The organism is Cupriavidus sp. GW822-FHT02D05 (assembly GCF_058802485.1).
The window spans coordinates 1-57,671 of the sequence record NZ_JBXAOE010000031.1; the positions used below are offsets into that span (position 1 = coordinate 1).

The window sequence follows — 57,671 nt, forward strand, 5'->3', positions numbered from 1 at the left end:
GCGAGCGCCCGCCCTCTCCCCCGCCCCTCTCCCATTTCATGGGAGAGGGGAGCAAACCAGCGTTGTGCATCTGCCCCCGTCACTCCACGACGGCGATGAAATCACGGCGCTGCCGTAGCAAACCAGCGTCGTGCATCTGCCCTCGTCACGGATGCATCGGACTTCAGCGAGGGGCGATGCATCGCTGGGCTAAATCCAGCGCTGCCGTAGCTGCGCTCTCCCACGCGGCGCGAGTGCTGTTGTGGGAGAGGGCAGGCCTGCGCAAGAGCGGGACGTATCACCTTGGGCAAGCGCCCGCCCTCTCCCCCGCCCCTCTCCCATTTCATGGGAGAGGGGAGCAAACCAGCGCAGTGCATCTGTCCCGTCATGCATCGGACTTCAGCGAAGGGGCAACGCATCGCTGAGCTAAATCCAGCGCTACCGTAGAGCAAACCAGCGTTGTGTGCATCTGTCCCGTCATGCATCGGACTTCAGCGAAGGGGCAAGGCATCGCTGACGCTAAATCCAGCGCTGCCGTAGCTCCCCTCTCCCGTCGTGCGGGAGAGGGGTTGGGGGAGAGGGCGGGCGTGCGCAAGAGCGAGGCGTTTCACGTTGCGCGAGCGCCCGCCCTTCACTCCGGCTCGATCCCCGCCGCCTTGATCACCTTCGCCCACTTCTGCGTTTCGCTGCGCACGAAGGCGGCGAGCTCTTCCGGGGTGGACGGCGCGGGCTCGCCGCCGGTGCGGCTGAAGTACTCGGCGGCCCTGGCGTCGGTCAGGCCCTTGCGCACCATCTGGTTCATGCGCTCCACCACGGGCCTGGGGGTCGCGGCGGGAAAGAATGCTGCGGACCAGGCCACCATCTCGTAGCCGGGCAAACCGCTTTGCGCCATGGTTGGCACGTCTTTCAGCACGGGATGGCGCTGCGCCGTGGTGACGGCGATGGCCCGCAGCTTGCCGCCCTGGATCAGGGGCATGGCGGGCGATATGTCCGAGATCATGAAGTCGACCTGATGGCCCATCAGGTCGGTGAGCGCGACTGGCACGCCTTTGTAGGGCACGTGGAGCGCTTGCACGCCGGCCATCATCTTGTAGAGCTCGCTGGCGATGCGGGTGGAGGAGCTGCCGCTGGCGAAGGTGAGCTTGCCGGGCGTGGCCTTGGCCAGCGCGGTCAGCTCGGCCACGGTGTGCACGGGGCTGTCGGGCGGCACCACCAGTACCAGCCCGCTCTTGGCGATCAGCGAGACCGGCGCGAAATCCTTGACCGGGTCATAGGGCAGCTTCTTGAACAGCGATGCATTGGCGGCGTGCGTGGTGTTGGTGGTCACCAGCATGGTGTAGCCATCGGCTGGCGCGGTGGCAACCGCCTGCGCTGCGATAAAGCCATTGGCGCCGGGCCGGTTGTCCACCACGACGGATTTGCTGGTCTGGCCGGTGACGGCTTCGGCGACGAAGCGCGCGCTGCTGTCGGTGCCGCTGCCGGCCGGGAACGGCACGACCACGCGTACCGGCTTGGCGGGGTAGTCGCCCGTATCGGAGGCGCGCGCCAGGCTGGCAGGCATGGCTGCCAGCGCCAGGACGGGCAGCAGCAGCCCGGCGATCGCGCGCCGGGTGAGCCGGGTGAGCCGGGTGAGCCGGGTGAGCCGGGTGAGCCGGGTGAGCCGGGTGATGGGGTGCGTCATGTTGTCTCCTCGTTTACCACTTTTACTTTTTTTATTACGTTTTTTTACCGCTTGTGCCTTTGCGGCATCTGCTGGGTTTCTTTCGGGGTAACGCTCAGTTGCGGCTGTCGGGTACCGCGAGCGCCGGGTAGCGATCGGCCAGGTGGGCGGGCAATTCCACGTCGAGGATGAAGCGGTCCCCGCGATACCAGAAACACCCCGCCGTGAGCACCTTGCCGTCGATATCCAGCGTGGTGCGCACGATCTTGGCGATGGGCGCGGCAAAGCCGTAGGCCAGCGCGCGCGCCATCGCATAGTCGGCGGGTTCCACCGTCATGGTCTGATGCATGATGCCAAGGCGCTCTCCCACGGCCTCGCGCAGCAGGCGGGCGATCTTGCGGTGCCTTTCACTGCCGCGCGGGAACTGGCTGAAGACAGACTCGGCCACGTACAGCTCGATCAGGCAGAACGGCTCGCCATCGTGCACGTGCAGCTTGCGCAGCAGCACATAGCGGCCCAGCGGCTCGCCGCGCGTGGGCAAGCCCGGCGGCAGGCTGACATCCCTGCGTTTGTCCAGGATGCGGATTTCCAGCTCGCTGCCGCCGACCAGCTCATCGTTGATCGCGGATCGCATGCCTTCGCTCGGCCCGGGCGGCTGGCCGGTGACGTGCGTGCCGCGCCCGCGCTGGCTGCTGACCAGGCCCTCCTCGGCCAGCACGGCAAAGGCCTGCCTGACGGTGACGCGGGCGATGCCGTAGGTCTGCGCAAGGCGCTCCACCGTGGGCAACTGGTGCCCAAGCGGCCATTCGCCAGAGATGATCCGGTGGCGCAGCACGCTGGCTAGCTGCCGGTAGCGCGCCACGCCGCCCGTGCCATCGTCTGGCAGCGCATGCGCCTCGCCGTCGGGGGCCGCCGCAGAGTCGGCCTTTGCCTTCATGCTCGTTGCCTCACGCTAAGCCTTTGCCTTTGCATTTTCCGATCCGCGCGTGGTGCCCGCGGCCATCATGCGGTCGATGGCGGTGTCGTCATAGCCCACCTCGCGCAGCACCTCGCGGCTGTGCTCCCCCAGCGCGGGGGCGTGGCGCTGGCTGGTGGGCGGCGTGCCCGACCATTCGCTCGGCACCGCCATCTCGCGGATGCGGCCCACGCCCGGGTGGTCGGTCTCGCGGAAGAAGCCGATGTCGCGCAGATGCGGATCATCGAGCAGCGTTTCGAACGTGTGCATGGGGAACACCGGGATATCGGCCTCCTTGAGCAGCGCGCGCCATTCGTCCGTGGTGCGCTTGGCCATTTCGTCGCTGACCATCGCGTAAAGCTCCGTGATGTGGGCGGTGCGCGTGGTGATGCTGGCGAAGCGGGGATCGGTGTCGAACAAGCCGGCCTTGCCGATGGCCTTGAGGAAGGTGCGCCAGTGATGGTCGTGATAGATCAGGCAGCACACATGGCCGTCGCGCGTCTGGTAGGGCCGGCGCTCAGGCGACAGCAGGCGCGGATAGCCAAAGCCGCCGCGCGGCGGCACGAAGGTCTCGCCGTAAAGGTGGTCGCCCAGCACATAGGGCACCATGGTTTCGAACATCGGCACGTCCACGCGCTGGCCCTTGCCGGTGCGCGCTTGCGCGTACAGCGCGGCGCAGATCACGCCAAAGGCGTAGAGCCCCACCGAGCGGTCGGCAATGGTGATCGGGAGATAGCGCGGGATATCGCCGCTGCCCTTGGCCACCGCCTGGGGCAGGCCGCAGGCCGCCTGGATCAGGTCGTCGAACGCGGCCTGCGGCGCGTAGCGGCCGCGCTGCGAAAAGCCGAACATGCCGACATAGACCAGGCGCGGGTTCAGCGCGGACAGCGTTTCGTAGTCCAGCCCCAGGCGCTGCATGGCTTGCGGCCTGACGTTGTAGGCCAGCACGTCGGCGTCTTGCACCAGCCGCAGCAACGCCTCGCGCCCGTCTTCCGATTTGAGGTCCAGCACGACGCTGCGCTTGTTGCGGTTCAGGCCCAGGTAGAGCGGCCCCATCTTCTCGTCGCCGCACGGCCCGATGCCGCGCGTGACATCGCCCTCGGGCGACTCCACCTTGATCACGTCGGCGCCAAGGTCGCCAAGCATCTGCGTGGCCGAAGGGCCCATGAATACCGCCGTGATGTCCACCACCTTGACCCCGGACAGGGCGCCAGCCGTCATCTCCATCGTCTCCCCCCAACGTACGTTCGAATAGTTCTATGAATGGGACTATAGGAAAATAAAACGGATGGGACAAGGAAGGATCCGAACGCCGCCGGGCGCGGGAAACCTGGTCGACCAGCCCCTGCCGCCAGCCATTCGAGCAAACCCTCTAACCGCTTGACAATTTATGGCGCCCCATGAACAAAGCCCGTTTTTATGGGTCGTGTTATCCACAAATACTGTGGATAACAGGCACCTTGCTTCCCGCCAACCGGCTTGCAGCCGCCAATCCGGTCGGACTGCCTATTGTTTCAGCAACTTGAAGATTTTGTGGCACATTCATGGCAGGGATGCCGCATCGAAGCCACGGGCGTCGATCGCCGCCCTTTGCCGGGTATCGCGCAAGGCCGCGATAATGTGCGGATTGCGTCGCACCGGCTGCTGCTTGCTGCTTGCCGCTACTGCAGGAAATCTCCGTAGCGAGCGCGGATCTCTTCGAGATTGGCGAGCGTGCCGGAAAGGTGCCGGCGCAGGCTGGCCTGGGCGGCGTCGGGGTCGCCGCTGGCGATCGCATCGACGATGGCAGTGTGATCCGCCACAACCGCGTTGGCCTTGCCGGCGATCGGCAGGTGCAGGCGGCGCAGGCGGTCCAGGTGGCCGCTCTGGCGGCGCACCAGCATCCACAGGTCCGGCACGCGGGCGGCTTCGTACATCTGGCGGTGGAAGGCCTGGTCGAACAGGGAGAACTCCGCGAAGTCCTGGGCGGCCAGCATGGCCTGCTGCCGCGCCACGCTCAGGCGCAGCCGCTCCACCAGCGCGGGGTCGGGTTGCTCGGCCAGCGTGCGCACGATTTCCACTTCCACGGAGCGCCGCAGGAAATGCGCCTGCTGGGCCAGCGCGATGCTGATGGGGCTGACCACGGTGGCGTGCTGCGGGAAGATATCGACCAGCCCTTCCTCGGCAAGGCGCATCAGGGCATCGCGCACCGGCGTCTGGCTGATGCCGTACTGCGCGGCGAGATCCGTGCGCGACAGCACCGTGCCGGGCGGCAGCGTCATGGAGATGATCATGTCCCGCATATGCTCGAACACCTGCGGCGCGGCATGCCGGGTGCGGTCGAACTGGAATTGAATCTGCGGGGCGGACAAGGTGGCTTCAGTGGTTTCAGTGGCTTCCATCGGGCGTTCTGGTTTCACTGCACGGGCGTGGCTTATCACGCACAAAGACGCTGCATTACGTCTCATGGCAGCAGTTTAATGGAAAGCTTTACGGTTTGACACACTAATATATTAGTGCTTTAATCCATCCGACGATATCAGATGTCGTATCTCTACCGCCCAGTTCTGGCACCAGAGGTCCGGCCCAATGACAACATCCGTGGAAGAGACAACATGACGTCACGCAAGAAGACGCCCGAGACCCTGCGCAGCGCGCGCTGGTTTGCCCCCGACGACCTGCGCTCCTCCGGGCACCGCTCGCGCATCATGCAGATGGGCTACTCGCCCGACGAATGGCTGGACCGCCCGATCATCGCGATCATCAACACGTGGTCCGACATCAATCCCTGCCACTCCCACTTCAAGCAGCGTGTCGACGACGTCAAGCGCGGCATCCTGCAAGCCGGCGGCTTCCCGATCGAGCTCCCCGCCATCTCGCTGTCGGAAAGCGCGGTCAAGCCAACCACCATGCTGTACCGGAACATGCTGGCGATGGAAGCGGAGGAACTGATCCGCTCCCACCCCATCGACGGCGCGGTGCTGATGGGCGGCTGCGACAAGACCACGCCGGGCTTGCTGATGGGCGCGTCGAGCGCGGGCGTGCCGGCCATCTACGTGCCGGCCGGCCCGATGCTGCGCGGCAACTGGAAGGGCAATGTGCTGGGTTCCGGCTCCGACGCCTGGAAGTTCTGGGACGAGCGCCGCGCCGGCAATATCAGCAAGACCGAGTGGATCGGCATCGAGGGCGGCATCGCCCGCAGCCACGGCACCTGCATGACGATGGGCACGGCCAGCACCATGACGGCGATTGCCGAGGCCATCGGCATGACGCTGCCGGGCGCCTCGTCGATCCCCGCTGCCGATGCCAACCATATCCGCATGTGCTCCGAGGCCGGACGGCGCATCGTGGACATGGTGTGGGAAGACCTGACCCCGCAACGGATCCAGACGCGCGCCTCGTTTGAAAACGCCATCGCCGTGGCCATGGCGATGGGCTGCTCCACCAACGCCATCATCCACGTGATCGCCATGGCGCGCCGCGCCGGGCATGACATCGGGCTGGAGGATTTCGACAAGACCAGCCGCCACGTGCCGGTGATCGCCAATATCCGGCCCAGCGGCGACAAATACCTGATGGAGGATTTCTTCTACGCTGGCGGCCTGCCCGCGCTGATGAACCGCATCAGCGACAAGCTGCACCTGGATGCGCTGACCGTCACCGGCCGCACGCTGGGCGAGAACATCGCGGGTGCCGAGGTCTATAACGACGACGTGATCCGCACCAAGGAAAACGCGCTGTACCAGGAGGGTGCGCTGGCCGTGCTCAAGGGCAATATCGCGCCGGACGGCTGCGTGATCAAGCCCAGCGCCTGCGAGAAACGATTCTTCAAGCACACCGGCCCGGCGCTGGTGTTCGACGACTACCCGTCGATGAAGGAAGCGGTGGAGCGCGACGATCTGGACGTCACCGCCGACCACATCCTGATCCTGCGCAACGCCGGCCCGCAAGGCGGCCCGGGCATGCCGGAATGGGGCATGCTGCCCATCCCCAAGAAGCTGGTCCAGCAAGGCGTGCGGGACATGCTGCGCATGTCGGACGCGCGCATGAGCGGCACCAGCTACGGCGCCTGCATCCTGCACGTGTCGCCGGAATCGTATATCGGCGGCCCGTTCGCGCTGGTGCGCACCGGCGACATGATCTCGGTCGACATCGACCGCCGCAGCATCCACCTGGAGGTGTCCGACGAAGAGCTGGCGCGCCGCAAGGCCGCGTGGACGCCGCCGCCGCCGCGCTTCGGGCGCGGCTATGGCTGGATGTTCTCCAAGCATATCCGGCAAGCCAACGACGGCTGCGACTTCGACTTCCTGCAAACCGATTTTGGCGCGCCCACGGGCGAACCCAGCATCTACTGATAGCGGACCCATCATGACCGATACCACGACCGATACCACGACCACGACCCAGGCCAGCAAGCTCAGCCAGCAGACCATCGAGCAGTTCAAGACCGTCAGCACCGCGACGTTGTGCACGGCGCTGTTCAAGCGCGGCTTGCGCAACCAGTTCATCCAGGACGTGCACCCGCTCAATCCCGAGCACGGCAACATGGTTGGCGAGGCCTTCACGCTGCGCTACATCCCGGCGCGCGAAGACCTGAACCCGATCTCGGTCTTCCTGGATCCGAACCATCCGCAACGCCAGGCGGTTGAGCGATGCCCATCCGGCGCGGTGCTGGTGATCGACAGCCGCAAGGACGCGCGCGCGGCCTCCGCCGGCTCGATCCTGATCACGCGCCTGATGCAGCGCGGCGCGGCCGGCGTCGTCACCGATGGCGGCTTTCGCGATTCGCCGGAGATTGCGCGGCTGGCCATGCCGGCCTATCACCATCGCCCCTCCGCGCCGACCAACCTGACGCTGCACCAGGCCATCGAGATCAACGGCCCCATCGGCTGCGGCGACGTGGCGGTGTTCCCGGGCGACGTGGTGGTGGGCGATGCCGAAGGCGTGATCATCGTGCCGCGCCACCTGGCCGAGGAAATCGCGGCGGAAGCGGTGGAGATGACCGCGTTCGAAGACTTCGTCACGGAGGAAGTGATGAAGGGCCGCTCGATCATCGGCCTGTACCCGCCGACCCAGGAGCAAAGCCGGCTGGACTTTGCCGCCTGGCGCGAAGCCAAGGGCCGCTGAGCATCGCCGCCTGCCAGACGGGACAAGCCTCGGCAAGCTACGAACAAGCCAAAACAAGCCAAAACAAGCCAAAAACAAGCCACAAACAAGCCACAAACAAGCACATGAGCCAGCCGGCTCCCGACGCGAGGGGCAAGGCGGCCACGGATGGAGACAAGATGCATCACAACAAGCGAGGCGCGCTGCGCCGCGTTGGCGCCCTCGGCATGCTGGCCGCAGCCAGCGCCCTGTTCCTGTTCAGTACCGGCGCGCAGGCCGAGGACAAATGGCCGTCGCGCCCGATCACCTGGGTGGTGCCGTTCGCGGCGGGCGGCTCCACCGATATCGTCGCCCGTACCATCGGGCAGGAAGTCTCGAAGGCGCTGGGCCAGCCGGTGGTGGTCGAGAACCGGCCCGGTGCGGCCGGCGCGGTGGGCGCGGGCTACGTGGCGCGCGCCAAGCCGGATGGCTACACGCTGTTTGGCGGCACCATCAGCACGCATGCCATCAACGCGAGCCTGTACAAGAATCTCTCATACGACCCGGTCAAGGATTTCGAGCCGGTCTGCCTGATCGCCTACGTGCCCAATGTGCTGATGGTCGACGCCAAGCTGCCGATCAACAACGTGAAGGAGCTGATTGCCTATGCGAAGAGCCATCCGGGCCTGAGCTTCGCGTCGTCGGGCGCGGGCACTTCGACGCATCTGGCAGGTGAGCTGTTCGCCGACATGATCAAGGTGCCGATGACCCACGTGCCTTACAAGGGCAGCCCGCAGGCGATCCAGGACGTGGCCGCTGGCCTCGTTCCCTTTCTCTTTGACCAGCTGACCGCGGGCGACGCCATGATCAAGGCCGGCAAGCTGCGCGCGCTGGCCGTGACCTCGCCCAAGCGCTCCGCGCTGGCGCCCAACGTGCCGACCATGGCCGAGGCCGGTATGCCGGGCTTCGAGATGGTGTCGTGGCAGGCGCTATACGCGCCGCACGGCACGCCGAAGGACGTGGTGCAGCGCCTGAACGCCGAAGTGGTGCGCGCGCTGAAGCAGCCCGCCGTGCAGCAACGGATGACGCAGCAACTGGGCATGGAAGTGGTAGGCAGCAGCCCCGCCGAACTCGCGGCGTTCATGGGCAAGGAGATCCCGCGCTGGGCCGAACTGGTGAAGAAATCGGGGGCGACGGCCAATTGATGGCTCGTCCGGCGTAGCCACGGTTTGCTCCCCTCTCCCACGAAGTGGGAGAGGGGAGCCGCGCAGTTGCGAAATGATGCGTTGGCGCTCTCGCTGCGCGTTGGATGGAAAGCATTAAGCCGAAACAAAAACGCACAGGAGACTACATGCACTTCTACACCAAGCCCATTGCCGCAGCACTAGCGGGCATCGCGGCCGCACTCGCCTTGGCCGCCCCCGCCACCCATGCCGCCGAAGGCAGCTACCCCACCAAGACCATCACCATCATCGTCCCCGCCTCCCCCGGCGGCGCCATCGACCTGGTAGCGCGGCTGGTGGGCCAGAAGATGACCGAAGCCTGGGGCCAGTCCGTGGTGGTGGACAACCGCCCCGGCGCCACCGGCATCATCGGCACCGACCTCGTGGCCAAGAGCCCGCCGGACGGCTACATGCTGGCGCTGGTGGCCAGCAGCCACGCCATCAATCCCAGCATGGTGAAGAAGCTGCCCTTCGACACCGTCAAGAGCTTTGAGCCGGTGGCGCTGACCCACGTGGTGCCGCTGATGCTGGTGGTGTCCCCTTCCCTGCCTGTGACATCCGTCAAGGAACTGATCGCCTACGGCAAGGCCAACCCGGGCAAGTTGTCGTTCGCGTCCAGCGGTTCGGGCGGCGCGCCGCATTTCTCGGGCGAGCTGTTCAAGAGCATGACGGGCATCGACATGGTCCACATCCCGTACAAGGGCAGCACGCTGGCGCATCCGGACCTGACCAGCGGCCGCGTGTCGCTGATGTTCGACACCGTTGCCGCCATCGGGCCGCAGGTCAAGGGCGGCAAGGTGCGCCCGCTGGCGGTGACGACCGCCAAGCGCTCATCGGCCGCCCCGCAGGTGCCGACCATGGCGCAGGCTGGGCTGCCCGGCTATGAGACCAGCACCTGGGGTGGCGTGCTGGCCCCGGCCGGCACCCCCAAGGCGGTGGTGGACAAGCTCAACGCCGAGATCAACAAGGCGCTGGCTTCGCCCGACGTGCGCGAGCGCCTGCAGAACGCCGGCATCGAGCCCGCAGGCGGCACGCCCGCGCAATTCGCCAGCTTCCTGCAAGTGGAAATGGGCAAGTGGGCCAAGGTGGCCAAGGATGCGGGCATCCAGCCCGAGTGAGTTGCCGCCGGGCAACCACCAACCCATGCGTGCCGGCGCCAAGGCGCCCGGCCAGCAAGCCGTACTTTCGGAGACAAGACATGCGCTCGCTCTACACCCCCACACTTGGCCGCCGCGCGGCCCTGATCGCCCTGGCCATCGGCGCCTGGCTGCCCGCCGCGCAGGCCCAGCCCGGCGTTGCCTGGCCGACCAAGCCGGTGACCATCATCCTGCCGTTCGCCCCCGGCGGCGGCACCGACGTGGGCACCCGCCTGGTGGCGCTGCGGCTCTCGCAACTCTGGGGCCAGCCGGTACTGGTGGACAACCGCCCCGGCGCGGCCGGCAATGTCGGGCTGGACATCGTGTCCCGCGCCAAGCCGGATGGCTACACGCTGGTGGCCGGCAATGTCGGCACGCAATCGATCAATCCCTCGCTTTACAAGAAACTCAACTATGACCCGGCCGCCTTCGTGCCGGTCAGCCTGATGGCGGAGTTGCCCTTTGCCCTGGTGGTAACGCCCAAACTGCCGGCCAGGAACCCGAAGGAACTGGTGGCGCTGGCCAAAGCGCAGCCCGGCAAGCTGACCTATGCCAGCTCGGGCAGCGGCGGCTCGCCGCATCTGTCGGCCGAGATCTTCAAGGTGGCTACCGGTACCGACCTGCTGCATGTGCCCTACAAGGGCGGCGGCGCGGCCATGACCGACCTGATGGCAGGCAATGTCGACATGCTGTTCGCCTCGATCCTGGAAACCGCCGGCCATGTGAAATCCGGCAAGCTGCGCGCGCTGGCCGTGACCAGCAAGGTCCGCTCGCCCGCGCTGCCGGACGTGCCGACGCTGGCAGAGGCGGGCATCGCCGGCGCCGAGTCGGGATCGTGGGTCGGCCTGCTGGCGCCGGCCGGCACGCCCAAGGACATCGTCGACAAGATCGCCGCCGGCGTGAAGGAAGTGGTGGCGATGCCCGCGGTGAAGGAGCAACTGATCGCGCAAGGCGCCATTCCCGTGGGCAGCACGCCCACGCAGTTCGCCGACCTGATTGCCACGGATCGCAAGCGCTACGCCAAGATCATCCAGGACAACAAGCTCAGCGCGGACTGAATCAAGCACCGCCGGACCACCATCACCATTTTCACCATTTGGACCTCTTCTCATGAAACCACGCCTTGCCCAGCACGGACGCCTGCCCGCCGCGCTTGAAGCCAGCCTCGCCGAGCACTACGACGTCCACCCGCTGTGGGCCGAGACCGATCCCGCCGCCTTCCTCGCCAGCCACGGCGGCGAGTTCGCCGCACTGACCACGCGCGCCGCGATCGGCGTCGACGCCGCGATGATCGCGGCCTTGCCAAAGCTGAAGGTTATCTCCAGCTTTGGCGTGGGCCTCGACAAGATCGATCTGGACGCCGCACGCGCGCGCGGCATCGCCGTTGGCTATACGCCCGACGTGCTCAATGATTGCGTGGCCGATACGGCCTTCGGCCTGCTGATGGACGTGGCGCGCGGCTTCAGCGCGGCCGACCGTTTCGTGCGGCGCGGCGAGTGGCCAAAGGCGCAGTTCCCGCTCGCCACCCGCGTCAGCGGCAAGCGCATGGGCATCGTCGGCATGGGTCGCATCGGACGCGTCATTGCCCGGCGCGGCGCGGGCTTTGACATGGAAGTGCGCTACCACAGCCGCCGCCCCGCGCAGGATGCGCCCTACCGCCATGAGCCCTCCCTGAGCGAGCTGGCCAGGTGGGCGGACTTCCTGGTCATCGCCACCGCGGGCGGCCCCGAGACCCGGCACCTGGTGTCGGCCGAGGTACTCGACGCGCTAGGCCCGAAAGGCTTCCTGATCAATATCGCGCGCGGCACCGTGGTCGACGAAGCCGCGCTGGTGGATGCGCTGGTGCAGGGGCGCATTGCAGGCGCCGGGCTGGATGTGTTCGAGAACGAGCCGCAGGTGCCGCAGGCGCTGTTCGCGCTGGACAACGTCGTGCTGCTGCCGCATATCGCCAGCGCCACGCACGAGACGCGCAATGCGATGGCGGATCTGGTGTTTGAAAACCTGCAGGCTTTCTTTGCCAATGGGGCGGTGAAAGCCTCGGCGGTGTAGAGCGGTTAGATCGACGTTAACTGGGGGGCGACGCGGGCCAACGCCGCGCGCCACCCCCGCGCTCAGAAGGGCTTTGACAACGCCACGTAGAAGCTGCGCCGCGGCGCATACTGCGGCGCGCCCACCCCGATGCCGGTCCCGTCGCGCAACTGGTAGTTGCGATCGAACAGGTTGATCACCGTCAGCCGGACTTTGAATTTGCCGATGACCGGCGCATCGAAGGCGTGTCCGGCGCCCACGTTGACCTGGAAGTAGGCGCCCAGGTGATTGGTGTTGGCGAAGCCGTTGCGCAAGCCGCTGCCGAACAGCGCATCCGCGCTCAGCAGCGTGCCGTGCCACGTGTACGAGGTACCGAACGAGCCCGCCACCGTCTGGTCGTGGTCGAGGTGGACCCAGTTGCTGGCGATATACGCCAGCTCATCCGCGCCGAAATGGAACTGCCCGGTCTCGACCCCCTTGGCCAGGGCGCGCGAAACGCCCAGGTTGGCGTAAGCGGCAAAGCTCCCCTGCCGGTAGTTGGCCGTGCCCTCCAGCCCGTAGATCTTGCCTTGGTCGTAGTTGAACGAGGAGAAGATCAGCGCGTTGCCGAACTGCCCTTCGTCTTGCAGGTGGCGCACCTTGCGGTAGTAGGCATCCAGGCCCAGCGTGAGGTTGCGCGTGGCCTGGTGCGACACGCCAAGGTCGAAGTAATCCGAGCGCTCCGAGCGCACGGCCGTGTTGGCGTCCGACGGCAAGGCGTTGGTGGTGCCGGCGAAGCTGGCCACCGAGGTGGTGTCGATCTTCTCGGTCGCCGGTGGCGTGAAGTAACGCGCGTAGCCGGCATGCAGGCGTGTGACGTTGGTGAGATCGTAGGTCAGCCCCAGGCGCGGGCTGATCTGCTGCTCGCTGACAACCGTGTTGACGTGGTCATAGCGCGCGCCGTAGTTGACCGTCAGCTTGTCGGTGGCCTTCCACTCGTCTTGCAGGTAAAAGCCCAGCGTGGTGCCCGTATTGCTGGTGTTGTCCACGATGGTGAATGGCACCCCGCTGGTCTGGTTGCCGTTGGCGTCGGCGGGAAGCACGCTGGAGGTGTTGTCCACGCCGTAATGCTCGCGCTGCACGAACACGCCGGTGCGCAGCGTGTGGCTGGGGTTGAGCACGTAGCTGCCGTCGGCCTGCACGCCGTAGGCTTCGTTGCTGCGCGTGATGTTGGCGGCAACGCCGGTGTAGGCCAGGTCGCCGATCGGGTCCGGGTTGTAGTCGACGCGGCTGGTGCGATGGAACAGCGACACCTGGAAATCGAGCGCGGACGATACCTTGTTCTGGTACGAGAGGATCTGGAAATCGGTCTTCTCGCGCTGGTTGGCGTTGAGCTGGTCGGAGGGCGGCGTGACCACGCCGTCGATGGTAAACGACGGCGACAGGCCCGGCCGGTTCGGAATCTGGAAGCGGTTGTCAGCGCTGCCAAACATGAAGCTCACCCGGCTGTCCGGATTGATCAGGTAGGACAGCATGCCGAATGCCTTGCCCTGGTCGGTGTGATCGTGAATGGCATTGCGCCCGGCGGCGGGGTTCTCGATGCCGAGGTTGTTCTCGACAAAGGAGCCGCTCAGGAAATAGCTCCACGGCCCTTTGGCGCCCTGCACATAGCCGTTGAGCTCATGGTCGGCGTGGCTGCCGAAGACCGTGCCGATCTCGCCGCCGAAAGCCTTGGGCTGCCCCTCCTCGTCGGCGGCCGCACCCTTGGTGCGGATGTCCACGATGCCCGCCGTGCGAAAACCGTACTGCGCCGGCAGCGCCCCGGTGATCAGCTTGATCTCGTCCGCGAAACGCGTATCCAGCATTTGCCCGAAGCCGCTGATCGGCTCGGGAATGATGACGCCGTTGATGCGGTATTGCAGGTTGGCGTGGTCGCCGCGCACGTGCAACTGGCCAAAGGAGTCCTGCACCACGCCGGGGGCTTGCAGCAGGACCTGGTTCAGCGGCGTGTTTTCTCCCTGGGGCAGCGCGTTGATGTCCTCGCTGTCGAAACGATAGACCGAGCTGCCGGTCTCGGGCGACAAGGCGTTGCGCGCCTCGTCGAGCCGCTTGGCGGTGACCACGACGGCATTCAGGGCCTTGGCGCTGGCTGCCGGCGCGGGTGCCGGGGCGGGAACCGATGGCGAGGATGGTGAGGAAGAAGACGGGTCGGCCGGCGATGACTGCGCGTGGGCGGACAGGGCGAGCGCCGACGCGGCGCCGGCCGCGATGGCTCGAAGCGGAAAACGGGACATGGGGTGCCTCTGATGGAATGGGAATGTCGCGCACGGCCTTCAGGCGCGCGCGCATGCATTAAGCGAACAATCCGCCAGTCAGAGGGGGGCCACGGCTGCGGGGCCGTGGCGAGGCGATGGGCGCGATGTGCCGCTCGGCGAGCAGCGGGTAATGCCAGCGGCGGAAACTGACGAGCAGCAGCCAGCAAGCCATCGACGGCATGCCCACGGCGGCGGCCGCGAAGGCCAGGCATTGCAGGCAGGCGTGGCCGGGCCCGCACTGTTCAATGTCGGCCGGTGCCGCGCATGGATTGCTCTGCTGGGACGCGTGGAGATGGGAAAGCGCGTGGACGACCGCACCCGCCTGCCCGAAGAGCAGGAACACGCAGAGCAGGAGCACTAACGGGCGTCGCCACATGGGATGGCTGGGAGGGCGAGGGCGCGGGGCCATGAGCGGCCCGGCCTTCTATTTTTGCAACAGTGTTGCAAGTGTGCCATCAGGACCCATCAGGACACAAGCGAACTCAACACCCATGTACCTGGCTGCCTGTGCGGCCAACCACGTTGTGATTCGGGCCACACCCCCCTCCGTCGAGTGGTAGCGAGCCAGGTGTGCTTTTGCGCATACTCGCGGCTAGCAAAAAAATAGCGCGAACGTGCATAGAGGGGTCAGAGATGGAAGCAACCATTACGTTTGCGGGGTACCTGCTGGCGTTTCTGCTGGCGCTGGTCCTCGGGGCGAGAAGCGTGAACCGGCACCATCCGGCGCTGCGCCAGGAATTACCGGTTGCCGCGGAGCCGCAGCAGCCATAAACGTGGTCCTTGCGGCCCCCGCCAGCACTTAGCACTTAGCACTTAGCACTTAGGGTTCAGCAACCACCGCGACGTCGTCGCTTTCCCCCTGCGCCAGCGCCCTGAGCCGCGCCATCGAATTGCGGATATGCAGGCGGGCCAGATGTTCCGCCTCATCGGCATCCGCGCCTTCGATCGCCGCCACGATCCGCTCGTGCTCCTCGATGGCTGCCAGTGCCCGGTCGCGGGCAAACAGAACCCTTGGCGCAAACACCTGCGATGTCATATGCACAATGGGCACCTGCCGCGCCAGGTACTCGTTCGCTGCCAGCCCGATGATGGCCGTGTGAAACTCGACATTGGCCGCTGTATAGACCTCGGGCCGCCAGGGATCGAGGCTCCCCCGCTGCGCCTCGATGATGGCGCGCAAGGGCGCCCCGGCCAGCTCGCTGGCGCGTGATGCCGCCAGCCGGGCCGCCAGGCCGTCGATCACCTCCCGCAACTCGTAGGCGTCCATCAGCTGCCGGAAATCCGCGCTGACCACGGTCACGCCGCGTGCCGTCTCGGCGCTGACCAGGCCCTCGCGCTCCAGGATGCGCAGCGCTTCGCGCAGCGGCGTGCGGCTGATCTTCAGGTCCTCGGAAATCTCCACCTGGCGCAGTGGCTTGCCCGGCGGGTAGACGCCGCGATAGATGCGCTGGCGCAGGACCTGGGCGACTTCCTCGACCAGCCGCACCCGGCCTTGCCATTCGAATGTTTCTGCCATTTGCCCCCAATTTTATGAAATTTCACGCTATTTTGCGCATCCCGGCGCCGTTTGGGCACGGGGTGATTCAGCTTGGGTGGCGCAGTTTACAAGGGCTGCCCACGGGTCTACTATAGCCGCAAACAGTGGATTCTGGATCCAAAAACCAAAGCCTCGCAAAGCGTGGCATCCAGGCCCCCGAGACACTTTCTGGAGACGCCCGCCGATGAGCGATGCGCTTTGCTTTCTGTCCGCCGCCGAGCTTCAAGGCCGCATCGCCCGCAGGGAAATCTCACCCGTCGAGCTCACGCAGGCCGTGCTCGACCGCGCCGCCCGGCTGCAGCCTGAGCTGAACTGCTTCATCACGCTGTGCGCCGACCAAGCCATCGCCGCCGCCCGCGAGGCGGAGCAAGCCGTCATGGCGGGCAAGCCACTTGGGCTGCTGCACGGCATTCCCTTCACCGCGAAAGACCTCGTCAATACAAAGGGCGTGCGCACCACATTTGGCGTGGCGCCGTACCGGGACAACGTGCCCGACCACGATGCGGTGGCCATCGCCCGCCTGCGCGAACAAGGCGCCATCCTGATCGGCAAGACCACCACGCCCGAGTTTGGCTCCAAATGCCTGACCGATTCGCCGCTGTTTGGCCGCACGCGCAATGCCTGGAGCCGCGAGCGCACCAGCGGCGGATCGAGCGGCGGCGCGGCGGTCGCCGTGGCTAGCGGCATCGCGCCGCTGGCGGTCGCAACCGATGGCGGTGGCTCCACGCGGATTCCGGCCGCTTGCAACGGCGTGGTCGGCATCAAGCAGAGCAACGGCGTGATTCCGCACAGCCAGGCGCAGGACCTGTTCGGCAACCAGACCTATGTCACGCCGACCACGCGCACGGTCGCGGATACCGGCCTGATGCTGCAGGCGATGGCCGGCGAGCATGCCTGCGACCCCTGGTCCATCGGCGTGCCCAAGCCGGACTATGTCAGCGCGGCGCGAGCGCAAGGCGATCTGCGCGGGCGCCGCATCCTTTACTGCCTGACGCCGCCAGGACGCCCGGCATCGGCGGAAGTGGCGCGGGCCTTCGAGGCGAGCCTGTCCAAGCTGGCAGACCTTGGCGCGGAGCTGGAACCTTTCTCCGGCGAAGGCTTCGACGTGGAGCCGATCTGGCGCGCCATCAACCATACGGTCTGGCGCGCGCGCTTTGCCGCTATTGCCGAGGAGCACGGCGACCAGCTCAGCGCCACGTTCCTGCGCCAGGTGGCCTCCGCCGCGCAGGTCAGCGGCGTGGAGTACCAGCAAGCCATGTTCGACCGCACGAAGCTGTTCCAGCGCGTGCAGGCGCTGCTGCAGCGCGCAGACCTCCTCGCCATGCCTACGCTGACGCGCACGGCGCTGCCCATCGGGCAGGACCTGTTCGGCACCATCGACATCGACGGCGAGGCTTTCGAAAACGTGCGCGCGCACTGGTTCCCGTGGACCATGCCGTTCAACATGACCGGCCACCCCGCCATCAGCCTGCCCTGCGGCTTCGGCAGCGACGGGCTGCCGATCGGCTTGCAGCTGGTGGGCCAGTTCCGCGGCGACGCTGAACTGCTGCGTGTGTCGGCGCTGTTCGAGGCGTCGCACGGGCTGCTTGGCCAGTGGCCGCAACCGTAATCCGCTGCAACCGCCTCCCCTTTCATCACCGATAGACTTCGCCACCGCATCCGCCATGACCCAAGCTTTACGCCGCAACCTCGTGATCCACACCCTGGCGCTGTCGGCCTGCGCCGTTGCTGTCCTCGCCCTGCCCCGGCCAGCCAGCGCGGCGGACAACCCGGATGCCGCGATGCACATCATCGTCGGCTACGCCCCCGGCGGCGCGGCCGACAGCCTCGCCCGGATCTATGCCGAGCAACTGCGCCAGGATGGGCATGGCACCGTCATCGTGGAGAACAAACCCGGCGCATCGGCCCGCCTGGCGCTCGACTACGTGAAGCGCGCCAAGCCGGATGGCAAGACCATCTTCATCGGGCCGTCGCCGCTGTTCACCATCTTCCCGCTGACCTACAAAAAGCTGGGTTACGACGCGGACAAGGACCTGGTGCCCGCAGCCGTGCTGACCGACGTGCCAACCGTGATCGCGGCGGGCGTGCAGCAGCCGTACAAGAACATGAAGGAGTACGTGGAGTGGGCCAGGCGCAATCCCAATAGCGCCAGCCTGGGCCTGGCGACCATCGGCAGCGCGGGCCACCTGGGCACGGTAGCGCTGGGCAAGGCTGCCGGCATCGCCATCACGCCGGCCGCTTACCGCGGCGCGTCCCCGATGCTGGTCGACGTGATCAGCGGCACGGTGTCGATCGGCTGGGATGCCGTGGCCAGCATGATGCCGCTGTACAAGGGCGGCAAGCTGCAGTTCCTGGGCGTGAGCGGCACGCGGCGCGCCAAGGCGCTACCGGATGTGCCGACCTTGAAGGAGCAAGGCTTCAGCCAGTATGACTACGCCACCAGCTGGTACGGCGCGTTCCTGCCGGCCGGCACCCGGCCGGATGTCGTTGCCAAGGTCGAGAAGATGTTCATCGTCGCCTCCGGCAACGCCGCGACCGCCGGCAAGCTGGAGGCCCTTGGGCTGGAAGTGGCAGCCAAGCCTGGCCAGGAGGCGCGGCATCGCATCCAGCTGGAGCGCGCCGCCTGGAAGCCGATTGTGGAGGCTACCGGTTTCATCGCGGAGGACTGATCAGGATCAGAGGAAGGGGCGGATGACTCCGCCCCTTCCTCCCGCTCTAATGCGCCGCGCCTTCCCTGAGCGCCTCGCGCGCAGCCATCAGCGCAAATCCGAGCAGGTTGGGCCCGCGCCACTGATCGGGATTGGCCGCGCGCGGATCGTCAGCGGCCAGGCCAATGCCCCATATGCGGTCCACCGGGCTGGCCTCCACCAGCACGCGCCGCCCGGTGCCGAGCAGGTAGCCAGCGAGGTCCGGATTCTGGCGGAATTTTTCAATATTGCCCTGCGTCACCAGCGCCTGGCACGCGGCATTCCAGCGCCCTTCGTCAAAGCCGCGCACCTCGCGGCCAAGCCGCTTGGCCGCGGCGGGCGAAGGCGCCGCCAGGATACGCGCCAGGGCAGGCTCGTCGCCGAACAGGCGCGCCTTGCCAGCCATCATGAAATGCTCGGCGCTGGCGAACACCTGGCCATCCACGCTGAACCGCGCGGGCCACCACTGCGACAGGCACTCCTTGCCCACCGCGGCTCCCGGCCTGGCGCTGTGGCCCCAGAAAAACAGGTAGGCGGGCCGGTGACCGCGCCGGAAGGCACTGATCAGGGAGGCGTGGTCATGGATATCGGGCTGGGTCATCGTAAGTCGGTATGGTCTGGCATGGATGGAGCCTGGGCGCCCCCAAAGCGCTCTAGTATTGTTCGCGGCAAAGGTGTGCGTCAAATGGCACAAGGCGCGTGTTCATGAGTAAGGCGTTTTGAGCGCCGGGGCACCGGATCCTCGCCAGCGCAAGCCTGTGGTATCATCTGCGCCGTCTTAGGGGAGTAGCTAGCCTCCAGTCCCCCTGGAGGAGCCTGCGTCAACATACTTGGTACAAAAAACCATGGCGCCGGCAGCCTGATTGGCTCAGCGAGACCTTTGACTTTTCTGTCCACCAGCTGGGGCTGGCACTGGGCAGCGAAGTCATTGGTTCGTTTGTTGCCGGCCCCCTTTGGATGTCACATGGAAGCACTCATTGCTTCGTTCGGTATGGTCGCCCTGGCTGAAATGGGCGACAAGACTCAGCTCCTTTCCTTTCTCCTGGCCTCCCGGTTTCCCGGCAAGCAATGGAGCATCATTGCGGGCATTTTCGTCGCAACGATCTTCAACCACCTCTTTGCCGCCGCCTTGGGCGACTGGGCTGCATCGCACGTCAGCCCGGATGTGACACGCTGGGTGCTGGGCATCGCCTTCCTGGCCTTTGCCGCCTGGGCGCTGATCCCCGACAAGCTGGACGACGAAGGGAACAACGGCAAGCGCGCCGGCGCCTTCGCCACCACCGTCGTCGCCTTCTTCCTCGCCGAGATGGGCGACAAGACGCAGTTCGCCACCATTGCGCTAGGCGCGCAGTATGCCAACCTGAGCATGGTCGTGGTCGGCACCACGCTCGGCATGATGGCGGCCAACGTGCCCGCGGTCCTGCTGGGTGAACGCCTGACCCGCATCATCCCGCTGTCCAAGATGCGCTTCGTCGCCGCGGCGCTGTTCGCCATCTTCGGCATCCTGATCCTGTTCAAGGTGAACTTTGGCCTGAACCTGGGGACCTGAGCCAGCCGCATGGCATGGTCAACTCGCATGGTCAACTCGCATGGTCAACTCGCATGGTCAACTCGCATGGCCAACTCGCATGGCCAACTCGTGTGCCTTCGCCAGCTTGCGCTTGCGCGCTGGCGTGGCAGGCGATTGGCCGCGATCGACGCTGGCCGAGCCATGAACAGCAACGCGCCGTCGCAGCACGCGCGGCGCGTACCACCGCAGGTGTCTATGGCGCCACTGCCCGGAGGCCAGTATCCTCCTACAGTTGCCCCGCCCCGAGCCCAATTCATCAGCCCAATGAGAACAAGAGCCGAAGTCGTCGTGCTGGCAGCCGATCTTGCCGGCACCACCGTGTTTGCCGTGGAGGGCGCCATCGTCGCCATGCGGCATGGGCTGGACTTTCTCGGCGTGCTGGTGGTCTCGCTGGTCACCGCGGTCGGCGGCGGCATCATCCGTGACCTGCTGATCGGCGCGGCCCCGCCCAATGCGATCCGGGACTGGCGCTATCCCGCCCTTGCCTGTCTTGCCGGCACCGCGGCGTTCGTATTCCACTCGGCGGCGCAGGGGTTTACCGGCCCGCTGATCATCGCGCTGGATGCGGCGGGCCTGGCGCTGTTTGCCGTAGCGGGCGTGCAAAAGGCGACGAACTACGGCGTACGCCCGCTTGTGGCGACGCTGATGGGCACGCTCACCGGCGTGGGCGGCGGCGTGGTGCGCGACATGCTGCTGGCGCAGGTGCCGACCGTGCTGAGCGCCGACATCTACGCCACGGCGGCCTGGCTGGGATCCGCGGTACTGGTCAGTGCCCGGGCCCTGCGCCTGCCGCCGAGCGTCGCGGCGCTGGCCGGCGGCGCCAGCTGCTTTGCGCTGCGGCTGCTTGCCGTGCAACATGACTGGCACCTGCCGAAGGTGCCGGTCTGGTGAGAGCTCGGATCTGGGGGCAGGCAACGGATTGCAAGGACGAAGCCCGCCATTTCAGGGATAGCAAAACAAGCGCGATTTCCCTGCCTGCTCCGGCGCAACACCCGTGCGTGCCCCGACCGCCGTGCCAGGTGCAACATCGAGTTCGCATGCGCTATGATCGCAATCGCTTGGCGCAGGCGAAGTACAGGGGGGGCGAAGCGTGAATGCCCAGGAACTGGACACAACAAGATTCGGGAAAAACAACATGCAGACACATGGCGGGAAAACTATAAGAATCCGCAAGGCACTGATGACCCTCGGGGGCGCTCTGCTACTGGCGCCCTGCGCCGCGCTCACGGCAACCCAGGCGTCGGCCCAGAGCGTCGAGCAACCGGCGTTCAAGGAAGGCGATAGCTGGACCATGCACCTGAAGAACCAGTTCCAGAATGGTGAAACGCGCGAACGCAGCTTCGTCAGCGCCCTGGTCCGCTCCGGCGGGGATAGCATCCTGATATCGACCAAGCCAGTCGATTCCAGCCTCCCCCCCAAGGAAATCCTGCTGGGTCTCGACTGGAGCCAGGCGAGAAGCATCAACGGCCATATGCAGGTCGTCAACAAGCCGCTCTCGTTCCCCATGAAGATCGGCAAGACATGGACCGTCTCCTACGACGAGGAACATCCAAATCCCACGATCAAGCAGCGCCACACCCAGATGCAATACAAGGTGATTGGCTGGGACGATATCACTGTGCCTGCCGGCAAATTCCACGCCTTGAAGATCGAAACCGACGGGACCTGGTACCTGGAGTTCCAGCCCACGCCGTCGGCCGCCGCCGCGGTTGCCAAGGTGGATCAGAATGGTTCCAGTGTCACGATGCAGAGCCAAAAGCCCACTACCCCGGATCCGGCTACAGGCCGCATTTACCGGGCGTACTGGTATGTTCCGTCGGTCAAGCGGGCCGTGAAAATCATCGAGGAGCAGTACAACTCCGGAGGCGGCCTCTCAAACCGGGACACGGTGGAGCTTGAGGCGTACAAGGTCGACATGCAGGCCGCTGCCGGCAACTAAGCGGTCGCCAGGGCTACTGCAGCGCTCGTACTGACCGGGCAGCTTGTCCCGCCCTGACATCGGCGAGAAACCGCGGCCAGGGATGGAACATCATGCCGTTGAAAGACACCCACACCCCAAAGGACTGGGTTCTGCGCGCGCCGCAAGCAGGCCGCATGGAACGCATCGAGGCGTTCTTTTCCGGGCATGGCTACGATCCGCATCGCCACGATACCTATGCCATCGGACGGACGCTGTCGGGCGTGCAGCGCTTTCAATATCGTGGTGCAGAGTGCAACAGCGTGCCTGGCGGGACCATCGTGCTGCATCCCGATGAAGTCCATGACGGCGAGGCCGGCACCGAGGCTGGCTTCCAGTACCGGATGTTGTATATCGAGCCAGCGTTGATCCAGCAGGTGCTGGGCGGCAAGCCGCTGCCCTTTATCAAGAACGGCCTGTCCTCGGATGCGCGGCTGTGCGAAGCGACCGGCGTCTTGCTGCAAAGCATGGAGAGCCCGCTCGATCCGCTGGAGGAGGACGATGCGCTGTTCGATCTCGCGCATGCCCTGAGCGCCGCGGCCGGCGCTCGCGCCAGGCACCAGGGCTATGACTACCGGGCCGCAGAGATCGCGCGGGGATTTATGCACGGCGCGCTACACCGCACGGTCACCTTGAGTGAGCTGGAAGCGTGCAGCGGGCGCGATCGCTGGAGCCTGTCGCGCGACTTCCGCTTGCTGTTCGGCACCAGCCCTTACCGCTACCTGACCATGCGCCGGCTTGACCTGGTCCGCTCGCTGCTGATGCGGGGCCAGTCGCTGGCCGATGCCGCGCTGGCCGCGGGCTTCATCGATCAGAGCCACATGACGCGTCACTTCGGCAAGGCCTATGGCATGTCGCCGGCACGCTGGGTGAAGATGCAGCAAAGACTGCGCTGATGGCGCCGGCTGAGAGCTTGCACGATCGTACAAGATTTCGCGCGCCGGCCTTGCTAACGTGTGCGTTCATGACAAGGCAAGGAGATACACGCTATGCAACACGATCTGGCAAGCGCCCCACACAAAGAGCCCGGTGAATACAAGAGCCTGAACTTCGCGCAGAAGCTCGGCCTGATCCATGAGCGCTGGACGCCGAAAGTCATCGCCGAGATGAACGACTACCAGTTCAAGCTGGTCAAGATCGAAGGCGATTTTCTCTGGCACCACCATGCCGAGACCGATGAGGCGTTCATCGTGCTGGAGGGCGCGCTGCGCATCGATTTTCGCGACGGGCACGTGCAGCTATCGGCCGGCGAGATGTTCGTGGTGCCCAAGGGCGTGGAGCACAAACCTTTTGCCGAGACGGAGGTGAAGCTGCTGTTGATCGAGCCCCGGGGCGTGCTGAATACCGGCGGCGAAGGGGGCGAGCGGACGGCGGTCAACGACGTCTGGATCTGATCGCCCCGCCCGCCCTGCCCGCCCCCGCCCTATCCTCCCGGCGCTCAGGCCTTGCGATAGCGTGCGATGCCGTCCGGGCCCACCTCCATCACGGCCTCTTTCCGATGCACGAGATAGTTCAGGTGGGCAATGCTCTCGCCGGTTGCCATGCCGAGCAGCCCGGGCTCGGCGCCGATGGGGCGGGAGAATAGCTCGCCGAAGACATCCACCGCCCGCCTGGGCTCGGCCAGCGCGGCGCGCAGCCGGTCCAGCGCGTGGTGCTGGCTGCGCTCCAGATAGTCGATACGCGCGTGCAAGCCACGGAAGGGCTCGTTGTGTGCCGGCAGCACCAGTACGTCGTCCGGGACTTCCCGGCGCAGCTTGGCAAGCGAGGCCAGCCAGTCGCCCATCGGATCGGCATCGGGCTCGGTCGGGAAGACCGATACGTTGGAAGAGATGCGCGGCAGGATCTGGTCGCCGCTGATCAGGATCTTCAACGCCTCGCTATAGAGGCAGGCGTGTTCGGGCGAGTGGCCGTTGCCAACCACGACCCGCCACTGGTGCTCGCCAATCGTCAGGTTCTCGCCGTCGCGCAAGCGCCGGTAGCTGTCGGGCAAGGCATGGACGTACTTGCCGAAGCCGCCAAAGCGCACGCGGTAGGCCTCGATGGCATTGTCGCCCCAGCCTGCGCGGCGATAAAAGCGCACGCCGTCTTCCGGTGCCTCGCGCCCGGTGTCCGCCGCGAGCACGCGGCAGTTCAGGTACTCCAGCCGGGTCATCCACAGGCGGCAGGCAAACTTGCGGGTCAGCCAGCCGGCCATGCCGATATGGTCGGGATGCATGTGCGTGACGAAGAGCCGGGTGAGCCCGTCCGCCAGCGCCCCACCCTGCGCGAAAAGCTCGCTCCAGGCGGCGGCGGTTTCGCTGGTTTGCAAACCGGCGTCAACCCCCGCCCAGCCTGCGCCGTCGCGCACCGCCCACAGGTTGATATGGCTCAGCGCGAATGGCATCGGCATGCGGATCCACAGCACGCCCGGTACGATTTCAATCGCGCTGCCAGGCGCCGGCGCTTCTCCGCAGGGGTAGTCGAGAACAGGCTTGCTCTCGGTCCCGGGTGAGGGGGTCAGACTCTCGTCGCTCATGTTGTTGTTTTCCTTGGGTCCGTGCGGACATGCCAGTTGCGCCACGTGGCGCTCCGGATACTGCACCGGCATGGGGCAAGGCTGCGCATCCTTGCGTGCGACGCCGTGAGCGATTCTACCGAGGTCCGGCCGTTCGCGCAGCAGCACGTACCCGGCTCAGCCGGCGCGCGCGGGCGGCGCGTGATCGCCCGGACCCGCCGGGTCGGCCATCAGCGGCGCAGTCGCCACGCCCTTGGCGCCGCGGCGGCGCCAGCCTGCCGGCGGCATGCCGAACTCCGCCGGCAGCGCATCGATGCAACGGCGCACCGCCTCCACAAAGAGCAGTTCGGACAACCTGGCAAGGACGATCTCGGTACCGGCCCGCCATTGCCCCGCCTCGGCCGTTGCGAACTGCAGCGAGGCATCAAGCCAGGCCGAACGGGGATCGTTGCGCAAAACCATGTTCGGCGAGACCGCCCGGGCGATCCACACGGCCACCCGCGAGTTCACCTTCCGCTACCGCTCGCCGGCGCACTGGATCGAAGTGTTCCGCACCTGCTATGGCCCGATGCACAAGGCGTTCGGCGCGCTGGACGCCGGGAAGCAGGCGGCCTTCACCGAGGAAGTGATGGCGCTGATGGTGAGTCGCAACCGCTCGGGCGATGGCACGCTGGTTTTGCCCAGCGAATATCTCGAAGTGGTGATCGAACGCAACCGCTAATGCGCAGCGCGAAGCGTGCCCTGAAAAACTGACAACCCTGGTGAAAAAAGAACTTCAGGCATTCGATCGCAACCGGCGCCAGCTCCCTACTCTGCTGGCTGGTATCCACCCCCTTTCAGCAGGGTACTGAAATTGCTGTACTGCAGCACACTTACCAACGGCAACTCGATTGACCCTGTTGTTGCCATTCCTTGAGGGTGTAGGCGATCTCCCCGGCCTACACCCCTTTTTCCCCTTCCTCTCTCCATTTGAAGGGCCAGGACGCGTCAATCCAGGGGCGTTTTCACAAAACCAATCCCCCCATCAGAGGGGATGAAAATAATAGATGCGGCGTAACTCCTGGCATTCCATCGTTTTTATGTCAGACATTAAAATATTGCAATGCGTATCACAAATAATCTCGGATATAGTGCGTCGCAACAATTGAATATTTAGCATTTTATTTATTTCATATCGATTTACTGCGGGAAGTAACTCAGAATATGAACGGTTCAGACCGACAGGCATGAACTGGCTATTTCAGTTTCCAGCACCGTGCAAGACAAATACAACGAGCGAGGCCGCAGCCGGCGCGGGAGGGGGGAACCTCCGCATCGTGCAGCCGACCCGCCGGACACATCAAACAACCACGCGGCACGCGCGGCGCTGCAAGCGCCGGGCGGCACGTTGTGGAATCGGTGAAAACGGGGTCCCACCAAAAGGTAGGGGGGCAAAAGTGCAGCACACAGGGGTATTCACGCGTCAGGAACTAGACAACTACTTTGCCTCGTACGTAGGGATGGAAGGCGGAAACCCCAGGGCCAGTCTCTGGATCTGCGACAGAAGCCCGCATCCCTGGTACGAGCGCCTGGCGGGGCCATTGCGGCCGCGCACGGAGCCACCGGCATGGGATGCGGAGTTTCGCGCGAAGCATCGGGAAGACATGGGCAAATGGCTGAACCACCAGCGCATTGCCCGCATCATGGCCGCAGCGCGCGCGCAAGCGCTCGGTATCCGGCTGGATGACAATGACTGGAAGGCGTACTACCGGGACGAGCTCTACGCACCCGACGGCGCGCAATTCAAGCTGAACCTGTTTCCGCTGCCCGTCATGCTCGATGGCCTGACACCCTGGTCCAAAGTGTTCCGCGGCCAGTCCGAACTCGTGCCCAAGGATCGCTACCTGGACCTGTGCCGGCATGGCGGGCGATTCCGCTTCCTGCGCACGCTCTGCGCGCACTGGCGGCCCAAGGTGGTCGTCTGCATCGGCTATCGCCAGGCCGACGACTTCGTACGCGCATTTGGGCTCGAGCAGGTCGCATGTGAAGAGCGGCAATTGCAGCCGGCAGACCAGGTAAGAATCCTGCACATCTACAAGAGGGATGGCACCACATGGATCGTCTGCCCTGCACTCGCAGGCAGCGCGGGGCTGACCTCCGACGTGCAGCTCAACGCGTTCGGCAAGCTGCTCGGCGCCAGCCTGGCGCCGAGCGACTTCGACCACCCTCCCGCGGCGGCATGCGGTCCGGGCAGATTGCCGGAGAGCCTGAATGCGCTGTTGGCCGGCAATGCATCTGGTGGACTGCCAAGCGGCGGATATCCTGCCCAACGGCATCACCACCCTGACCCAAGGGACGCGCGGCAACACCGGTCCGATTTCGTGCCCCAGGCCATGTAGCCGCCAGGGCCATGCGCCGGGCCTACGGATTACGCCTATATTCAAAGACCGAACCAAGCGCACGGACAGGGAGCAGCCATGGATCCTGAAGCCTTTGCCGGTCTCCTCGCTCGCGAGGGGTTCCAGGAAGTCGTCACCGTCACCCGTGAGGCTAACGGATCTCTTGACGTCCATGCGCATCCCTTCGAAGCCAGGGCGCTGATTCTCGAAGGCATGCTTTACCTGGCCACCGAAGGCGAGGAACAAGCCTTCCGGGCCGGGGATGAATTCCACTTGCGCGCCAACGAAGCGCACTCGGAGCGCTACGGGCCACAGGGCGTGAAGTACATGGTCGGCAGGAAATAGCGCGCCGCGGCTGCCGGCCGCCCGGCGGGATTTGCACCAGTTGGCCAACTCATGCGAACATCCTTCGTTTTTTGGGAGCCCTGCCCATGAAACGCTCGACCTTGCTCGCATCGCTTGCCCTGCTCACGCTGGCCGTGGGGCAGCCCGCGCTCGCGGACACGCTGAAGAAACCCGGCCTCGACGCACTAGCCGCCGCCGCGCAGGCCAGCCCGCCAGCCGATTTCAACGCATTCCTGAGTGCGGCAGCCAAGGCCGATCCCTCGCTGGCAGGCAGTGTCACCGCCTATCAAAAGCACGCCCCGCTGCACGGCGACGACCTGACCAATATCGGGCGCCTGCTGGGCCTCTATAACCGGATTCACAACCACCAGGCGGTGATCGGCGCCATCGAGCGCATGGTGGCCTTGCGCACCGTGCGCGACGACAAGATCCCGCAGCATGAGAACCCCGCCATCATCGCCTTCGGCAACCTGGTGGAAGGCATGGCCAAGGACTTCGGCCTCACCTTCCGCAATGTCGACAACCGCGTGTTCGAAGTCACGCTGCCGGGCACGGGCAAGGAAGAATTCGGCTTGCTTACCCACGCCGACGTCGTCCCTGCCGTGGCGGACGAATGGGTGCTGGACGACGGCACCAAACTCGATCCGTTCAAGGTCACGCGCGTGGGTGATTATCTGTACGGCCGCGGCACCATCGACGACAAGGGCTCGATTGCCACCGTGCTGTATGCAATGAAGACCGTGAAGGAAAGCGGGCTGAAGCTCAACCGCACCATCCGGCTGATGATCGAGACCACCGAGGAAACGGGCGGCGACGGCATGAAATATTACCGGCAGCACACGAAGCTGCCCGAGTACAACATCGTGCTCGACAGCAAATACCCGGCCGTGGTGGCCGAGAAAGGCTCGGGCAGCCTGAAGGTGTTCTTCCCCGTGCAGGCCACCGACGGCAACGCTACCGCCATCGTCGGCATGAGCGGCGCGGCCGCCGCCAACGCCGTGCCGCAAACCGCGAGCGCGCAACTCAAGGGCGGCGACCTGAACGCGACCCGCGCCCGGCTTGAAGCAGCACGCGCCGCCTTTATCGAGAAGTACGCGCCGCAGGGCAAGTTCGCCATCGATATCACCCAGCGCGCCGACAGCCTGGAGGTCAAGGTCACCGGCAGTTCCGCCCACGGCTCCCGGCCCGAGGAAGGCGTGAATCCCCTGCCGCGCCTGACGCTGTTCCTGCGGGAATCCGGCATCGCGCTGGCCGACAACCACTACGCCCGCGCAGCGAAGTACCTCGACGACCTGTACGGCACGGGCTACCTCGGCGAAAAGATGGGCGTGGCCTACAAAGACGACTTCATGGGCCCGCTCACCCTGTCGCCCAACCTCGTCCAGGAAAAAAATGGCCAGCTGGAAGTCACCACCAACGTGCGCATGCCGCGCGGCAACACGCCGCAAGCCCTGTCCAAGGCCGTGGCCGACAAGATCAACGCCTGGGCTGGCGCCAACCACGCAACGGTGACCATCAGCCACGACCAGGGCGACTGGATGGCACGCGACCCTAAAGGCGCGTGGCTGTCCACGCTGCTCAACATCTTCGGCGACACCACGGGGCTGGAAGCCAAGCCCGTGCCCACCGCCGGCAGCACCACCGCCAAGCTGATGCCGAATGCCATCAACTTCGGCCCCGCCATGCCCGGCAAGAAGTACACCGCGCACAACGCCAAGGAGTACAAGGAAGTCACCGACCTGGACCTGGACATGCAGATGTTCACCGAGATGCTGATCCGCATCGGGGATCTGAAGACGATGCAGTGAGGACCTGGCGGCTGCTCAGTTCGTCATGCTATGCACCGTCCAGGAAATGGGGGGCTGTTCGCTTCATCGAGAAGACGATTCCCTTCGCCAAAGACGTGACTGAGAACACTTACGGCGATCTCAACCAGGGCGAGCGCATCGCCCTCCTGTTTCTGCTTCGCAAGATGATGAGTATGTAAGCGAATCGAGCGCGGATGGATCCGCATCGCCAATCACGCAGGGCCAAGTTGATCCATGATCGATCCACACTCTCTTTACATGGCCACACATCGCTTGTTAACAGCGAGGCGCTCATCAGACGCATCGGCAAAGTAAGTTCGACCTTTAGTTGCAACCGCCAGAGCAACATGGACCGTGAAGGCAACAGCAAAGCCGATGTACGCCGACAGGCCTGCAAGGATTGGGTCCTTTGCGAAGAACCAGAGCCATGAGGCGACAATCGTGCCCGACAACAGCGCAATGACACCGACCGGATTGCATGCGCGGATGTGGCCGGTACGATATTCAATCGGGCCAGTCACGATTTTCAATGCACCGCGGACTACGACAATGTCCGATACGACACAGGCGACCCAAGAGAGCAAAAAGATGCCAGTCCATTCCAGATAGACGGTAAGGTTACCCAGCACGTTGAACCACATCAGGGCGATCGACGCAGCAGTTACCATCAGGAGCCAGAATCGGCGGTGGAGCTTGCGTGCCCCGACGGCTTCGGCCCCGGACGCAAACGCTACGGAACTCACATGGAGATTCGTCAGGTTCACGCGGATTTGCGACACCCATGCCAGCGCAACACCGGGAAGCAATCCAATCAATCCGATGAAGTAGATCGATGGGTCCACGCTCCCGGTCACAAGCGTGAAATACATACCCAGGGGGATGGCCCCAAAGAAAAGCAGCGCATACGGCAGAACAACGCTGATGAGCGCCTTACGCTTGAACTCTTCGGCCCGGATGAAGCGATTGTAGTCCGCGGCCTCGAATGGATTGATACCCACCGTCCCCGCCAGCGCCGCAACAATCGCGATGGTGCCGGCGACACCCCCAACCGCGCCCGCGGGCATGGCCGTGAACATGCCGGACGGCATTCCGGGATTCTTGTTCCACGCAGCCACAATCGCGGCCCCAAGGAGAATGACGTAGACCGGCACGGTCCATGCAAGAATCTTCGTCATGGTGTTAATGCCATTCCAGGCCATCGGCAGAAAGATCAGGGAGACCACCACGTACCAGATCTGCTCGGGGATATGAAAGATCTGGTTAATGGAGTGAGCCAGGATCTGCCCCTCAGTCCCGGCATAGATGACAAAGGTGCTTGCATAGATAGCGGAAGGGAGAATCGAACCCACTGCGCCAAAGCCAGTTCCCCGGGTCAGCAGTTCGGCGGTCAAGCCTTCTTGCGATGCGGTCCGGCAGACGATGAGCGTGAGGACGACCAAAATCACGAACGAAATGACGAGGCCGGACCACGTCGCGGCGGCGCCGCTCTTGGCCAGGAACAGCCCCCCGACGAGTACAAAGAAGAAGGCTGTGACGAAGCCAACCAGTACGGTGAGAATCGAGCCTGCTCCACGCTTAGCGTGATCAGGCACTCTCGAACGGGCATAGTCGTCATGCTCGCCGGAAGCGGCATCGGCTCCTGATGCATGCGGAACTACCCCGCTGCCAGGTGTAATTTCAGAGGTATTGGACATTTCGCTCTTTCGCCTGGCTTCAGGCCCGATTGATTTGGTTGGTCGTACAGTCCAGCACATGGGCAGGTAGCTGGGGCCTTGTGGGCCGACCTGTCAGGCCTGTGCTGGCAAGCTTGCAATCCGCCAATAAAGCGCATGAGCGCGGGGCGAAAAGGCGGTCATTCCGCCGCGCGAACCTTCCTCACACGCCGCGCTGTCGTGCCTCTTATGGCACCTCTGTATGCGTCGAGCGCGTATTCGATTCATTTGGGGTGGCGTGTCTACACGACTACTTGGCGATGCTCGGCAGGACGTTCGCTGTCATCGAACGATGAGGTGGGGTCCCAAGCTTCTCCGTCAGTTCGTCCGCAAGCATCAGGTCGACGAAGGTGGGATACAGGTTATTCAGCGTGGCGTTGTGTTCCTCGTCGCTTAGCGTCGCGTTAGCGTCTGCAACGAACACGACGTCATAGTTCAACTGGTGGGCATCGCGCGCCGTGGACTCGGAACAGCAGTTGGTGAGTGTGCCGGTAATGATCACTGTTTCGATGCCGCGCTCCATCAGCCGTTCGTGCAGTGAACAGGTTCCGGGCGTAAATGCACTAAAGCGTGTTTTTTCGACGATCCAATCACCCTCTCGAACATCAAGTTCGGGCCAAAGTTGATGCTCTCGCGCACCACGGCGGAAAGCTGCGCGGGATAGAGCGGCGACTTCCGGGCCACAGAACCTTTCGTACCATCGCGTCCACGGGGTTCGCTCATGCGGATCGTAGGTATATCGCAGGAACACATTGACCCCGCCGCCCTCTCGCACTGCAGTACATATCCGGTTGACGTTCGGAACGATTTCACGCGCAACAGGCACTTCTACGGGAGCACCAACTTCCAGAAATCCCACCTGGAGATCGATGACAAGGTGTGCGGTGCGCGTTACATCAATCGGCCTTGGTGTCAGGTGTCCGCCACGCTGACGTTGGGCGCGCTCCACGATGTGGGGCGAGAGCTTGATTTGATGCATTTATCCCCTCTTGCTGTGCGAGACGGTTGAAACGAGTTCATCCGCCACTTTTGCTCATATCGAGTGTCTACACTCTATTTCATAAGAAGAAACAGGGAATATAGGTAGATACCATGAGCGTAGTCACTGTATTTAAGAGCGATCCCCCGCAAGTATCGCGCTAGGGAAGCCCTCCGATTGCAAGCTGCCAGATTGGTTGAAAATCAACGATGCTGCCAACAGGCCGATGGACTGAATATCTGGACGTACGAGGTGACGGGGCCCCGCAAGTCGAGGCGGCTTCACGGCTACCTTCTTGCAGACCCGAAGCGTTTCCTTATCTCTCCCATCGGATGCGCAACAGGCCTCTTGTGCGCATCGTCGCCGGCCTCGGCGTGCTTCTCGCTTTCGATGGGCTCGACTTTGCCGTGGCTACCATCCTGATGCCGATAGTCCGGAGGCAGGTCACCACCGAGGCCATCGTCGCCTATGGGGTGGTGGCGTTCCATGATTTTCGAAGCGCAGGCCAAGGCAGTCGCACTCCCTAATGCGCCATCGACTGCATCCGGGATGCCAAGGGATCACTGATGCGCGCACAGCGGCTGTTTCAATTGCTGGGGGTACTTTCTATTGTGCATTGGACGCAGAAGTATGTACCCATCAAATCGCCACATGCCGCAGCGTGTGCGCGTCCTGATCCATTTCCTGCTACGCCGGCTGGGCCTATCTGCTTAGCAATCACGCTTGGCACGACGATGGACGCGCTCACCATCCTGAATCATGGCCGCCACAGGCAACCGCCCCGTTGAACACGGCCCTGCCCCCTCATGTGAGACAGAACGTCGGTTTTTGTGAGACACAGCGTCAAGTGACGAAATGATAACTCTGCAAAAATTGGCGCCGGTTCGTGGTACGCGCCACCCATCTAGCAAGAGCGCGGCCCGGGCCTGAGTGGCACGCGACCTTCGATGGCAAGCACGACTCGCTTGCCGCCACCTGGCCGCGCACGACCAGGCCACCCCAAAGGCTCTCGATAGCAGCCCGGCAGCGCAGCTTGTGCGCGGCGCAGCGCGCCGCGGCTTGCCGGCACCATGCAGTTCCTGCGGGATGCGCCCGGCACGAGCCATAGCGTACTGAAAACACAATATTGAAGGCGGGAAATCTCATGTTGAAAAGTAGGACGACATTCATATCGCTGACACTTCTGGCCGCCGCCGCGCTCTCGGCATGCGGAGGTGACAATCCAGAGAACGCGGCCGCGAACGCTCAGACGCCCGCCGCGCCCACGCCCACGCCGGTGCCCCCGGCGTCCACCTGCGCCGAAACCGGCGTGGATGCGAAGTTCGCCTGCCAGACCGGGGCCACGGAGCCGCTCTACATCTACCAATGGGCGCTCAAGCAGGCCACCAGCTACTTCAAGTCTTTCTCCGGGATCGCGGATGGCGTCACCGATCTCAACGTGGAAGACGTGCACGCCGCGGGCATCAAAGGCCAGGGCGTCAATGTCCTGGTGCTCGATGACGGCGTCGATATCGGCAATGAGGACCTGGCCGCCAATGTGAACAAGTCGATGACTTACAACTTTGACGACGGCACCAACAACCCCACGCCCGCCGATATCCCCAATAACGTTTCGGAGGCCCATGGCACCCATGTCGCCGGCATCATCAGCGCGGCGCAGAATGGGAAAGGCGTGATTGGCATCGCGCCCCGCGCCACCCTGGGCGGCGCGCGTTTCATCGGCACCGCGAATGCCAGTATCTTGCAGGCCTACGGCGGTGCCGACTGGTCCAGGAACGCCCACATCATCAATGCATCATACGGAGGCAATCCCGTAGTGCCGGACGAGTACGACACCGAATCCGGGAGCAGCTCCGTCATCAGGGCCTTTCCAAACCTGAGAAGCGGCAAGGGCCTGGTCATGGTGAAGGCCTCAGGCAATGAGTACAACAACACCGGCGGCGACAACCCCAGGTTTTGCCCGGATGTCGGTGGGATACGCGGCGTCATCAGTTGCGAGAATCCCGCGAACGACACAGAGGCGCTGGAGCCAGGCGTCATCCTGGTCGGCGCGGCCAACGCCAAGGGCATCAAGTCAAGCTACTCCAACGCGGGGGCGGTCAACTGGATCACCGGGCTTGGCGGTGAATTCGGAGAAGCGGGACAATACGGCGAGCTCGGCTCCGGTCCGATGATCTTCTCGACCGACCTGAGCTCTTGCGCGAGAGGCTATAGCCGCAACTTCCTGGAACTCACCAACGCATTCAGCATTGGCGGCAGCGCAACCAACAAGAAAGATAACCCGAACTGCGACTATGCCAGCATGAATGGCACCTCGGCCGCCACCCCGACCATTTCAGGGGTGGTTTCACTGATGCTTGCGGCAAATCCAAACCTGACGTGGCGAGACGTGCGCGAGATTCTGCGCGCAACCGCCAGGAGAATCGATCCGGACTATGGCTCGCGCGACAACCGGAATCTCCGGCTTGACCTGAAGCAGGGGACGTTCACCGCCAGCGAAGATGCCGGCCTCGTCGATGGCAGCCAAACGGCACGGCTGGACCTGGGCTGGCAAAAGAATGCCGCGGGCAACTACTACTCGAACTGGTACGGCTTCGGCCTGGCGGATGCCGCGGCCGCTGTCAGGCTGGCGAAGGCGTACAGTGCCTACAAGCCGGCAACCCTGGCCATTGGCGACTTCACCAAGGCGTTCGCCGATAGCGCCCAGCTCAAGTACGGCTCGGTCCAGAAACTGGGGCAGTTCACGGTCGGCGGCAATGACAAGGTGGATGCCCTGCAGCTGAGACTGAGCGGCTCCATCTGCGTCGGCAGCGTTGGCGTCTTTGTCAAATCGCCCTCCGGGACCATTTCCGCACTCGCTGTTCCATACAACAGCTACTACAGCACGGGCGTTCCGGAAGTGAAAAGCTACGGGCTAGGCAGCTATGCATTCCATGGCGAGAACGCCGCCGGGAATTGGGAGGTGTATGCGGTCAGCGTGATGCCGGCCACCGCAGCGCCCGGCACGTGCAGCAGTTTCCAGCCAGAAGCCGACGGCGTCAGCGTCAAGCTCAGCAAGCCCTTGGCTGTTGAATACCGTGTGATTGCCGCGAAATAACGGGGCGAGGAGAATGATGATGATGAAAATGAATTTGTCCTTCAAGGGCTTGCTGTGCGGCGTCGCAGCGCTGGCCACCACGCTGTGCTACGCAGGCGCGTCGACTTATGTGGCTGGGCAACAGCTGTCGCCCGCGCAATTGAAGAGCCTTGCGGGCGCAACGGTCGTTCGCCTTGGCAGCCAGTCGCTCCAGACGCTGCCGGCCTCGGCCACGGCGAAGAACGCGGGAGCCGTGGGCAGTGCGGTGACGCTGGTCGTCAACGATCGGGGCGTTGTGGGCGAAAGCCGCAACGAGGTGGTTGTTTCGCAAGTATCGACCCAGGAAGTCCAGCAGACGATCGGCAAGCTAAGCCACGCCGCAATCGGGGTCCAGTACTTTGACCACATGCGCATCAGCCAGTTGACGTTCGCTTCGTTCCAGGACGCGGTCAGCGCCAGGGAACAGCTCAAGACACTGCTTGCACCGGGGGCGGCGGTCGATGTCCCGATCCGGTATGGCAAGCCCAAGGTGCGCTGAGCCGGCTTTCGCGGCCGGAGTCACGCCTTCCTGCCGCGCTTGAAGACCCCGGCCGCCCGGGGCGTTGCCAATGCGACGGTGCTTGCCTGGCGTGCTACACGCAGTGCGGCGGGCAAGCGATCGACATCGAGGATGGAGGCCTTGCAGTCAGGCGCCGGCACCGATGGCAGTGAATTCGCTCCGGAGGCTCTCCAGCCATTCGTTGATGGTGGCAGCTTCGCTGCCGTTGGCCGACGCCGCTGGCCAGTTGTTGCGGGGACGCTCCGCGAGCGCGCGCACCTCCCGCGGACTCAGGCTGAAGCGCCGGCGAAAGGCGCGGCTGAACGTGCTCTCGTTGGAATAGCCGTAACGATATGCCAGCTCGGCGATACTGAGCCCGCTGCCCTTGGATCGGGCCAGTTCATCGAAACAGCGATCCAGCCGCCTGCCCTGGATGTAGGCGTTGACACCGCCGTCGCTCTCGAACAGCCGATAGAGGCTGGCTCGCGACAGGCGGAAGACGCTGGCAACCTGCTCCGGCGAGAGCGCTTCCGTGGCCAGATGTTGTTCGATATAGCGCCGTACCAGCTTGCGCATGCTGCGGCGTGCCGCCGTTTGCACTTCGGGCTCGCTATCGCGCAGCTTGGCGCCGCTGCCCTCCAGCATGATCAGCGCCGCGGTGACCGATGCGGCCGTCTCCTGCGCTGTCAGGCTGGCGCCGGCCAGCATGAGTTGCGACAGGTGAGACGCCAGCAAGCGTGTGGAACCCTGGCCGGCATCCAGCACGGTGCCGTGCAGGTTGCAACTCCTCAGCGAGGCGGGAAGGCGGTCGCGCGGCACGGTGAGGGTGATGTTCGAGAACGCCGGCGTCCGGCTATCCAACGTCCGCCCCAGGTCGAGCAGGCTGATCGATCCCTCGCTCGCATGGAACGGCCGGTTGCCGTACTCGCCCTGAACGCCGCCCGTGACGTAAAGCTGGATCAGGATGTGGTCGATATTGCTGCGCCGGATCTCGACGCTGCCCCGCTTGAAGCGATGCGCCACGGAGCCCCCGACACGGGCGATCAGGCTGTCGCCCAGATGGACGCCCTTCAGCTCGGCCGAGAAAGCGTCAGATGCGGCACCAATCTCGACGTCAAAGAGCGGCGATAGCGCTGCGCGCCAGAGTTCGCCGGCGTCGGGAAGCGCCCGCCCATCAAGCCGGACATGCACTTGCGGCGGCGGCGGCGCCGCGCCGTCTGCCTGCGCGCAGGTTTCGGGTTCTGCCGCCATCTGTGCTGATGCTGGGCCTGCCACGCGGTTCTTTCCTTTTTGATTCATCCGACTTTCGTGTGGGTTGATGCATCGCTGGGCCAAATCCAGCGCTGCCGTAGCTCCCCTCTCCCGCATGGCGGGAGAGGGGTTGGGGGAGAGGGCGGGCCCGCGCAAGAGCGAGGCGCATCACGTTGAGCGAACGCCCACCCTCTCCCCCGGCCCCTCTCCCATTTCATGGGAGAGGGGAGCAAACCAGCGTTTTGCTTCCCGCCACTTATCCACGCGAAAGTCTGAATAACCTCTTTTTTGGGGGGCCGGTAAAAGGCTTCGGCGCGCTCCGCATCGGCACCCCGTCCACCCCACCCGGGTGTGATGCCATGCGGTAGCGTGCGCGCTGGTGCCGCTGCAGGGCACATGATATCGAATGGATGAAGCCATGCGTTAGCGCGGCGGCTTGCCCCAAATAAAAACGCCCCACCGGGACCGCGTGGGGCGTTGCCTGACTGTGCGATGTCTCTGCGCGTTACACCGGCACGTCCTTCATCGGGTCCGGTTTCCGGTTATCGAACCAGCGATACAACGTCGGCACCATCACCAGTGTCAGCAGGGTCGAGGTGATCAGCCCGCCGATCACCACCACCGCCAGCGGGCGCTGCACTTCGGAGCCCGGGCCGGTGGAGAACAGGAAAGGCACCAGCCCCAGCATGGCGATGGTGGCGGTCATCATCACCGGGCGGAAGCGCTGGGTCGCGCCCTGGATCACGGCCTGGTCCAGCGACAAGCCGGAGTCACGCAGCGTGCGGATGTACGACACCAGCACCACGCCGTTGAGCACCGCCATGCCCCACAGGGCGATAAAGCCCACCGAGGCCGGCACCGACAGGTACTCGCCGGTAACGAACAGGCCGATGATGCCGCCGATGGAGGCAAACGGCAGCACGGTGATGATCAGCGTGGCAAAGCGCACGGAGTTGAACAGCAGGAACAGCAGGAAGAAGATCGCGGCGATGGTCACCGGCACGATGATCTTCAGGTGGCCCATGGCGCGTTCCATGTTCTGGAACTGGCCGCCCCACTCCAGGTAGTAGCCTTCCGGCAGCTTGACCTTGGCGTGTGCGGCCTGCTGCAGCTCGGCGACGAAGCCGCCGAGGTCGCGGTCCTTCACGTTGATCATGACCACCACGCGGCGCTTGGCCATTTCGCGGCTGATCTGCGCGGGGCCGTCGGTGACCTCGATCTTGGCCACGCTTTGCAGCGGCACCTGGGCGCCGTTGGGCGTGGCCACCAGCAACTGGCGGATGGCCTGCACGTTGTCGCGGAACGCCTCGGGCAGGCGCACTGCGGCGGCAAAGCGGCGCTCGCCTTCGAAGATGTCCGTGGCGCGCTTGCCGCCGATGGCGATCTCGATGATGTCGTGGATGTCGGAGGCATTGAGCCCATAACGCGCGATGGCCTGTCGATCGATCTCGATCGACAGGTATTGCTGCCCGGAGATCCGCTCGATGCGGATGTCCTGCGAGCCCTGGATGCCACCGGCAACCCGCGCGATCTCGCCGGCCAGCTCGCGCAGCTTGTCGAGGTCGTCGCCGAACACCTTCACCGCCACGTCCGAGCGCACGCCGCTGACCATCTCGTCGACGCGGTCGGAAATCGGCTGCGCCATCACGATCTGCACGCCGGGAATGGCCTTGAGCTTCTCCCGGATGGCGTTGGCGATATCGTCCTGGGTCCAGCCGTCGGGCCACTCGTCGCGGTCCTTCAGGCTAGCAATCGGCGTCGATTCGTTCTGGCCCTGCGGGTCGGCCGGGCTTTCGCCGCGGCCTACGCCGGACACCACCGACTTCACGCCGGGCACCGACAGCACCAGCTTGTTGGCTTCCATCTCCAGCTTGACCGATTCCTCCAGCGAGATGTTAGGCACGCGGTCCAGCGCCGGCACGATCGAGCCCTCTTTCATCTCGGGGATAAAGGAGGTGCCCAGCAGCGGCACGATGGCCACGGTGGCCATGAATGCCACCACCGCGCCAATCACGGTCTTGCGGCTATTGTTCAGCGCCCAGTGCAGCATGCGCAGGTAGTGGCGCTTCATGAAGGCGATCAGCCAGGTATCGTGCTCCGCGCCGCCCTTGAGCAGGTAGGACGACAACACCGGCGAGAGCGTCAGCGACAGGAACAGCGAGATCGCCAGCGCAATCGAGATGGTGAACGCCAGCGGCGCGAACATCTTGCCTTCCATGCCGGTCAGCGTCATCAGCGGCAGGAACACCAGGATGATGATGCCCACGCCGACGATCACGGGCGTGGCCACTTCCTGCACCGCCTTGACCAGGATCTCGGTCTTGCTCATGCCGCTCTTGTCGCGGTGGCCGAGCCGCTCGAACGCGTTCTCCACCACCACCACCGAGCCATCCACCATCAGGCCGATGGCGATGGCCAGCCCCCCGAGCGACATCAGGTTGGCCGACAAGCCCACCTGGTTCATCACCATGAAGGTCATCAGCGGTGTCAGCACCAGCGTGGCCAGCACGATGACGGACGAGCGCACATCCCCCAGGAACAGGAACAGCACGATCACCACCAGCACCACGCCTTCGAGCAGCACCTTGGTGACCGTCCACAGCGCGGAGTCCACCAGCTCGCTGCGGTCGTAGTACGGCACGATCTGCAGCTTGCCCGGCAGCATGCCGCGCTCGTTGATCTCGGCCACGCGGGCCTTGACGCGGCTCACCACTTCCTTGGCGTTGCCGCCGCGCATCATCATGACGATGCCGCCGACCGACTCGGTCTCGCCGTTCTTGACCAGCGCGCCCTGCCGTACCTCGTGGCCGATGGTCACGTTGGCCACATCCCGCACATAGACCGGCGTGCCCGCGACCTCCTTGAGCACGATGCTGCCGATATCGTCCACGCCACGGGCCAGGCCCACGCCGCGGATCAGGTACTGCTCGGCGTAATGCGGCAGCACGCCGCCGCCGGAGTTGGCGTTATTGCGCGCGAGCGACTGGTAGACCTGCTGCAGCGTGACCTGGTAATGCCGCATGCGGTCCGGGTTGACCAGCACCTGGTATTGCCGGACAAAGCCGCCCTGCGAGTTGATTTCCGCTACGCCCGGGATGGAGCGCAACAGCGGGCGCACCACCCAGTCCTGCGCGATGCGGCGCTCGGAGAGTTCCTCGGTCGTGAGCGCGCGGTTGCCGTCGTCGACGCGGTCCAGCGTGTACTGGTAGACCTCGCCCAGGCCGGTGGAGACCGGGCCGAGCACCGGCGTCACGCCCTCGGGCATGCGCCCGGCCACCTCGATCAGGCGCTCCATCACCAGTTGCCGCGCAAAATAGACATCCGTCGCATCGGTAAACACCAGCGTGATCAGCGACAGGCCCGCCTTGTTGAGCGAGCGCATTTCTTCCAGGCCCGGCAGCCCGGTCATGGCCATTTCCACCGGCACCGTGACAAAGCGTTCCACTTCCTCCGGCGAGCGGCCGGTGGCTTCGGTGGCGATCTGCACCTGCACGTTGGTGACGTCGGGGAAGGCATCCACCGACAGTTTGGTTGCCGCGCGCAGGCCAAAGAAGAACAGCACCACCGCCAGCACGCAAACCACCAGCCGCTGTTTGATGGCGGCTTCCACAAGGGATTTCAGCATGATCGATTACCCCTGTTCCAGGCGCTTGCGCTCGTTGTCGAGGTGGAAGGCACCATCCACCACGATGCGCTCGCCCGCCTTCACCCCGCTTTGCACCACGCGCATGCCGTCGCTCTCGGCGCCCAGCTTGACCTTGACCTGGCGGTACAGGCCGCCGGCCTGCTCCACGTAGACCAGCTCGTCGTTGCCGTCGCGCACGATGGCGGACTCCGGGATCACCAGTTGCTCGGACGCAGCGCTGGCAATCAGCATGCTCGCCAGCATGGCCGGCTTCAGGCGCCCTTCGCGGTTATCCAGCTCGGTGCGGACCAGCACGGTACGCGTTTGCGGATTCACGGTGCGGCCCACGTAGATGAGCTTGCCGGTGATCTGCTTCTGGCCCGCGCCGTTGCCAAGGGACGGCACCTCGATGTCCACGCTCTGGCCCTCGGCCACCAGCGCGGCCTGCTGCTCGGGCACTTCCGCCACCACCCACACGCGCGACAGGTCGGCCACGGTGTAGAGCGCATCGGCCGGCTGCACCACCTGGCCTTGCGCGACATTGCGCTCCACCACGGTGCCGCTGATGCTGGAGAACACCGGCGAGTAGGAATCGATGCTGCCGCTCTTGGCCAGTTGTGCCACCGCGGCGGCCGACATGCCAAGCACGCGCAACTGGTCGCGATAGGCGCGCATCTCGGCCGAGGAAATGGCCAGCTCGCTCTCGCGGCGTTGCAGCTCGCCGCGGCCGATCACGTCGGCGGCGAACAGCTGGCGCGCGCGCTCGGCGTTGCGGGCCTGCAGCTCGGTCTGCGCCTCGGCCTTGAGGAAGGCCATCTGGGCCGCGCCCAGCTCGCTGCTATGCAGGCGGGCGAGCACCTGGCCCGCCTTGACCTCCTGGCCCAGGATGCCGTAGAGATCCGTCACGCGGCCGGTCACGCTGGCGCCAATGCGCGCCACGCGCTGCTCGTCGAAATCGATGCGTCCGGACACGCGCAGCATTTCGCTGAACGGGCTGGCAGCCACCGCGGCCACCTTCAGGGTTTTTTGCAGCGTCTCTTCCGGCTTGACGACGCCGGGCGGCTGCTTAGGCGGCTCGGCGGCCGGTGCGGGTTCATCGGAGCAGCCAGCGAGAGAAAACAGCAGGGCTGCGGTTGCCGTCAGGGAAAGTAGAAAATGGGGGCGCATGCTTATTTGGTTTCCGTAGATGCCGGGGGAGCCGTGGGTACGGACGGGGCCGTGGGTGCCGCGGTCTGCCCGGGCACGCTCGACAGCAGCTTCTCGATCTGGATGGTGGCGGCCTGCAGCTCGAACTGCGCGGCAATCAGGTCGCTGCGCGCGCCGCGCAGCACGCGCTGCGCATCGAGGTAGTCCAGGATGCCGCGCTCGCCGAAGCGATACGCCGACTCGGCCACCGCCAGAGCGGACTCGGCCTGGCGCACGATGCCGCCCTCCAGCGCGCTGACCTGCGACTGCGTGATCTCGTACTGGCGGTAAGCCGATTCCAGCTCCTGCGTGAGCTCGAACTCGCGGGCCTCCAGCGCGGTGCGGGCCTGGATCGCCTGGGCGCTCGCCTCGCCCACCGGGCCGCTGCGGCGGTCCCACAGCGGGATGGTGAGGACCAGGCCAACCTGCGAGACCGTGTTGTCCGGCTGGCGCTCTGCGCTGGCGCGCACCGCCAGCTCGGGCAGGCGCAGCGAGCGCTGGTAGTCCACGGCCAGGCTGGCGCGGTCCGCTTCCAGGCGGCGCTGGGTCAGCTCGGCGTTGGCGCCGGTCAAGGTGTCGCGCAGCATCGGCAGGGCCGGCAGCGCGGAGGGCTGGCTCAGGCTGCCGGACAGCGAATAGGCCGCCGGCATGGCGCCGCCCACTTGCTGGCGCAGCGCCGCCTTGGCCTGGTTGACGCGCAACTGGGCGCTCTGCAGCGTCTTCTGCGCGCTCAGCAGCTCGGTCTCGGCCTTGATCAGCTCATAGCGCGGCGCTTCGCCCACCTCCACCCGCAGCCGCGCGCGGTCCTGGATCTGCCGCATCATGGCCAGGTCTTCCTTGGCCGCGGCCAGCTCCATCTCGCGCCGCAGCACATCGAAGTACGACGTCTTGACCCGCGCCGCCAGGTCCGCGCGGAACGCCTGGCGGCCGGCTTCGGTGGCCTCCAGGCTGCGCCCTGCGATCTCGGCGCGCAGCTTGCGCTGCTGCGGATAGTCCAGCTTCTGGGTGATAGCCATGGTCGGCGCGGCGCCACCGGTCACACCGGCAGTGCGCGGCGACAGACGGCCGTACATCACCTCGACCTGCGGATTGGGATAGGCACGCGCGCTGGTCACAGCGGCGCTGGCGGCATCGACGCCGGCCTGCGCCGCCTCCACGCCTTTGTTGGTGGACTGCGAAAGGGACAGCAGTTGCGGCAAGGTGAACGTTTGTGCCGCGAGAGCCGGCAAGGCTCCGAGCGACAGCAACGCCACCATGGAAAACATAGTGATCTGTTTGATCTGCATGACAAATGGGGGCAGGCGAAACGGCTGCGCGCCCGCCGCCGGCGCACGCAAAAAGCGTGCGCCAACGGTCAGCCAGCGATCGCCGACGCGATCGGGCCAAGGCGCCCAGGCAATAGGAACGCAGCCCGGGCGCGCAAGGAGCGCGCCGGGGTTGCCAGGGCTGTCAGATCAGGGAGATAGGGGGCTTGAAAAACGCCGCGGGCAAAGGATCCGGACGTGCGGGCAGCTGTTGCGCGATCTCGTTGGGGGGCAACGACACACGCACGGTGGGCAGCGCGAAGAGCGCGCTGGATTCTTCGATCTCGTCGAGCATGTCGAGGGGGTCGAGCAGGTCGGCGGACCAGATCTCGCAGTAGCCGGGAGGATCGTCCTCCACCACCGCAGCCGCCATCGCTTCGCCCGCCAGGCCGTCGTCGCCCGGCGCCACGACGCGCTCCAGGCCGGCACTGCCGTCCAGCTCATTGAGGGTGCGGGAGAACGCCGGTTCGGCAATCAGAAGTTCGGCGCGAACAGGATCAAATGCGGGATCAAATGCGGGATCAAATGCGGAATCAAATGCAGGCCCCGGCATACCGGCGTGCGTGTTCGCCGCTGCCCCGAGGGACAGCGCAGACAAGCACAGAACGGTGATCAGGAGCAGCAGGGATCGCATGAATCGGGGTAGAACGACAAGGGCCAAACCAGCGCGGATGGTGATAAATCAGCCACCCGGCGCCGATGGTGCACCACAGCATTGTAACGCGGATGTAAGTCATAGACCGCCAAAGGGCCGGTGCGTTCCGGTCACGCGCGACAAAAGTTGCTTGCGTGCAGGCCGGGCTGGCACGGGCTGCCAGCCGCGCTATGCGGGCGCGGCCACCGGCGGGCGCAGCGCCGCGCTCTCGATCTGCGCCAGCCACAGGACCAGTTCCCACCAGCGCGAGGCGGTGTTCTCATCCGGGCCGCCGCCAAAGCCCGCCAGCGCGGCCTCGATGCGCAGCGCCGTCTCCGCCAGCCCGGCGCGCGACAACGCCGCGGCTAGTTCGCGAGCTCGCTCAAGCGCGGCTGGACGCTGGTTGCGCAAGCCCTGGCGCAGCCACTGCGCCAGCAGCGCCAGCGCGGCGCCGGCCAGGGCGGCATGCGGCACCGTTGCCGCCGCGACGCAGGCCGGCATGGCGCCGGGGCTGGCGGGCTCGGTCGCCAGCACCACGGCGCGGGTCTGGGTCATCAGGGCCAGCGGCTCCATCTCCAGGGCGCCGCCAATCACGCGCACCGTGCCCGCCACGCGCTGGATGGCGTCGCCTCCGGCCTCGGCAGTGCGCAGCACGCTCGCCAGCGCGTCGACGGCGCCGGGCGCGCCGCTGCCGTGGCGGCAGCGCAGCAGGCAGCGCTGGCCATCGGTGTCGAGCAGGCTGGCGAGCAAGGTCTGCGCGGCGGCGTCCCAGCCCCACTGCTCCACGGCCATCACGTCCAGCACGTGCAGGTGCCCGATGGCCTGGCGCGGCAGCAGGCAGGCGGGCGCGGCTTGCGTGAGATGCTGGCGCAATGCCGCCACCGTGGCAAAGGCCAGCGGTGGCCGCAGGTCGTTCCAGGCTTGGGCGGAGAGCGGCAGCACATTGGTCTGGCGCGCGGCGCTGCCGATCTCCAGCAAGCCGTTGGCGCGGCGGCGCGCCGCGCGCGTGACCACCTGGCTGGCGGCCAGGCGGCCCATCGGATTGCCCGCCACGCGCCGCTGCACCAGCGGCACCGGCGGCGCGGCGCCCTCAGACCTGGGCCAGCTGCGCTCGAGCGCGACAACGCCCATGGTGTCCGGATCCGCGAAGGCGATGGAGACTCCGCAGGCGGCATCGGGATGGTCGCCGTCGTCCCACATGACGGCGCCCAGCGAAACCAGCTTGAGGTGGTCGAGCGCGACTTCGCCCTTGACGCCAAGGCCGAGGATCTGGCGCGCCGGCAGCAGCGCCCCGGGCTGCCCGCCAGCCGGTCCGGCGGTGCTGGCGGTGCTGGCGCCATCGGCCGATAGCGCGGCGGCCAGCCGGCCTTGCAGGCACGCCAGCGCGTCCAGCAGGCGGCGCGGGTCATAGCGGGCACTGCGGTTGTGCTGGTCGTCGAGCTGCGCCGCCAGCGCGTCGACGTCGGCGCTGACCCACGCCGCGCCGAAATCGGCGGCCAGGCTGCGCATCAGACCCAGGCGCGGGGCGAGCGCCAGCGGCGCCTGGGCCGTGCCTTCCGCCCACAATTGCCGCGCCAGTGCATCGGCCGCAGCGGCAAGGGCACGCAGTGTTTCGGCATCGGCCTGGCGCGTATCGGCATCGGCGGCTTCCGGCTGCGGCGGCGCGATCTCCACGGTGGCATCGACCTGGCCGCGAAGGCGATCGGCCGCAGCGCGAAAGGCCCAGACCGCCAGCGCCACGTGGGCGCAACTACTGCTCTCCTGGCAATCGCAACGCGCGTGGCCAAGGCTGTGGCGCGAGAAAAACCGCACCGTGCACATCGGCAGGTGTGCGGTGGGCACCGGCGCTTCCACGCGCCAGCCGGCCAGCCGCGCCACCGGCCGCGCGCGTGCCAGCTCGGCGGCCTGGCGCAGCGTGGCCGGGCGCAACGCGGCTTGCAACGCGCCGTCGTCGAAATCCGCCGGGGACCATGGGCCGCCGGCCAGCCCTTCGGGCGCGGTGACGGGCGTGGTGACGAGCGTATGGGCACTGCCCTCTTCCACGCTGGCCACTTCCCGGCAGGCCTGCTGGTAGGCCAGTACCAGCAGGATGCGGTGACGGCAGAGGCCCGAGGCAATGCAGCTACAGACCGCATCGCGCAGCGCGCGGCCTGCGGCAAGGCTGGTGCGGGTGCCGTCGGCGTACGCGGCATGCAAGGTGCCATCGGCATCTTGTGCAAGCTCGGGCGCCTTGCCCTCGGCCATTTCCTTCTGCGCACGCTTGACGAAGCCGGCATTGGCCAGCGCCACCAGCGCTTCGGGCGTCAGCTCCAGGAGATCGGCGCGGTCTGCCCTCATGCGACCAGCCCTCCGGGCACTTGCCCGCCGGCCTTGCCGGAGACTTTCTCGGCCAGCCAGGCGGCCAGCTCGCCAGGCGTCATTGCGGCCACGTGGGCGCCTTCGCGCACCAGGCGGGCTGCCAGTTCGCGGTTAAAGACCGGCTCGGCGCGCGCATCCAGCGCGGCCAGGCCGAGCACGGTCACGCCGGCGCCGACCAGCGTCTTGACGCGGCGGACCAGTTCATAGTCGCTGCCGCCCTCGTAGAAATCGCTGACCAGCACCACGATGCTGCGTGTCGGCGTGGCGATCTGCGCCTGGGCATAGGCCACGGCCCGCGCGATATCGGTGCCACCGCCAAGTTGCACACGCATCAGCAACTCAACCGGATCGGCCACGTCGGCGGTGAGGTCCACCACCGCGGTATCGAACGCCACCAGCCTCGTGCGCATGCCCGGCAATTGCCACAGGCAGGCGGCCATCACCGCGGCATGGATCACCGAGTCCACCATCGAGCCACTTTGGTCAACCAGCAGGATGATGTCCCACGATTGCGCGTGGCTGCGCACGCGGCTGAAAAATGCCGGCGCCTCCACGAACAGCTTGCCGCGCTGCGGGTCCCAGCGATGCAGGTTCTCGCGCAAGGTACGCCGAAAATCGAAATTGCGGGCGATGCGCGCGCGCGAGCGTCTTCGCCGGTCGCGCGTGCCGGCGAAGGCCTGGCGCACTTCGGTGGCGAGCTTTTCCATGATGCGCCGGACCACCTCGGCCACCAGCTTGCGCGCGGCGGCCAGCACCTCTGGGTTCATCAGGTGCTTGGTGTGGAGCACCGCGCGCAGCAGCGCTTCGGACGGCTCGATACGCTCCAGCACTTCAAGGTTGGTGACCACTTCGTCGATGCCGTAGCGCTCCACGGCGTCCTGCTCCAGCCGCTCGATCACTTCGCGCGGGAAGAGGCGGTGAATCTCGTTGATCCAGTCCGGCGTGGTCAGTTGCGAGGCGCCGCCGCTGCCGGTGCGCTCGCCGCGCCGCGCGCGCTCGGGGTCGCGGCCATAGAGCCAGTCGAGGGCGGCGTCGGCCGCAGCGGCATCGGCATCGAGCTCGCCCAGCGCGGGCTGCGCGGCTTCGCCCAACAGCAGGCGCCAGCGTTGCAAGGGATCAGGCAGGTGCAGGCTCATGGCGCGGTGGGCTTCGGGTTGGGATCGGGGGCTGCGCCGACGGGCACGCCCCAGTAACGCAGGCGCGCCGTCACGGCGGCCTCCAGCAAGCGCGCGGCAGCAATATCCACGGGATCATGCGCGCCCAGCGGCGCGGTGAGCGAGCGCTCGCCATAGGCTTCGCCGCCACGCAGAGCCAGCACCTGGCGCGCCAGCGCGCCGCGCTCCGCCGGCGGCAGCCAGGCAAAAGCCATGCGCATGGCGGGCAGCGCCTGCACGAAGGCCTCGTCATCGAGCTGCTGCAACAGGCCGTCGAGCCCGCTGGCAAACCCGACGGCATCGGTCAAGACATCGCGCGCCAGTGCCAGCAGGCCGGCCAGCGCATCGCCGATGCTGGCCGGCGGCAAGCCCGCCAGCAGGCGCAGTGCGCCCGCGATGCTGTCGCCGCCGCCGCCGCCGTCGCCGTCTTGCGGCGCAGCTGGTTCGTCCAGGCTCGCCAGCGCCCCCAGCGCCGCGCCACGGCTGGCAGCCGCCGCCTGCGGGTCGCGCGCCTTGCGGCGCCACACAGCCAGGGCACGCTGCGGATCGAGCGCGGGCAGCGGCTGGCCATCGCCGAACGCGCCATTGCGCACATCGCGCACCACATCGCGCACCGCACGGAAGGTCTGCAGGTGTGCCTGCTGCTCGGCGCTGGCCACCTGGCCCGGCAGGTCGAGCAGCCACAGGGCGCGCTCGACCGCGGCCGCCACCACCGTATGCAACACCGGCGCGCCGGCCATGCCGAGTACCTGGCCATGGCGCAGCAAGGCATGGAGCAGCCCCAGCGCCTCGCCCAGCGCCTCGAAGCGGGAGGCCGCGCCCACCGCCCGGCCCAGTTCAGCAAGCGAGGCGGCGCCAGCGTCCGGCAGCCCGGCGAACGCGGCATCGTTGAGCAGCGCTGCCAGCGCCGCCAGCTTGCCCGCGGCGTTGCGCAGCGTTTCCTCCAGCCGGGCGCGCGCGGCGTCGTGCAGCGTGGCGCCATAGGCGCCGGCCTCGATCAGCGCGGCACGTTGCTCCAGCGAGCCAAGCAGCCGCCAGTGCTCCTCGCGCTCGCCGGACAGCGCCAGCGACGGGCCCCGCTCGCGCTGGATCCCGGGCAACGCCAGGATGCGTAGCCGGTGCAGGCTGCGGCTGCGCTCGCGGTCGGCGGTTTGCAGCAAGTCCAGCTTGAGCTGCAGCGCACGGCCCGGCTGCAGCACGATACCGTGCGCGGCCAGTTCGGCGTCGACGGCATCGACCAGCGGCGGCTGCGGCGTGCCGGCCGCCAGCCCGCCAACCTGGTCGCCTGCCAGCACATCCATCAGTTCGACCAGCACGGGATCGGTGCCGCGCAGCAGCGGGCCGCGATAGGTCCACGGCAGTGGCGCGTCGAGAGCGTCCTTGATCAGGGTGGCGGCGCTGGCGTCGAGCCAGTCGCAGCGCAAGGGCTGGGCATGGCCGCGCAGCATCGCCAGGCCGTGGGCGTGCGCGTGCAAGGCCTTGAGATCGGCGGTGGAGGCGGGAAGCTTCTTCTCGCGCAGGCGGCACATGGTGCGGGCGAGGGCCAGCTTGCCGGCTTCGGCGCTGCCGTGCTGCCACATCCACGACTGGTACATCGGCGACGGCATGCCAGAGGCATAGCCAGCGAAGGCGTCGAGCCGCTTGCTGGTGTAGGGCACGAGGTAGCTGCCGCTGCGCACGGGCGTTGCGCCGTCTTCAACGTCGGCGGCTACCTCTGGCTGCGGCACGGCGGGGGGCTCGCTGCCAGCCGCCTCGGCATGCCCGCGCCATAGCGCGCGCAGTGCGGGCGCGTGATAGCCGCCGCAAACGACCAGCACCGGCGCGCCCTGCGCCTGGCGCATGGCCCATGCAATCCAGCGCGACATCATGGCCTCGCGCTCGGCATTGGCAGGGGAGCCGGGATCGTCGCCACGCAACTGGCCAAAGTGCGTATCCAGCGCTGCGGCCAGCGCCGGCAGCGGCATCTCGCTCTCGAACAAGTGCTCCCACAACGCGTCGCGGCCGTCGATGCCCAGCGCGGTGCACAGCGCCGCCTCGTAGCCGGCGGCGCGCTCGGCGTGATGTTCGTCGTCAGCGTCGGCGTAGCGGTTGGTGCGCCCGGACAGTGCATCGTGCCAGGCCGGCAGGTCGATAAAGCGGGCCTGCGCGCCGATGCGCCCGGCGCCCTGCAGCGCCACCCATTCCGGCGAGTATTCGCAAAACGGCGTCCACGAGCCGCGCTGCGCGCCAGGGCCCGACAAGTAGCTGAAAATCGCCACCGGCAAGCGGTGCGGCAGGTGCAGCTCCGCCAGCCGCGCGTTGAAATCCGCCGGCCCTTCGATCAAGACGAAGCACGGGCGCAGTGTGTCGATGCGCTCGGCCACCAGGCGCGCGCAGGCGGGGCTGTGGTGGCGCACGCCGATCACATGCGGCTCGGTGTGCGGCTCGGTATAGGGCATGGGGGTCGGCGCTGTCATCGGCCTGGGGCTGCGTGGCGCATCAAGGCAGGCGGTCGCGCGCGGCGAAATAGGCCTGCCAGTGCGATCCGGCGCGGCGCGAGACCTTTTGTTCGAAGTAGCGGCGCAGCTTGGCGCGGTCGTCGGCGTTGTCCTTGACCACGGTGCCGCCGATGCAGTCGACCAGGTCAGCCGGGCTGCCATCGCGTTGCTCCAGGAACCAGGCGCGCACGCCCACCGCGTGCGCCACGTTCACGGCCTCGGCGGTGGACATGACTGCGCTCATGCGCTCGGCGCCGCCCTCATCCGCGTTGCGGCGCGGCTGCGTGCCCTGCCCGCGCAAGTCGCGGAAGGTGGTGACCAGCAACTCCAGCACCGGCTCCGGCACGCGCCGGGGAATGCCGCTGCGCGCCAGCAAGCGTGCCGAGGCCTGCTCCACCAGTTCCAGCTCGCGCTGGAAATCCAGGATCGGGAACACCGTCTCGAAATCAAAGCGGCGCTTGAGCGCCGCGCTCATCTCGTTGACGCCGCGGTCGCGCGTGTTGGCGGTGGCGATGATGTTGAAGCCTTCTCGCGCGTACAGCATGCCGGCGGCGCCTTCGAGCTCCGGCACCGCCATCACGCGGTCCGACAGCATGGCCAGCAGGCAGTCCTGCACCTCCAGCGGCGTGCGGGTGATTTCCTCGAAGCGCACGATGCGGCCCTGCTGCATGCCGAGATACAGCGGCGCGGGCACCAGCGCGCGCTGGCTCGGGCCCTCGTTGATCAGCAGCGCGTAGTTCCAGCCGTACTTGATCTGGTCCTCGGTGACCGAGGCTCCGCCCTGGATGGTCAGCGTGGAGGTGCCGCTGACGGCCGCCGCCAGCAACTCCGAGAGCAGCGACTTGGCGGTGCCGGGCTCGCCCACCAGCATGAGCCCGCGCCCGGTGGCCAGCGTGACCAGCGCCCGCTCGATCATGGCCGCCGGGGCCACCAGCTTGGCGGCGATATCGCTGCCGGCATCGCCCAGGATAAAGCGGCGCGCGGCGGTCAGCGACAGCGCCCAGCCTGGTGGGCGCGGCGCATCGTCGGTGGCGGCCAGCCGCGCCAGTTCGTCCGCGTAGAGCAGCTCGGCGGGCGGGCGCTGGAGCGTGGGGCTTGTCTTGTCAACCATGGTGGTTTTCCATTGGTGCGTTCAGCGGCGCCATCAGGAGCGGCGGGATAGGGGGCCGCGGAATAAGGAGCCGCGGGATAGGGGATGCATGGACGCAGGCGTTCATGCGCGCAGGCTCTCCATGTCGCGGATCAGTTCGCTGGCGGCGATCGGGTCGAGCCCGGCGAACTTCTTGCCGCCGTTACGGGCGATGCCCCAGCCGTGCGCGTCCACGCCGAACTGCAGGCTTTGCAAGGTCTGCTCCGGATATTCATCGGGCATGCCCACGATCATGCCGGGATCGAACGTCAGTTCGATGGCCCGTCCACCCTCGACCTGCTTGGTGTAGTACCAGATGCCACCACCGTCCTGCGCCGCGCCGCGCCGCCAGCCGCGGTTGGCCAGGCCGAACAGCTTGCCGGTGGGGATGACCACGCCCTTCCAGCGATCCAGGTCGATGGCCTGCCGCTCGGCCTCGGTCAGCGCGTAGGTGTCGCGGCCAATCTGCGCAAAGGGCTGCAGTAGTTCGTAGTCGGCGAACAGCTGGCCGAAGGCGGCGGCATCTGCGGCCGGCAATTCCAGCGCGTGGGGAATGCCCACGCGGATATCCTCGCCTTGCGGCGGCATGTAGGCATCGTCGTCGGCCGTGGTGTAGCTGCCGTCCTCGGCCACGCGAAAGCACGCCAGGAGTTCGCCGCCGCTGTCGCTGCCGTGCGCCACGCGGTACACGCCCCACGCCAGCCGCTGCACCAGGTGGCGCACCAGCGGATGCTGCGCCAGGAAGGGCTCGAACACCGCGGCGCTCCAGCGCCGGCGCGCACACATGGCCAGCTCCAGGCGCAGCACCTGCTGGCTGGCGATGGTGCGGGCGTCTTTCTTGAGCGCCTTGAAGCGCTCCACGGCTTCCTTGGACAACGCGGCGTCGTCGGTTTTCTTGGGCTTGGGCAGGTCGGCCAGGCGTGCGCCATCGGTGTCGCGCACGAAGGGCTTGAGGGCTTCGTCGAAGCCCACACGGAACTGGCGCGGCCCGAAATCCAGCAGCAACGTGCCATGCGCGTCCAGCCCAAGGTCGGGCGCGAGGCGGTCTTCGAGCTCTTCGAGCGAGAGCCCGCGCGCCTCGGCCACTTCGTCGATCTTCTCGCGGGCACGATCCTGCAAGCCCTTGAACTTGACCTTCTGCGCAATGCCGTTGAGGTGCATCAGCGCCACGTCACTGCCGATCAGGGCGAGCACATCCAGCCCGGCCACGGCGCGCGCATGCGCGGCCTCGCCGGGCCAGGCGCGGATATACGGGGTGAGCCGGCGCGCGGTATCGTCGTTGCCGAGCACGCCCAGCGCGCTCAGCGCCCAGCTCTCCTTGGCAGGCGCATTGACCAGCAGCCACGCCGCGAAATTGTCCCAGGCAAAGTCCGCCAGCGACTCCGGCGTGCAGGCCGCCTTGACCATGTCCAGGCCGGGATAGCGCCCTTGCACCGCGGGAAACGCCAGCATGGTGCCCAGGTGCTGCAAGGCTGAATCCGGCAGCGGCTTGCCGGCCCCCTTGCCGGTGGCGAGCACGGGGCGGCGGAAGCTGCCGGGCTGGTAGAACTCGGGCAGCTTGGGCAGCTTGGCCGGGAAGCGCTGCAGCGGATCTTCATCCAGCACCCCGCGCACGGCGGCCACGATGGCGAGGTCCGCGTCGCGCTGGGCGAAACGCTGCGCCACTTCCATCACGAGCGCCTCGTGCCCCTCGCCGGCCAGCATGCGCAGCGCCGTGGCGGCGTTGTCGCGCGCCTCGCCAATGCGGCCCACCGCGGCCGGGATCAGGCCGGCGACGGCATGCTCCGGATGGCGCAGCAGCCAGGCCCGGCCCACTTCGCGCAGCGACTTGAGCCTGACCAGCGCGCGTGCCGCAGGCGCCGCCAGCTCGACCGCGCCAAACGGCATCGCCAGCGGCAGCCCCTCGGTGGGCGCGCGGCGCACCGTGCCCAGCACGCCGGGCAGTACCCGCAGGCCGAACCTGGCTGCCATATAAGTGTCGTTGTGGGTTGTGCTCTGCGCGGCCACCATATTGAACAGCGGCAGTGCCAGTTCCTCGGGCAGCAAAGCCGCCATCATGGCATCGAGCGAGCACCAGCTGGTGAGCTTGCGCAAGGCCTGCCAGGCGGCGAACAGCGCCTGCACATCGCGCTGGCGAATCGCCAGCATGGCGTGTTCGAGCAGGCCGGATTGTTTGCCGCGTGCGTTGCCGAACCCCAGGTCGCTCGCCAGCAGTTGCACATCGCGGGCCTTGGCCTGGTCGTAGCGGCGCACCTGCCAGTCGCTCATCGACGCCCATTCCTCGCGCTTGCCCTCGGCCCAGCGCTCGACCGCGAGAAGATCCAGCGGCGCCAGCGTCAGCGGGCCGACGGCGGCAACGCGCTTCTTGCCAAGCCAGGGCGGATCGGCCAGCACCGTGGGCAGGTCCTCAACGGCGGCTGCCTCGGCAGGCTGCGCCAGCCTGGCCTGCAATTGCCTCACCAGGTCGCCCTCGGCCGGGCTCAGCCATGGCAGCACGCGCTCGGCCTCGGTGGCATGCGCCTGCAGCAGCGCGGCCAGGCTGGCCGTGTACAGGCTGGCATCCTTGCCACCGGCAAGCGCCAGGCCGGGCAAGGCCCCAAGCGCCGCCAACGGCCAGCGGGCGGTAGCCTGCTGGAAGCGCGCCATGGCGGGCTTGCCGTTGGTCGCCACCCGCGCCAGCGCGGCAACGGCGTCGGGCAGGCCGATGGCCGCCAGGCCTTCGCCAGCCTCTTCGATGGCCGCGCCTGGCGCCAGGATGGGTAACGCATCGGCGCCGCGCTCGCGCAGCACGGTGGCCACCATGGTCTCCACGCCCCAGAAATTGCTGCCCCAGCCCTCCACCTTCTGCCGCTGCGCGAGCGCAAGCGCCGCGGGATCGGTCACGGTCATCTGCAGCCAGTGCAGCGACGCCGGCGCCTGCGGCCCTTGCAGGCGCTGCGCGGTCTCGTTGCTGAGCTCGGGCAGGTCGGGCAGCAGCATGGCCATGACCGGCTGGCGCGACGGCGACAGCAGCGGCAGGGCCGCGCGGATCTTGTCCGCGCAGGCTTGCCACTGCGCGGGCTCGGCGCGCGCCAGCAGGGCGCGCAGCGCCCACTCGGCATCGCTGTGGATGCCCGCGTAGCCGGTGCCGTGCGCACTGTCGACGTTGTCGTTCAGGCTCAGGCGGCGCTTGCGCGTATCGCGCACCCAGCCGAGCTCCGTGCCCATGGTCTGCGCGGTCAGCAACGCATCCACCGCGCCTTCCAGGCCGAGCCGGCCCGCCATGAAGGCCATGCCATTGGCGCCCAGTTCCACGTCGTCGCGGTAGTGCTGCGAGGACAGCTTGACGAGGATCGTCATCAGCACCGCGTCGGACGCGGGCGAGCCCTCCATGCGGCGGCTTTCCACGCGCTGCCATGCCTCGGCATAAGCGGCCTGCCAATGGGCGGCACTGGCGTCGATTTCCGGCTGCAAGTGCTTGAGCAGGGATTCGCGCACGCGCAGCCAGGCCCGCATCGGGTCCAGCGGCTCGGCGGGCGCGGTGCCGGGATGGCGCCGGCTGGGCTGGGCCAGGTCCTTGAGCGATTCCGGCATCAGCACGGCGGCGCCCCCCTCCAGCCAGGGCGGCGAATCGCCACGCGCGGCAGGCACGATGACGGCAGCAGGCGGCGCAACGGGTTCCGGTGCTTGCGCCCGGGGCGCAGAGGCCGGGGCGGTATCCTGGGGAATCGCGGCGGCGGCGGGCGCCGGCGGCGCCGTGGCCCCGATGCTGGCGCCGGCCGCTACCTGCGCCTCCACATAGCCTTTGCCGGTTTTTTCGGCAATCAGCTTGGTCATTGCCGCAGCCGCCTTGGCGGCATCGGCAAACGGCTTGCTCTGGCTTTGGCCATGGGTGCCGATCTTGCCCCAGCGCAGGTTGAGCTGCGCGTCGTCCTGTTCCACTTCCCAGAATTTGCTGGAGCTGTCGCTGCGGAATTCGAAACGCCTCATACCTTGCTTTTCCTTTGGCTTCACATCGTCGACAAACCCACCGGGCAACGGGAATCGCCGTGGGTTCGGCGGGCGGCTATGCGGGTTTCCCGCCTGGCTGCGCCTCGCGCCCGCCCGATATGTTAAGAGAAAGGTACATCCGTGCAAACAAAGTTACATTTAGTTGGCTTTTGATTGGCGCTAGCGCGCCAATCAAGCGGCAGCCAGCACGGCTGCCACCGCCCTTTCCGCCGCCGGCGACAGCGTGCGCTGCGCCAGGTGCACGACGACAAAGTCCATGGCCATGGGGACCATGCTTGCCAGCGCCAGCGCTACCAGCGCGCCGCTCTCCAGCTCCGCCCTGAGCGCCCGCGCGGGCGCCAGCAGCACCACATCGGATTGGCACGCCAGATGCCTGAGCGCATGAAAATCATTGCTCTGCACCTGAAACGGCAGGCTCTCGCCCGGCCGGCAGCCGAGCAGCCTGCGCAACTGGTCGTGGCCTTGATCCGGCAACGGCACGGACACCAGCGTAGCCTCGCGCAATTGCGCCGGCGTGACACGCCCGCCCGCAAGGGGATGGCCCGGGCGCGCGAACCAGCCCGATGGCTCGGGCCGCAGGCGCCGGACTTCCAGCTCTGCCGCCGCCGGCATGGTACGGCGCTCGGCAACCAGAAAATCCAGCGTCTCCGCGTGCAGGGCGGCGAGCAGCGCCGGGGCGCTGTTGACCTCGGCCTTCACCCGCAGCTTCGGCCAGTCCCGGTTGAGGGCGCACAGTACCCCGGGCAGCAGGATGGCGGCGGGAAACGGCCCCATCCCCATCTGCACGCTGCCGATCTCATGCTGCTGCACCAGCGTGAGGTCTCGCGCCAAGCAACGCGTCTCGAACAAGATCCGCCGTGCCCGCTCCGCCACCATGCGCCCGGCTGCGGTCAGCGCCACGCCGCGCGGGCCGCGATCGAACAGCGGCATGCCAGCCTCGGCCTCCAGTGCCTGGATGCTGCGGGTCAGCGCGGGCTGGCTCAGGTGCACACGGCGCGCGGCCCCCGCCAGCGAGCCCTCTTCCGCCACCGCGATCAGGTGCTCCAGCCGTTTCAGGTTCAAGACATGCGCTCCTTGCATCGCTGAGATAAAAAACTTGCAATTGAATTATAGGTGGCGGTGGACTCCAATAGACGTCCTCTTCGTTTCGCCGAGCCTTGCCATGCCCCTTCGCCGTACCCTCCCCGCCATCCTGGCGCTCGTTGCCTTCCAGTCCGCCACCGCCCAGACGGCCAGCGCGCCTGCCTCGCCCGTCACCGCGCAAGCCAATGCGGCATGGCTGCAGGCACTGCCCTTTGGCGACCGGCAGGATTTCGAGGATGCGCACCGTGGCCTGGTGGCCCGCTTCCCCGAAGGCACCATCCGCGGCGCGGACGGCCGCGTGGCATGGGACTTCAACGCCTACGCCTTCGAGCGCGCCGATGCCGCGCCGGCCACGGTGAACCCGAGCCTGTGGCGGCTCGCGCAGTTGAACAATGAAGCCGGCCTGTTCAAGGTCACCGACCGCCTCTATCAGGTGCGCGGGGCCGACCTGTCGAACATGAACATCATCGAAGGCGACACCGGCATCATCGTGATGGACCCGCTGATCACTGCCGAGACCGCGCGCGCGGCGCTGGCGCTGTACTATGCGCACCGGCCGCGCAAGCCGGTGGTCGCCGTGATCTACACGCACAGCCACGTCGACCATTTCGGCGGCGCCAAGGGCATCGTCGACGAAGCCGACGTGAAGGCCGGCAAGGTGGCGGTGATCGCGCCGGCGGGCTTCATGGAAGAGGCCATCAGCGAGAACGTGCTGGCGGGCAACGCCATGAGCCGGCGCGCGCAATACATGTACGGCACCACCCTGCCCCGCAGCGCGACGGGCCAAGTCGACGCGGGCCTGGGCAAGGCCACCTCGCGCGGCACGGTCACGCTGCTGGCGCCCACCGATCTCATCGCCAAGACCATCGACACCCGCCGCATCGACGGCATCGACATCGAGTTCCAGCTCACGCCCGGCACCGAGGCGCCGGCCGAGATGAACCTCTACTTCCCGCAGTTGCGCACGCTGTGCATCGCGGAGAACGCTGCCCGCACCCAGCACAACATCCTGACCATCCGCGGCGCGCAGGTGCGCGATGCCAAGGCCTGGTCGTTCTATATCGGCCAGGCGCTGGCCCGCTACGGCGAGCGCAGCGACATCCTGATCGCCCAGCACCACTGGCCCACCTGGGGCAAGGCGCGCATCAACGAGTTCCTGTCGGACCAGCGCGACATGTACGCCTACCTGAACGACCAGACGCTGCGCCTGATGAACCAAGGCCTCACGCCCACGGACATTGCCGACACGCTGCGCAAGCTGCCTGAGCCGCTGGCCAGCAAATGGTATGCGCGCGACTACTACGGCTCGATCAGCCACAACGTGCGCGCCGTGTACCAGCGCTACCTCGGGTTCTACGATGGCAACCCGGCCCACCTGAACCCGTTGCCGGCGGTGCAGGGCGCGAAGAAGACGATCGAATGGATGGGCGGCGCGGACGCGGTCCTGGCCAAGGCGCGCGAAGCCTACGCCCGCGGCGAATACCGCTGGGTGGCGCAGATCGGCAACGAGCTGGTCTTTGCCGAGCCGGCCAACACCGCGGCCCGCGCGCTACAGGCCGACGCGCTGGAGCAGCTTGGCTACCAGACCGAAAACGCGACCTGGCGCAATGCCTACCTGACCGGCGCACAGGAACTGCGCAACGGCATCAAGCGGGGCGCGCCCAGCGGCACGACATCGCCCGACCTGGTACGCGCGCTGACCGTGCCGCACTTCTTCGACTACCTGGCGGTGCGCCTGAATGCGGACAAGGCCGCCGGCAAGGCCATGACGCTGAACTGGAACTTCACCGACCTGCAAGAGCGCTACGCCATGACGCTGCGCAACAGCGCCCTGACCTACCTCGCCAACGCGCAATCCGCGCAGGCCACGGCAACCATCACGCTGGACAAGGCCACGCTCGACCGCATCAGCCTGAAGCAACTGACGCTGCCGGACGCGATCCGCGATGGCAGCATCCGCATTGACGGCAACCCGCAAGCGGTGGCGTCGCTGTTCGGCATGCTGGATACGTTTGACGGGTATTTCAGCATTGTGACGCCACAAGCGGCGCCCTGAGGGGG

At 66.4% G+C, this 57,671-nt stretch carries 44 protein-coding genes, 2 pseudogenes and 1 riboswitch; of the genes and pseudogenes, 24 read left to right on the forward strand and 22 right to left on the reverse strand.

Translation table 11 applies throughout. From position 1 onward, the window contains the following. Window positions 1-610: 610 nt before the first annotated feature. From AC1RQK_RS31640 to AC1RQK_RS31655, 4 genes are all read right to left on the reverse strand, one after another. Window positions 611-1,540, reverse strand: a complete 930-nt coding sequence (locus AC1RQK_RS31640; RefSeq protein WP_492813422.1) for a Bug family tripartite tricarboxylate transporter substrate binding protein — start codon at window positions 1,538-1,540, stop codon at window positions 611-613. Between the two features lie 214 nt (window positions 1,541-1,754). After that, window positions 1,755-2,576, reverse strand: coding sequence for a GntR family transcriptional regulator (locus tag AC1RQK_RS31645; RefSeq protein ID WP_492813317.1), 822 nt, complete (start codon window positions 2,574-2,576; stop codon window positions 1,755-1,757). A 15-nt stretch (window positions 2,577-2,591) separates the two neighbouring features. Continuing rightward, window positions 2,592-3,821 (reverse strand): CaiB/BaiF CoA transferase family protein, encoded by a 1,230-nt coding sequence (locus tag AC1RQK_RS31650; protein ID WP_492375807.1) that lies wholly within the window; start codon window positions 3,819-3,821, stop codon window positions 2,592-2,594. A gap of 434 nt (window positions 3,822-4,255) precedes the next feature. Then, the gene (locus tag AC1RQK_RS31655) at window positions 4,256-4,975 is read right to left on the reverse strand and encodes a GntR family transcriptional regulator (protein WP_492813319.1); all 720 of its coding nucleotides are present in this window, start codon (window positions 4,973-4,975) and stop codon (window positions 4,256-4,258) included. Window positions 4,976-5,188: 213 nt separating this feature from the next. Between AC1RQK_RS31655 and araD the strand changes: the two genes are divergently transcribed. The 6 genes from araD (at window position 5,189) to AC1RQK_RS31685 (ending at window position 12,066) form a co-directional block, all read left to right on the forward strand. Beyond that, entirely contained in the window at window positions 5,189-6,928 is a 1,740-nt protein-coding gene (gene araD / locus AC1RQK_RS31660; protein WP_492375805.1) for an L-arabinonate dehydratase, read from the forward strand. Window positions 6,929-6,941: 13 nt separating this feature from the next. After that, window positions 6,942-7,700, forward strand: a complete 759-nt coding sequence (locus tag AC1RQK_RS31665) for a ribonuclease activity regulator RraA (RefSeq protein ID WP_492813322.1) — start codon at window positions 6,942-6,944, stop codon at window positions 7,698-7,700. Window positions 7,701-7,858: 158 nt separating this feature from the next. Further along, on the forward strand, window positions 7,859-8,863 hold the full coding sequence (locus AC1RQK_RS31670) for a Bug family tripartite tricarboxylate transporter substrate binding protein (RefSeq protein WP_492813324.1): 1,005 nt from the start codon (window positions 7,859-7,861) through the stop codon (window positions 8,861-8,863). Between the two features lie 146 nt (window positions 8,864-9,009). Further along, window positions 9,010-9,999, forward strand: coding sequence for a tripartite tricarboxylate transporter substrate binding protein (locus tag AC1RQK_RS31675; RefSeq protein WP_492375802.1), 990 nt, complete (start codon window positions 9,010-9,012; stop codon window positions 9,997-9,999). An 80-nt stretch (window positions 10,000-10,079) separates the two neighbouring features. After that, a complete protein-coding gene (locus tag AC1RQK_RS31680) occupies window positions 10,080-11,075 on the forward strand; it encodes a Bug family tripartite tricarboxylate transporter substrate binding protein (RefSeq protein ID WP_492813326.1) in 996 nt (331 codons plus the stop codon). 52 nt (window positions 11,076-11,127) lie between these two features. After that, window positions 11,128-12,066 carry a 2-hydroxyacid dehydrogenase gene (locus AC1RQK_RS31685; RefSeq protein ID WP_492375800.1) on the forward strand — a complete coding sequence of 313 codons (939 nt, stop codon included), beginning with the start codon at window positions 11,128-11,130 and terminating at the stop codon, window positions 12,064-12,066. A 62-nt stretch (window positions 12,067-12,128) separates the two neighbouring features. On the opposite strand, the gene AC1RQK_RS31690 is transcribed toward AC1RQK_RS31685, so the two are convergent. After that, window positions 12,129-14,318, reverse strand: coding sequence for a TonB-dependent receptor (locus AC1RQK_RS31690; protein WP_492813328.1), 2,190 nt, complete (start codon window positions 14,316-14,318; stop codon window positions 12,129-12,131). Between the two features lie 151 nt (window positions 14,319-14,469). On the opposite strand from AC1RQK_RS31690, the gene AC1RQK_RS31695 reads away from it, so the two are divergent. Next, on the forward strand, window positions 14,470-14,700 hold the full coding sequence (locus AC1RQK_RS31695) for a hypothetical protein (RefSeq protein ID WP_492813330.1): 231 nt from the start codon (window positions 14,470-14,472) through the stop codon (window positions 14,698-14,700). A 272-nt stretch (window positions 14,701-14,972) separates the two neighbouring features. Beyond that, window positions 14,973-15,110: a hypothetical protein gene (locus AC1RQK_RS31700; RefSeq protein WP_174426420.1), complete on the forward strand. Its 138-nt coding sequence runs from the start codon at window positions 14,973-14,975 to the stop codon at window positions 15,108-15,110. Window positions 15,111-15,159: 49 nt separating this feature from the next. Here the strand turns inward: AC1RQK_RS31700 and AC1RQK_RS31705 are convergent, their stop codons facing one another. Further along, complete coding sequence (locus tag AC1RQK_RS31705) at window positions 15,160-15,855, reverse strand: GntR family transcriptional regulator (protein ID WP_492813332.1); 696 nt, start codon at window positions 15,853-15,855, stop codon at window positions 15,160-15,162. A gap of 205 nt (window positions 15,856-16,060) precedes the next feature. On the opposite strand from AC1RQK_RS31705, the gene AC1RQK_RS31710 reads away from it, so the two are divergent. Together AC1RQK_RS31710 and AC1RQK_RS31715 are read left to right on the forward strand one after the other, a co-directional pair. Next, on the forward strand, window positions 16,061-17,485 hold the full coding sequence (locus AC1RQK_RS31710; RefSeq protein WP_492813334.1) for an amidase: 1,425 nt from the start codon (window positions 16,061-16,063) through the stop codon (window positions 17,483-17,485). A 55-nt stretch (window positions 17,486-17,540) separates the two neighbouring features. Continuing rightward, on the forward strand, window positions 17,541-18,545 hold the full coding sequence (locus AC1RQK_RS31715) for a Bug family tripartite tricarboxylate transporter substrate binding protein (RefSeq protein WP_492813336.1): 1,005 nt from the start codon (window positions 17,541-17,543) through the stop codon (window positions 18,543-18,545). 46 nt (window positions 18,546-18,591) lie between these two features. Here the strand turns inward: AC1RQK_RS31715 and ybiA are convergent, their stop codons facing one another. After that, window positions 18,592-19,164: a riboflavin biosynthesis intermediates N-glycosidase gene (gene ybiA, locus AC1RQK_RS31720; RefSeq protein WP_416050642.1), complete on the reverse strand. Its 573-nt coding sequence runs from the start codon at window positions 19,162-19,164 to the stop codon at window positions 18,592-18,594. 166 nt (window positions 19,165-19,330) lie between these two features. Then, window positions 19,331-19,518, forward strand: a riboswitch (yybP-ykoY riboswitch). Between the two features lie 9 nt (window positions 19,519-19,527). Here ybiA and AC1RQK_RS31725 point away from each other — a divergent pair. The 5 genes from AC1RQK_RS31725 (at window position 19,528) to AC1RQK_RS31745 (ending at window position 23,484) form a co-directional block, all read left to right on the forward strand. Continuing rightward, window positions 19,528-20,112 carry a TMEM165/GDT1 family protein gene (locus AC1RQK_RS31725; protein WP_174426415.1) on the forward strand — a complete coding sequence of 195 codons (585 nt, stop codon included), beginning with the start codon at window positions 19,528-19,530 and terminating at the stop codon, window positions 20,110-20,112. A 285-nt stretch (window positions 20,113-20,397) separates the two neighbouring features. Further along, on the forward strand, window positions 20,398-21,024 hold the full coding sequence (locus AC1RQK_RS31730; RefSeq protein WP_492375793.1) for a trimeric intracellular cation channel family protein: 627 nt from the start codon (window positions 20,398-20,400) through the stop codon (window positions 21,022-21,024). Between the two features lie 199 nt (window positions 21,025-21,223). Then, window positions 21,224-22,072 (forward strand): hypothetical protein, encoded by an 849-nt coding sequence (locus tag AC1RQK_RS31735; protein WP_492813426.1) that lies wholly within the window; start codon window positions 21,224-21,226, stop codon window positions 22,070-22,072. A 92-nt stretch (window positions 22,073-22,164) separates the two neighbouring features. Then, on the forward strand, window positions 22,165-22,986 hold the full coding sequence (locus tag AC1RQK_RS31740) for an AraC family transcriptional regulator (protein ID WP_492813339.1): 822 nt from the start codon (window positions 22,165-22,167) through the stop codon (window positions 22,984-22,986). Between the two features lie 93 nt (window positions 22,987-23,079). Further along, on the forward strand, window positions 23,080-23,484 hold the full coding sequence (locus AC1RQK_RS31745; protein WP_492813341.1) for a cupin domain-containing protein: 405 nt from the start codon (window positions 23,080-23,082) through the stop codon (window positions 23,482-23,484). A gap of 44 nt (window positions 23,485-23,528) precedes the next feature. Here AC1RQK_RS31745 and AC1RQK_RS31750 read toward each other — a convergent pair whose 3' ends face one another. Next, window positions 23,529-24,605 carry an MBL fold metallo-hydrolase gene (locus AC1RQK_RS31750; RefSeq protein ID WP_492813343.1) on the reverse strand — a complete coding sequence of 359 codons (1,077 nt, stop codon included), beginning with the start codon at window positions 24,603-24,605 and terminating at the stop codon, window positions 23,529-23,531. A gap of 156 nt (window positions 24,606-24,761) precedes the next feature. After that, window positions 24,762-25,046, reverse strand: coding sequence for a cupin domain-containing protein (locus AC1RQK_RS31755; protein WP_492813345.1), 285 nt, complete (start codon window positions 25,044-25,046; stop codon window positions 24,762-24,764). Here AC1RQK_RS31755 and AC1RQK_RS31760 point away from each other — a divergent pair. From AC1RQK_RS31760 to AC1RQK_RS31780, 5 genes and pseudogenes are all read left to right on the forward strand, one after another. After that, window positions 25,045-25,305, forward strand: a complete 261-nt coding sequence (locus AC1RQK_RS31760; protein ID WP_492813347.1) for a hypothetical protein — start codon at window positions 25,045-25,047, stop codon at window positions 25,303-25,305. The two genes, AC1RQK_RS31755 and AC1RQK_RS31760, sit on opposite strands and share 2 nt — an antisense overlap. A gap of 922 nt (window positions 25,306-26,227) precedes the next feature. Then, window positions 26,228-26,962, forward strand: coding sequence for an XpsR family transcriptional regulator (locus AC1RQK_RS31765; protein WP_492376580.1), 735 nt, complete (start codon window positions 26,228-26,230; stop codon window positions 26,960-26,962). 78 nt (window positions 26,963-27,040) lie between these two features. Beyond that, the gene (locus tag AC1RQK_RS31770; protein ID WP_492813349.1) at window positions 27,041-27,307 is read left to right on the forward strand and encodes a cupin domain-containing protein; all 267 of its coding nucleotides are present in this window, start codon (window positions 27,041-27,043) and stop codon (window positions 27,305-27,307) included. Between the two features lie 86 nt (window positions 27,308-27,393). Continuing rightward, window positions 27,394-29,115 carry a dipeptidase gene (locus AC1RQK_RS31775; RefSeq protein ID WP_492813351.1) on the forward strand — a complete coding sequence of 574 codons (1,722 nt, stop codon included), beginning with the start codon at window positions 27,394-27,396 and terminating at the stop codon, window positions 29,113-29,115. 65 nt (window positions 29,116-29,180) lie between these two features. Next, window positions 29,181-29,294: pseudogene (locus AC1RQK_RS31780) on the forward strand (MarR family transcriptional regulator); the annotation flags it as partial. A 75-nt stretch (window positions 29,295-29,369) separates the two neighbouring features. Here the strand turns inward: AC1RQK_RS31780 and AC1RQK_RS31785 are convergent. Next, window positions 29,370-30,809, reverse strand: a complete 1,440-nt coding sequence (locus AC1RQK_RS31785) for a purine-cytosine permease family protein (protein WP_492813353.1) — start codon at window positions 30,807-30,809, stop codon at window positions 29,370-29,372. Between the two features lie 268 nt (window positions 30,810-31,077). Further along, window positions 31,078-31,806: a cysteine hydrolase family protein gene (locus tag AC1RQK_RS31790; RefSeq protein ID WP_492376584.1), complete on the reverse strand. Its 729-nt coding sequence runs from the start codon at window positions 31,804-31,806 to the stop codon at window positions 31,078-31,080. Window positions 31,807-31,947: 141 nt separating this feature from the next. Here AC1RQK_RS31790 and AC1RQK_RS31795 point away from each other — a divergent pair. From AC1RQK_RS31795 to AC1RQK_RS31805, 3 genes and pseudogenes are all read left to right on the forward strand, one after another. Continuing rightward, window positions 31,948-32,115, forward strand: a pseudogene (locus AC1RQK_RS31795) (conjugal transfer nickase/helicase domain-containing protein); the annotation flags it as partial. Between the two features lie 835 nt (window positions 32,116-32,950). Beyond that, entirely contained in the window at window positions 32,951-34,903 is a 1,953-nt protein-coding gene (locus AC1RQK_RS31800; protein ID WP_492813355.1) for a S8 family peptidase, read from the forward strand. A 13-nt stretch (window positions 34,904-34,916) separates the two neighbouring features. Continuing rightward, the gene (locus tag AC1RQK_RS31805) at window positions 34,917-35,420 is read left to right on the forward strand and encodes a hypothetical protein (protein ID WP_492813357.1); all 504 of its coding nucleotides are present in this window, start codon (window positions 34,917-34,919) and stop codon (window positions 35,418-35,420) included. Window positions 35,421-35,567: 147 nt separating this feature from the next. Here the strand turns inward: AC1RQK_RS31805 and AC1RQK_RS31810 are convergent, their stop codons facing one another. The 11 genes from AC1RQK_RS31810 to AC1RQK_RS31860 all read right to left on the reverse strand — a co-directional run bounded on the left by AC1RQK_RS31810 (window position 35,568) and on the right by AC1RQK_RS31860 (window position 55,589). Then, window positions 35,568-36,671, reverse strand: a complete 1,104-nt coding sequence (locus AC1RQK_RS31810; protein WP_492813359.1) for a helix-turn-helix domain-containing protein — start codon at window positions 36,669-36,671, stop codon at window positions 35,568-35,570. A gap of 505 nt (window positions 36,672-37,176) precedes the next feature. Further along, on the reverse strand, window positions 37,177-40,296 hold the full coding sequence (locus AC1RQK_RS31815) for an efflux RND transporter permease subunit (RefSeq protein ID WP_492813361.1): 3,120 nt from the start codon (window positions 40,294-40,296) through the stop codon (window positions 37,177-37,179). Between the two features lie 6 nt (window positions 40,297-40,302). Then, complete coding sequence (locus tag AC1RQK_RS31820) at window positions 40,303-41,463, reverse strand: efflux RND transporter periplasmic adaptor subunit (protein WP_492813363.1); 1,161 nt, start codon at window positions 41,461-41,463, stop codon at window positions 40,303-40,305. Window positions 41,464-41,465: 2 nt separating this feature from the next. Then, window positions 41,466-42,737, reverse strand: a complete 1,272-nt coding sequence (locus AC1RQK_RS31825; protein WP_492813424.1) for a TolC family protein — start codon at window positions 42,735-42,737, stop codon at window positions 41,466-41,468. Between the two features lie 193 nt (window positions 42,738-42,930). Continuing rightward, entirely contained in the window at window positions 42,931-43,419 is a 489-nt protein-coding gene (locus AC1RQK_RS31830; protein ID WP_492813365.1) for a cobalt-zinc-cadmium resistance protein, read from the reverse strand. 189 nt (window positions 43,420-43,608) lie between these two features. After that, the gene (locus AC1RQK_RS31835) at window positions 43,609-45,756 is read right to left on the reverse strand and encodes a YehQ family protein (protein ID WP_492813367.1); all 2,148 of its coding nucleotides are present in this window, start codon (window positions 45,754-45,756) and stop codon (window positions 43,609-43,611) included. Further along, a complete protein-coding gene (locus tag AC1RQK_RS31840; RefSeq protein WP_492813369.1) occupies window positions 45,753-46,913 on the reverse strand; it encodes a VWA domain-containing protein in 1,161 nt (386 codons plus the stop codon). Before AC1RQK_RS31840 ends, AC1RQK_RS31835 begins: the two co-directional genes overlap by 4 nt. Further along, a complete protein-coding gene (locus tag AC1RQK_RS31845) occupies window positions 46,910-49,387 on the reverse strand; it encodes a DUF5682 family protein (protein ID WP_492813371.1) in 2,478 nt (825 codons plus the stop codon). Before AC1RQK_RS31845 ends, AC1RQK_RS31840 begins: the two co-directional genes overlap by 4 nt. 22 nt (window positions 49,388-49,409) lie before the next feature. Continuing rightward, window positions 49,410-50,519, reverse strand: coding sequence for an ATP-binding protein (locus AC1RQK_RS31850; RefSeq protein WP_183035408.1), 1,110 nt, complete (start codon window positions 50,517-50,519; stop codon window positions 49,410-49,412). Window positions 50,520-50,621: 102 nt separating this feature from the next. Beyond that, window positions 50,622-54,506 carry a DUF4132 domain-containing protein gene (locus tag AC1RQK_RS31855; protein WP_492813373.1) on the reverse strand — a complete coding sequence of 1,295 codons (3,885 nt, stop codon included), beginning with the start codon at window positions 54,504-54,506 and terminating at the stop codon, window positions 50,622-50,624. A 192-nt stretch (window positions 54,507-54,698) separates the two neighbouring features. Further along, window positions 54,699-55,589: a LysR family transcriptional regulator gene (locus AC1RQK_RS31860; protein WP_492375926.1), complete on the reverse strand. Its 891-nt coding sequence runs from the start codon at window positions 55,587-55,589 to the stop codon at window positions 54,699-54,701. Window positions 55,590-55,689: 100 nt separating this feature from the next. Here AC1RQK_RS31860 and AC1RQK_RS31865 point away from each other — a divergent pair, with 100 nt between their 5' ends. Then, window positions 55,690-57,666 (forward strand): alkyl/aryl-sulfatase, encoded by a 1,977-nt coding sequence (locus AC1RQK_RS31865; protein WP_492813376.1) that lies wholly within the window; start codon window positions 55,690-55,692, stop codon window positions 57,664-57,666. The last annotated feature ends 5 nt before the right edge of the window (window positions 57,667-57,671 follow it).

Bases quoted from the DNA above. Each gene is read 5' to 3' on its own strand.
- AC1RQK_RS31640 (WP_492813422.1), bottom strand. From the start codon at position 1,540: ATGCCTGCCAGCCTGGCGCGCGCCTCCGATACGGGCGACTACCCCGCC.
- AC1RQK_RS31645 (WP_492813317.1), bottom strand. From the start codon at position 2,576: ATGAAGGCAAAGGCCGACTCTGCGGCGGCCCCCGACGGCGAGGCGCAT.
- AC1RQK_RS31650 (WP_492375807.1), bottom strand. From the start codon at position 3,821: ATGGAGATGACGGCTGGCGCCCTGTCCGGGGTCAAGGTGGTGGACATC.
- AC1RQK_RS31655 (WP_492813319.1), bottom strand. From the start codon at position 4,975: ATGGAAGCCACTGAAACCACTGAAGCCACCTTGTCCGCCCCGCAGATT.
- araD (WP_492375805.1), top strand. From the start codon at position 5,189: ATGACGTCACGCAAGAAGACGCCCGAGACCCTGCGCAGCGCGCGCTGG.
- AC1RQK_RS31665 (WP_492813322.1), top strand. From the start codon at position 6,942: ATGACCGATACCACGACCGATACCACGACCACGACCCAGGCCAGCAAG.
- AC1RQK_RS31670 (WP_492813324.1), top strand. From the start codon at position 7,859: ATGCATCACAACAAGCGAGGCGCGCTGCGCCGCGTTGGCGCCCTCGGC.
- AC1RQK_RS31675 (WP_492375802.1), top strand. From the start codon at position 9,010: ATGCACTTCTACACCAAGCCCATTGCCGCAGCACTAGCGGGCATCGCG.
- AC1RQK_RS31680 (WP_492813326.1), top strand. From the start codon at position 10,080: ATGCGCTCGCTCTACACCCCCACACTTGGCCGCCGCGCGGCCCTGATC.
- AC1RQK_RS31685 (WP_492375800.1), top strand. From the start codon at position 11,128: ATGAAACCACGCCTTGCCCAGCACGGACGCCTGCCCGCCGCGCTTGAA.
- AC1RQK_RS31690 (WP_492813328.1), bottom strand. From the start codon at position 14,318: ATGTCCCGTTTTCCGCTTCGAGCCATCGCGGCCGGCGCCGCGTCGGCG.
- AC1RQK_RS31695 (WP_492813330.1), top strand. From the start codon at position 14,470: ATGCCAGCGGCGGAAACTGACGAGCAGCAGCCAGCAAGCCATCGACGG.
- AC1RQK_RS31700 (WP_174426420.1), top strand. From the start codon at position 14,973: ATGGAAGCAACCATTACGTTTGCGGGGTACCTGCTGGCGTTTCTGCTG.
- AC1RQK_RS31705 (WP_492813332.1), bottom strand. From the start codon at position 15,855: ATGGCAGAAACATTCGAATGGCAAGGCCGGGTGCGGCTGGTCGAGGAA.
- AC1RQK_RS31710 (WP_492813334.1), top strand. From the start codon at position 16,061: ATGAGCGATGCGCTTTGCTTTCTGTCCGCCGCCGAGCTTCAAGGCCGC.
- AC1RQK_RS31715 (WP_492813336.1), top strand. From the start codon at position 17,541: ATGACCCAAGCTTTACGCCGCAACCTCGTGATCCACACCCTGGCGCTG.
- ybiA (WP_416050642.1), bottom strand. From the start codon at position 19,164: ATGACCCAGCCCGATATCCATGACCACGCCTCCCTGATCAGTGCCTTC.
- AC1RQK_RS31725 (WP_174426415.1), top strand. From the start codon at position 19,528: ATGGAAGCACTCATTGCTTCGTTCGGTATGGTCGCCCTGGCTGAAATG.
- AC1RQK_RS31730 (WP_492375793.1), top strand. From the start codon at position 20,398: ATGAGAACAAGAGCCGAAGTCGTCGTGCTGGCAGCCGATCTTGCCGGC.
- AC1RQK_RS31740 (WP_492813339.1), top strand. From the start codon at position 22,165: ATGCCGTTGAAAGACACCCACACCCCAAAGGACTGGGTTCTGCGCGCG.
- AC1RQK_RS31745 (WP_492813341.1), top strand. From the start codon at position 23,080: ATGCAACACGATCTGGCAAGCGCCCCACACAAAGAGCCCGGTGAATAC.
- AC1RQK_RS31750 (WP_492813343.1), bottom strand. From the start codon at position 24,605: ATGAGCGACGAGAGTCTGACCCCCTCACCCGGGACCGAGAGCAAGCCT.
- AC1RQK_RS31760 (WP_492813347.1), top strand. From the start codon at position 25,045: ATGTTCGGCGAGACCGCCCGGGCGATCCACACGGCCACCCGCGAGTTC.
- AC1RQK_RS31755 (WP_492813345.1), bottom strand. From the start codon at position 25,046: ATGGTTTTGCGCAACGATCCCCGTTCGGCCTGGCTTGATGCCTCGCTG.
- AC1RQK_RS31765 (WP_492376580.1), top strand. From the start codon at position 26,228: ATGGGCAAATGGCTGAACCACCAGCGCATTGCCCGCATCATGGCCGCA.
- AC1RQK_RS31770 (WP_492813349.1), top strand. From the start codon at position 27,041: ATGGATCCTGAAGCCTTTGCCGGTCTCCTCGCTCGCGAGGGGTTCCAG.
- AC1RQK_RS31775 (WP_492813351.1), top strand. From the start codon at position 27,394: ATGAAACGCTCGACCTTGCTCGCATCGCTTGCCCTGCTCACGCTGGCC.
- AC1RQK_RS31785 (WP_492813353.1), bottom strand. From the start codon at position 30,809: ATGTCCAATACCTCTGAAATTACACCTGGCAGCGGGGTAGTTCCGCAT.
- AC1RQK_RS31790 (WP_492376584.1), bottom strand. From the start codon at position 31,806: ATGCATCAAATCAAGCTCTCGCCCCACATCGTGGAGCGCGCCCAACGT.
- AC1RQK_RS31800 (WP_492813355.1), top strand. From the start codon at position 32,951: ATGTTGAAAAGTAGGACGACATTCATATCGCTGACACTTCTGGCCGCC.
- AC1RQK_RS31805 (WP_492813357.1), top strand. From the start codon at position 34,917: ATGATGATGATGAAAATGAATTTGTCCTTCAAGGGCTTGCTGTGCGGC.
- AC1RQK_RS31810 (WP_492813359.1), bottom strand. From the start codon at position 36,671: ATGGCGGCAGAACCCGAAACCTGCGCGCAGGCAGACGGCGCGGCGCCG.
- AC1RQK_RS31815 (WP_492813361.1), bottom strand. From the start codon at position 40,296: ATGCTGAAATCCCTTGTGGAAGCCGCCATCAAACAGCGGCTGGTGGTT.
- AC1RQK_RS31820 (WP_492813363.1), bottom strand. From the start codon at position 41,463: ATGCGCCCCCATTTTCTACTTTCCCTGACGGCAACCGCAGCCCTGCTG.
- AC1RQK_RS31825 (WP_492813424.1), bottom strand. From the start codon at position 42,737: ATGGTGGCGTTGCTGTCGCTCGGAGCCTTGCCGGCTCTCGCGGCACAA.
- AC1RQK_RS31830 (WP_492813365.1), bottom strand. From the start codon at position 43,419: ATGCGATCCCTGCTGCTCCTGATCACCGTTCTGTGCTTGTCTGCGCTG.
- AC1RQK_RS31835 (WP_492813367.1), bottom strand. From the start codon at position 45,756: ATGAGGGCAGACCGCGCCGATCTCCTGGAGCTGACGCCCGAAGCGCTG.
- AC1RQK_RS31840 (WP_492813369.1), bottom strand. From the start codon at position 46,913: ATGAGCCTGCACCTGCCTGATCCCTTGCAACGCTGGCGCCTGCTGTTG.
- AC1RQK_RS31845 (WP_492813371.1), bottom strand. From the start codon at position 49,387: ATGACAGCGCCGACCCCCATGCCCTATACCGAGCCGCACACCGAGCCG.
- AC1RQK_RS31850 (WP_183035408.1), bottom strand. From the start codon at position 50,519: ATGGTTGACAAGACAAGCCCCACGCTCCAGCGCCCGCCCGCCGAGCTG.
- AC1RQK_RS31855 (WP_492813373.1), bottom strand. From the start codon at position 54,506: ATGAGGCGTTTCGAATTCCGCAGCGACAGCTCCAGCAAATTCTGGGAA.
- AC1RQK_RS31865 (WP_492813376.1), top strand. From the start codon at position 55,690: ATGCCCCTTCGCCGTACCCTCCCCGCCATCCTGGCGCTCGTTGCCTTC.